The sequence below is a fragment of the Psychrobacter sp. PP-21 genome, from assembly GCF_033790785.1.
In the GTDB taxonomy this organism is placed as follows: Bacteria; Pseudomonadota; Gammaproteobacteria; order Pseudomonadales; family Moraxellaceae; genus Psychrobacter.
Genome location: NZ_JAMYEB010000001.1, coordinates 1 through 57,671 on the forward strand (window position 1 = coordinate 1; position 57,671 = coordinate 57,671).

Annotated in this window: 48 protein-coding genes, 2 tRNA genes and 1 rRNA gene (1 of these 51 running past the window's edge); 32 read left to right on the forward strand and 19 right to left on the reverse strand. The window is 44.6% G+C overall.

Annotated features, from left to right (window positions below; genetic code table 11):
- The 7 genes from rrf to NJD71_RS00030 all read left to right on the forward strand — a co-directional run.
- Positions 1 to 90: ribosomal RNA gene (gene rrf, locus NJD71_RS00005) — 5S ribosomal RNA — on the forward strand; the annotation flags it as partial.
- Between the two features lie 290 nt (positions 91 to 380).
- A complete protein-coding gene (locus NJD71_RS00010) occupies positions 381 to 821 on the forward strand; it encodes a thiol-disulfide oxidoreductase DCC family protein (protein ID WP_319049888.1) in 441 nt (146 codons plus the stop codon).
- Complete coding sequence (locus tag NJD71_RS13960) at positions 808 to 1,188, forward strand: DoxX-like family protein (protein WP_442967623.1); 381 nt, start codon at positions 808 to 810, stop codon at positions 1,186 to 1,188. The genes NJD71_RS00010 and NJD71_RS13960 overlap by 14 nt, the downstream gene beginning before the upstream one ends.
- A 125-nt stretch (positions 1,189 to 1,313) precedes the next feature.
- Entirely contained in the window at positions 1,314 to 1,793 is a 480-nt protein-coding gene (locus NJD71_RS00015) for a hypothetical protein (protein ID WP_319049889.1), read from the forward strand.
- A gap of 230 nt (positions 1,794 to 2,023) precedes the next feature.
- Complete coding sequence (locus NJD71_RS00020; protein ID WP_319049890.1) at positions 2,024 to 2,368, forward strand: nucleotide-binding protein; 345 nt, start codon at positions 2,024 to 2,026, stop codon at positions 2,366 to 2,368.
- Positions 2,369 to 2,875, forward strand: a complete 507-nt coding sequence (locus NJD71_RS00025; protein WP_319049891.1) for a hypothetical protein — start codon at positions 2,369 to 2,371, stop codon at positions 2,873 to 2,875.
- A gap of 82 nt (positions 2,876 to 2,957) precedes the next feature.
- Positions 2,958 to 3,956 carry a hypothetical protein gene (locus tag NJD71_RS00030; RefSeq protein WP_319049892.1) on the forward strand — a complete coding sequence of 333 codons (999 nt, stop codon included), beginning with the start codon at positions 2,958 to 2,960 and terminating at the stop codon, positions 3,954 to 3,956.
- A gap of 23 nt (positions 3,957 to 3,979) precedes the next feature.
- Here the strand turns inward: NJD71_RS00030 and NJD71_RS00035 are convergent, their stop codons facing one another.
- The gene (locus NJD71_RS00035; protein ID WP_319049893.1) at positions 3,980 to 4,117 is read right to left on the reverse strand and encodes a hypothetical protein; all 138 of its coding nucleotides are present in this window, start codon (positions 4,115 to 4,117) and stop codon (positions 3,980 to 3,982) included.
- Positions 4,118 to 4,322: 205 nt separating this feature from the next.
- Between NJD71_RS00035 and NJD71_RS00040 the strand changes: the two genes are divergently transcribed.
- The 3 genes from NJD71_RS00040 to NJD71_RS00050 all read left to right on the forward strand — a co-directional run bounded on the left by NJD71_RS00040 (position 4,323) and on the right by NJD71_RS00050 (position 5,969).
- Positions 4,323 to 4,736 (forward strand): OsmC family protein, encoded by a 414-nt coding sequence (locus NJD71_RS00040; protein WP_319049894.1) that lies wholly within the window; start codon positions 4,323 to 4,325, stop codon positions 4,734 to 4,736.
- 1 nt (position 4,737) lies between these two features.
- Entirely contained in the window at positions 4,738 to 5,202 is a 465-nt protein-coding gene (locus NJD71_RS00045) for a flavodoxin family protein (RefSeq protein WP_319049895.1), read from the forward strand.
- Positions 5,203 to 5,309: 107 nt separating this feature from the next.
- Positions 5,310 to 5,969 carry a DUF938 domain-containing protein gene (locus tag NJD71_RS00050; RefSeq protein WP_319049896.1) on the forward strand — a complete coding sequence of 220 codons (660 nt, stop codon included), beginning with the start codon at positions 5,310 to 5,312 and terminating at the stop codon, positions 5,967 to 5,969.
- Positions 5,970 to 6,069: 100 nt separating this feature from the next.
- Here NJD71_RS00050 and NJD71_RS00055 read toward each other — a convergent pair whose 3' ends face one another.
- Positions 6,070 to 6,861, reverse strand: coding sequence for a dienelactone hydrolase family protein (locus tag NJD71_RS00055; RefSeq protein WP_319049897.1), 792 nt, complete (start codon positions 6,859 to 6,861; stop codon positions 6,070 to 6,072).
- 425 nt (positions 6,862 to 7,286) lie between these two features.
- Here NJD71_RS00055 and NJD71_RS00060 point away from each other — a divergent pair, with 425 nt between their 5' ends.
- Positions 7,287 to 9,374, forward strand: coding sequence for a catalase (locus NJD71_RS00060; protein WP_319049898.1), 2,088 nt, complete (start codon positions 7,287 to 7,289; stop codon positions 9,372 to 9,374).
- A 302-nt stretch (positions 9,375 to 9,676) separates the two neighbouring features.
- Positions 9,677 to 10,465 (forward strand): MBL fold metallo-hydrolase, encoded by a 789-nt coding sequence (locus NJD71_RS00065; RefSeq protein ID WP_319049899.1) that lies wholly within the window; start codon positions 9,677 to 9,679, stop codon positions 10,463 to 10,465.
- 68 nt (positions 10,466 to 10,533) lie between these two features.
- Here NJD71_RS00065 and NJD71_RS00070 read toward each other — a convergent pair.
- The 7 genes from NJD71_RS00070 to leuS form a co-directional block, all read right to left on the reverse strand.
- Positions 10,534 to 10,609, reverse strand: a tRNA-Lys gene (locus NJD71_RS00070).
- A gap of 198 nt (positions 10,610 to 10,807) precedes the next feature.
- A tRNA-Lys gene (locus NJD71_RS00075) sits at positions 10,808 to 10,883 on the reverse strand.
- A 195-nt stretch (positions 10,884 to 11,078) separates the two neighbouring features.
- A complete protein-coding gene (locus NJD71_RS00080) occupies positions 11,079 to 13,028 on the reverse strand; it encodes a MacB family efflux pump subunit (RefSeq protein WP_319050411.1) in 1,950 nt (649 codons plus the stop codon).
- Between the two features lie 269 nt (positions 13,029 to 13,297).
- Complete coding sequence (locus tag NJD71_RS00085) at positions 13,298 to 14,620, reverse strand: efflux RND transporter periplasmic adaptor subunit (RefSeq protein WP_319049900.1); 1,323 nt, start codon at positions 14,618 to 14,620, stop codon at positions 13,298 to 13,300.
- A 329-nt stretch (positions 14,621 to 14,949) separates the two neighbouring features.
- On the reverse strand, positions 14,950 to 16,023 hold the full coding sequence (locus NJD71_RS00090) for a DNA polymerase III subunit delta (protein WP_319049901.1): 1,074 nt from the start codon (positions 16,021 to 16,023) through the stop codon (positions 14,950 to 14,952).
- A gap of 184 nt (positions 16,024 to 16,207) precedes the next feature.
- The gene (locus NJD71_RS00095) at positions 16,208 to 16,915 is read right to left on the reverse strand and encodes an LPS-assembly lipoprotein LptE (RefSeq protein WP_319049902.1); all 708 of its coding nucleotides are present in this window, start codon (positions 16,913 to 16,915) and stop codon (positions 16,208 to 16,210) included.
- Positions 16,916 to 16,965: 50 nt separating this feature from the next.
- Positions 16,966 to 19,665 (reverse strand): leucine--tRNA ligase, encoded by a 2,700-nt coding sequence (leuS, locus tag NJD71_RS00100; RefSeq protein ID WP_319049903.1) that lies wholly within the window; start codon positions 19,663 to 19,665, stop codon positions 16,966 to 16,968.
- Positions 19,666 to 19,887: 222 nt separating this feature from the next.
- On the opposite strand from leuS, the gene NJD71_RS00105 reads away from it, so the two are divergent.
- Positions 19,888 to 20,259 (forward strand): arsenate reductase, encoded by a 372-nt coding sequence (locus tag NJD71_RS00105; protein ID WP_319049904.1) that lies wholly within the window; start codon positions 19,888 to 19,890, stop codon positions 20,257 to 20,259.
- Positions 20,260 to 20,413: 154 nt separating this feature from the next.
- On the opposite strand, the gene argB is transcribed toward NJD71_RS00105, so the two are convergent.
- From argB to NJD71_RS00130, 5 genes are all read right to left on the reverse strand, one after another.
- Complete coding sequence (gene argB, locus NJD71_RS00110; protein WP_319049905.1) at positions 20,414 to 21,316, reverse strand: acetylglutamate kinase; 903 nt, start codon at positions 21,314 to 21,316, stop codon at positions 20,414 to 20,416.
- Positions 21,317 to 21,400: 84 nt separating this feature from the next.
- Positions 21,401 to 23,326 carry a phosphomannomutase gene (locus NJD71_RS00115; protein WP_319049906.1) on the reverse strand — a complete coding sequence of 642 codons (1,926 nt, stop codon included), beginning with the start codon at positions 23,324 to 23,326 and terminating at the stop codon, positions 21,401 to 21,403.
- Between the two features lie 126 nt (positions 23,327 to 23,452).
- Positions 23,453 to 23,917: a dUTP diphosphatase gene (gene dut, locus NJD71_RS00120; RefSeq protein WP_319049907.1), complete on the reverse strand. Its 465-nt coding sequence runs from the start codon at positions 23,915 to 23,917 to the stop codon at positions 23,453 to 23,455.
- A gap of 175 nt (positions 23,918 to 24,092) precedes the next feature.
- Entirely contained in the window at positions 24,093 to 25,496 is a 1,404-nt protein-coding gene (mgtE, locus tag NJD71_RS00125) for a magnesium transporter (RefSeq protein WP_319049908.1), read from the reverse strand.
- Positions 25,497 to 25,622: 126 nt separating this feature from the next.
- Complete coding sequence (locus tag NJD71_RS00130) at positions 25,623 to 27,656, reverse strand: UvrD-helicase domain-containing protein (protein WP_319049909.1); 2,034 nt, start codon at positions 27,654 to 27,656, stop codon at positions 25,623 to 25,625.
- A gap of 830 nt (positions 27,657 to 28,486) precedes the next feature.
- Between NJD71_RS00130 and ndhC the strand changes: the two genes are divergently transcribed.
- The 14 genes from ndhC (at position 28,487) to NJD71_RS00200 (ending at position 45,837) form a co-directional block, all read left to right on the forward strand.
- Positions 28,487 to 29,110: an NADH-quinone oxidoreductase subunit A gene (ndhC, locus tag NJD71_RS00135; RefSeq protein WP_319049910.1), complete on the forward strand. Its 624-nt coding sequence runs from the start codon at positions 28,487 to 28,489 to the stop codon at positions 29,108 to 29,110.
- A 186-nt stretch (positions 29,111 to 29,296) separates the two neighbouring features.
- A complete protein-coding gene (locus tag NJD71_RS00140) occupies positions 29,297 to 29,965 on the forward strand; it encodes a NuoB/complex I 20 kDa subunit family protein (RefSeq protein WP_319049911.1) in 669 nt (222 codons plus the stop codon).
- Between the two features lie 132 nt (positions 29,966 to 30,097).
- Complete coding sequence (nuoC, locus tag NJD71_RS00145; protein WP_319049912.1) at positions 30,098 to 31,873, forward strand: NADH-quinone oxidoreductase subunit C/D; 1,776 nt, start codon at positions 30,098 to 30,100, stop codon at positions 31,871 to 31,873.
- 152 nt (positions 31,874 to 32,025) lie between these two features.
- Entirely contained in the window at positions 32,026 to 32,535 is a 510-nt protein-coding gene (gene nuoE, locus NJD71_RS00150; protein WP_201555956.1) for an NADH-quinone oxidoreductase subunit NuoE, read from the forward strand.
- On the forward strand, positions 32,532 to 33,956 hold the full coding sequence (gene nuoF / locus NJD71_RS00155) for an NADH-quinone oxidoreductase subunit NuoF (RefSeq protein WP_319049913.1): 1,425 nt from the start codon (positions 32,532 to 32,534) through the stop codon (positions 33,954 to 33,956). Before nuoE ends, nuoF begins: the two co-directional genes overlap by 4 nt.
- Before the next feature lie 10 nt (positions 33,957 to 33,966).
- Positions 33,967 to 37,041 carry an NADH-quinone oxidoreductase subunit NuoG gene (gene nuoG / locus NJD71_RS00160; protein ID WP_319049914.1) on the forward strand — a complete coding sequence of 1,025 codons (3,075 nt, stop codon included), beginning with the start codon at positions 33,967 to 33,969 and terminating at the stop codon, positions 37,039 to 37,041.
- 1 nt (position 37,042) lies between these two features.
- Positions 37,043 to 38,086, forward strand: coding sequence for an NADH-quinone oxidoreductase subunit NuoH (gene nuoH, locus NJD71_RS00165; RefSeq protein WP_319049915.1), 1,044 nt, complete (start codon positions 37,043 to 37,045; stop codon positions 38,084 to 38,086).
- Positions 38,087 to 38,144: 58 nt separating this feature from the next.
- Positions 38,145 to 38,693, forward strand: a complete 549-nt coding sequence (nuoI, locus tag NJD71_RS00170) for an NADH-quinone oxidoreductase subunit NuoI (RefSeq protein WP_010198902.1) — start codon at positions 38,145 to 38,147, stop codon at positions 38,691 to 38,693.
- Positions 38,690 to 39,433, forward strand: coding sequence for an NADH-quinone oxidoreductase subunit J (gene nuoJ, locus NJD71_RS00175; protein ID WP_319049916.1), 744 nt, complete (start codon positions 38,690 to 38,692; stop codon positions 39,431 to 39,433). Before nuoI ends, nuoJ begins: the two co-directional genes overlap by 4 nt.
- A 98-nt stretch (positions 39,434 to 39,531) precedes the next feature.
- Positions 39,532 to 39,840, forward strand: a complete 309-nt coding sequence (gene nuoK, locus NJD71_RS00180) for an NADH-quinone oxidoreductase subunit NuoK (protein WP_025653102.1) — start codon at positions 39,532 to 39,534, stop codon at positions 39,838 to 39,840.
- A 4-nt stretch (positions 39,841 to 39,844) separates the two neighbouring features.
- Positions 39,845 to 41,719, forward strand: a complete 1,875-nt coding sequence (gene nuoL / locus NJD71_RS00185) for an NADH-quinone oxidoreductase subunit L (RefSeq protein WP_319049917.1) — start codon at positions 39,845 to 39,847, stop codon at positions 41,717 to 41,719.
- Positions 41,720 to 41,722: 3 nt separating this feature from the next.
- Positions 41,723 to 43,348, forward strand: a complete 1,626-nt coding sequence (nuoM, locus tag NJD71_RS00190) for an NADH-quinone oxidoreductase subunit M (RefSeq protein WP_319049918.1) — start codon at positions 41,723 to 41,725, stop codon at positions 43,346 to 43,348.
- Positions 43,349 to 43,351: 3 nt separating this feature from the next.
- Positions 43,352 to 44,830 (forward strand): NADH-quinone oxidoreductase subunit N, encoded by a 1,479-nt coding sequence (locus NJD71_RS00195; RefSeq protein WP_319049919.1) that lies wholly within the window; start codon positions 43,352 to 43,354, stop codon positions 44,828 to 44,830.
- Between the two features lie 176 nt (positions 44,831 to 45,006).
- Positions 45,007 to 45,837, forward strand: a complete 831-nt coding sequence (locus NJD71_RS00200; RefSeq protein ID WP_319049920.1) for a ferredoxin--NADP reductase — start codon at positions 45,007 to 45,009, stop codon at positions 45,835 to 45,837.
- Between the two features lie 93 nt (positions 45,838 to 45,930).
- On the opposite strand, the gene NJD71_RS00205 is transcribed toward NJD71_RS00200, so the two are convergent.
- The gene (locus NJD71_RS00205; RefSeq protein WP_319049921.1) at positions 45,931 to 46,710 is read right to left on the reverse strand and encodes a hypothetical protein; all 780 of its coding nucleotides are present in this window, start codon (positions 46,708 to 46,710) and stop codon (positions 45,931 to 45,933) included.
- A gap of 514 nt (positions 46,711 to 47,224) precedes the next feature.
- On the opposite strand from NJD71_RS00205, the gene NJD71_RS00210 reads away from it, so the two are divergent.
- A complete protein-coding gene (locus NJD71_RS00210; RefSeq protein WP_319049922.1) occupies positions 47,225 to 48,112 on the forward strand; it encodes an energy transducer TonB in 888 nt (295 codons plus the stop codon).
- A 164-nt stretch (positions 48,113 to 48,276) separates the two neighbouring features.
- Positions 48,277 to 49,152 (forward strand): mechanosensitive ion channel family protein, encoded by an 876-nt coding sequence (locus NJD71_RS00215; RefSeq protein ID WP_319049923.1) that lies wholly within the window; start codon positions 48,277 to 48,279, stop codon positions 49,150 to 49,152.
- Positions 49,153 to 49,186: 34 nt separating this feature from the next.
- Here NJD71_RS00215 and ybeY read toward each other — a convergent pair whose 3' ends face one another.
- Together ybeY and NJD71_RS00225 are read right to left on the reverse strand one after the other, a co-directional pair.
- Positions 49,187 to 49,747, reverse strand: coding sequence for an rRNA maturation RNase YbeY (gene ybeY / locus NJD71_RS00220; protein WP_442967633.1), 561 nt, complete (start codon positions 49,745 to 49,747; stop codon positions 49,187 to 49,189).
- Positions 49,748 to 50,135: 388 nt separating this feature from the next.
- Positions 50,136 to 51,233, reverse strand: a complete 1,098-nt coding sequence (locus NJD71_RS00225) for a PhoH family protein (protein ID WP_442967624.1) — start codon at positions 51,231 to 51,233, stop codon at positions 50,136 to 50,138.
- Positions 51,234 to 51,827: 594 nt separating this feature from the next.
- On the opposite strand from NJD71_RS00225, the gene NJD71_RS00230 reads away from it, so the two are divergent.
- The 3 genes from NJD71_RS00230 (at position 51,828) to NJD71_RS00240 (ending at position 55,235) form a co-directional block, all read left to right on the forward strand.
- The gene (locus NJD71_RS00230; protein WP_319049925.1) at positions 51,828 to 53,135 is read left to right on the forward strand and encodes a UbiH/UbiF/VisC/COQ6 family ubiquinone biosynthesis hydroxylase; all 1,308 of its coding nucleotides are present in this window, start codon (positions 51,828 to 51,830) and stop codon (positions 53,133 to 53,135) included.
- A 166-nt stretch (positions 53,136 to 53,301) separates the two neighbouring features.
- The gene (locus tag NJD71_RS00235) at positions 53,302 to 54,561 is read left to right on the forward strand and encodes an FAD-dependent monooxygenase (protein WP_319049926.1); all 1,260 of its coding nucleotides are present in this window, start codon (positions 53,302 to 53,304) and stop codon (positions 54,559 to 54,561) included.
- Between the two features lie 26 nt (positions 54,562 to 54,587).
- A complete protein-coding gene (locus tag NJD71_RS00240; protein ID WP_319049927.1) occupies positions 54,588 to 55,235 on the forward strand; it encodes an OmpA family protein in 648 nt (215 codons plus the stop codon).
- A gap of 21 nt (positions 55,236 to 55,256) precedes the next feature.
- On the opposite strand, the gene NJD71_RS00245 is transcribed toward NJD71_RS00240, so the two are convergent.
- Together NJD71_RS00245 and nadB are read right to left on the reverse strand one after the other, a co-directional pair.
- Positions 55,257 to 56,174, reverse strand: a complete 918-nt coding sequence (locus tag NJD71_RS00245; RefSeq protein WP_319049928.1) for a lysine exporter LysO family protein — start codon at positions 56,172 to 56,174, stop codon at positions 55,257 to 55,259.
- Positions 56,175 to 56,309: 135 nt separating this feature from the next.
- A protein-coding gene (gene nadB, locus NJD71_RS00250) for an L-aspartate oxidase (protein ID WP_319049929.1) crosses the window boundary here: on the reverse strand, positions 56,310 to 57,671 show its 3' portion. It continues 669 nt past the right edge of the window; only the last 1,362 of its 2,031 coding nucleotides appear in the window; the start codon falls outside the window, past its right edge — the gene reads right to left on this strand; its stop codon occupies positions 56,310 to 56,312.

Below are 57,671 nucleotides of genomic sequence, written 5' to 3' on the forward strand. Positions count from 1 at the left end.
CCACCTGATCCCTTCCCGAACTCAGAAGTGAAACATCGTTGCGCCAATGGTAGTGTGGTTCGCCCATGTGAGAGTAGGTCATCGTCAGCTCTCTATTCTAAAGTAAAAGCCCCCTTTGCTAACGCAATGGGGGCTTTTCTTTGTTTGTCTTTTTTATCTTTAATATAGTCATTTCATTAGCTAATGCTATTCAATCACTTTCTCTATCTATATTTCGCATTATTACATCTCTTGTTTTTTGATTTTTTTTATTGATCCAATTTTAGCTATCTATTATTAGAAATTATCAGACTATACTCTACTTCTATATTTAGATTGTTGCTTATCCATATTAGTGTTAAATTCACTCAACAATAAGTGGTTATTTGAAAGAGTAAAAAATGAGTGCTGATAAACTCCCTCCCAATGTTGTTGTCTCAGATAAAGTCATTCTTTTCGATGGCGTTTGTAAGCTATGTAACGTATGGAGTAATTTTATCCTTAAGTATGATAGCAAGCAGACCTTCAAATTGTGCAGTGTGCAATCAGAAGAGGGCCAAGCAATACTGCTTTATTTTGGGCTACCTACTGACGCTTATGAAACCATGCTCTATGTAGAAGGTAACCAGTCCTTCCAAAAGAGTGATGCTTTTTTTCAAGTAATGTCAAAATTAGGTTATCCATGGAAAGGGGTTTGTATTTTTAAGATTATTCCAACACATATACGAGATTGGATGTATGACCGTATCGCATTGAATCGTTATCGTCTGTTTGGTAAATATGACTACTGTGCTCTACCATTGCCAGAGAATGAGGCACGTTTTTTGAATGCAAAAAGATAAGCTTGCTCATGTCTCGTTGATTAGTAGAGTGCTATTGGGATTTTTATTTATCTATCACGGTTTGGTTCCCAAAATATTATGGTTGAGTGCAGTCGAAGTACACTTGGTCTCGATTAGTGGTCTTGGTATATCTGCCAAGATAGCCTCACCATTAGCGGGTATTGGTGAGATAGTTTTGGGTTGTGCAATCATATTTCTCAATGAGTCCAACACTCCTGTGTATATAGCCGCGACTATTCTACTTTTGCTACTACTCTTTGTAGCTGTAGCAAGTCCAATGTATTTGATAGGTGCATTTAATCCCGTTACGACCAATATTCTAGGTCTGGGTTTTTGCTATTTGATTTTATTTATAGATAAGACATAAACACTAACCAGAATAGGTGCAAATTCATCCGAGATTTCATATGTTGAAAAGACATGTCAATATACAGCACACTTTGTATCCTATAATTTAGTCTAATTGAAGTAATACTATAAAAAGAGAATGAAATGAACATCGAGCAAGAATTTTCAGAGAAAGTTCAAGAACATCTACATGGACTCACCGCGAGTATAAAACCAGTTTTAAAAGAACTAATCGAATATGATTATCCAAAAGAAGTGATCAGTCTAGAGTTTGAAATATTTGCGGATGGTTTCACGCAAGGGTTCCCAGTCAGGGCTTTCTTTATGGATTCAGATGATTCTGAGCATTTCGTTTATATCAACGATGAGGCTCAATATCCTTCTCCTGTTGATCCAGAGTTGCTGGAGATAGAGCATGTCTACCCTTATGAGCTTGAAGAGAAATATACTAATCAGGATGAAGATTTTGACCCATGGAGTATCGCCATTGATGAGCTTATTCAGTGGTTTTCGGAGTGCTGGAGAGAGATGGGTGGAGAGTCGTTTCAGCTAAAAGCAAACATTATGCCTCATGATAATGATGTGGTGTATAACCTCGTAGACAGTAAGTGGGAAAAACGGTAGAAGTATAAGAAGGTAGAGGACATTATGCTACTAAAGGGAGGCCTAAAGAGATTGCTGAAGTAGTCTATTAGCGGGTTTAAGGTAAATCCTTTCTTTATCAAATTGAAAAGGAGATTGTCTTTATCTAAAGTTTGGCTTTCAAAAATACTCATGTTTTAAGAAGATGGTAGATCATACATTTTAGCATTAATACTATCTACAATTGTAAGTTAATAACCTTTTAGGAACTAATGAACTATGGAGATTATGAGTTGAGAAAACCACGATTATTTATTGCCTCCTCGGTTGAAAGTCTCCAAATTGCCGAGGCTGTTAATGCCAATCTTGATCATGACTTTGAAGTTACTATTTGGACAAATGGTGCTTTTAAACTATCGTCTTCAACGATTGAGGATTTAGTAGAAAAATCATCGACTGTAGATTTTGCTTTGTTTATCTTTGCACCTGACGATATTGTTACGATCAGAAACAGAAATGAACATGGGGTCAGAGATAACGTGATATTCGAAATGGGTTTGTTTGTTGGCGCAATTGGAAAATCTCGCTCTTTTATTCTAAAGCCACGTGGTGTATAAATGCACTTACCAACTGATTTATTAGGAGTAACTCCTGCAGACTTCGATGCGAACCGTTCTGATGAAGATTTAGTTTCTGCAACTAATAGAGCATGTTTTTTGATTAAATCTGAGGTAGAGAGATTAGAAATTATAAATTACGCTAGTCTTTCAGAATCTAGAGCAATTATTGCTAATCCTGTGAGCTATAATCTAAAGGAACAGGATTATAAGCTTTTAGCGTCTTGTCTCCAAAGTCGTATTGCTGATCCTATCGGTTTACCTTTTCATAGAATATTTAATAGTTTTCGTGAAACGAATGAAGCCGTTGTTCAACTATCACTAGTTAAATTGGAGCGTATGGGACTAATAAGTAAATCTATAGAGATGGATCATCAGGATGGTTACGATTTTTATGCTTATTCAATTACTGAGTTAGGTGTAGATGAGCTCTTGAAAAACGAAGATATTCTTCAAGCTAAAGTTTCTAAACTAGCAAATAATTTTAACAGCGATGTTCCGTTTTAAATTTAATAAAAGGTTGTTACTTATTCTTTTCCAGTGTATTCAAGATCAGTCATAAATTTCAATATATAAATAAGGTCATCTTTTGAGTTTATACAAGTATTCCTATAGCAATAGCAGAAATTATTTAAAAAATCCCACTGATCATTGGAAAATGATGAACTTTAAAGGGCAAGTATATGAAGCCTCTTTCGTTGAGTATATTGTTATCAATATCTGCAAATTTTCTGAAATAGGATTGAACGTTGTTGCAAAAGGGCCTTATGCCTCAAAAAACAGTAGTAAACATATAACTACAGGCTTCTACTGTGATTCGAAGGGGAGTATTTTATACAATAGTAATAAAATATCTCTTGCCGAATTTGACTGTATAGTGATAGGTGAAAGTGAAGTTTTTATTTACGAATGTACTTTATCCAATACTCCGACAAGCGTGAGCAAACTTAGAACAGAGGGTTATCGGAAAATAACTCTTTTAGAAAAACTATTTCCTCATAAAAAAGTAACTTGTATAGTGGTTAGTAACGAACTTAATATGATTACTGAATTTAAAAACATGGATGGGTTTGATGGACTACTCTATACCATGCCTTTAGTTGATCTTCCTAACCTAGCTAAGGAATCTAAACTAGGGAAGATAGCCAATAATAATAAAATGACGTCAACCGTAAGCTTAAATAATGATATGGTTATATTCGACTATATTCAGGAGTTTAATGCAATTAATCTGTCATTGCTCCGGTACAGCTCTTTTGCTTCAATTAGAGAAAGGTTACTATCTTATAACGGGTTATTTCCAAGGTTTTATTGGGGAAAATTGCGTGCTATTTACTTAGGAGAAGACTTTACTAAAGTAAGATCTGATTATGTGATAGTAGCTATTAATTTTTCAAATATAAATTCGCCGGTAATCAGATACTATTTTTTGGAGAATAAAAGCAATAAGGTATATGAGTGTTCTAAGCCCGACAAAGCACTCAATAAGATGAAATCTAGTAGAGCGGAAATTATCAAAATTAATGATAAAATTCCAGAAAAAACTATAGCTGAGTTAGAGATTCTAAAGAGAGAGATTTTAGAGTAATTTGGCAAAGTAGTAATTTTGATTCAAGACGAGTCACCCATCTCAACATCTTCTTCAAAATAAAATCCTAATTGCTCGTTTTTACGCAGTCGCATAAGCTCAATAAGCAGCTTACGTCCAGCGATAAACCTTAGTACCCCGCGTTGCTGCTCTGTCGTCATGTTATGCCATCGTTGGCGCTTGGCTTAACTGCCAAGCAACCAGAGTAATAGCCTTTTTTATTTATGTTGCAGGTACTAGTAATAATATCGAGCAATTGAATTAGTCTTAAATATGTTATTTTAAATAGTGCACTTAACTTTATAGTCGAAAAACAATATTCTATCGAGAACTAGTAGTCCGATAACAACTACCAAAGAGAACCCCATGACCACCTCAAAAGTAACCTATCAAGGTAATTTACGTACCCAAGCTATCCATTTACAGTCGAATAATCAAATCATCACGGATGCACCGACGGATAACCACGGTAAGGGCGAAGCGTTTTCTCCGACTGACTTGCTAGCGACCAGTTTGGGCAGTTGTATCTTAACGATCATTGGTATCAAAGCTGAAGCGATGGATATGGATATTTCAGGTACGACCGCAGAAGTTACCAAAGTCATGGCTGCCAAACCGAGGAGGGTAAGTGAAATACATGTAATAGTTAATTTTTCAAAAGCATTGGATGAAAGTACCTTAAAGCGATTTTATAAGACTGCATTGACCTGTCCGGTAAGCAATAGCTTGGATCCTGCCATTACTCAAAATTTAGTGTTTAATAATGGCACGGACGCTTAATATGCCTACTAAGACTCTCCTTATCGTTGCTCATGCACCATCGCCCAATACTCAGAAATTGGCGCAGGCGGCTTTTGACGGTGCTAATCATCCTGATATAGATATCACTGTTGTCTTAAAATCTCCGCAGGATACGCAGCCTGAAGATGTATTGACGGCGGATGCGTTACTGCTAGGCACAACTGAAAATCTAGCGTATATGGCAGGGCTGTCCAAAGACTTCTTTGATCGTTGCTACTATCCAGTGCTAGAAGAGAAGCAAGGTATGCCATTTGCGGTATATATACGAGCAGGGCATGACGGTACAGGTACCAAGCTTGCGCTAAAAACGATTACAACGGGGCTACGTTGGTCATGGATTCAAGAGGCGCTGATACTACAAGGTGATTGGCAAGACAGCTTTGCTGAGCAACTAGAAGAGCTTGCTATGACGCTGGCCGCTGGGGTAGAGGCAGGTATTTACTAGTTGTAAGTTGTTTGGTAGTCATTAGGTCAGTATTAGACAGTGCTTGTTAATCTACTACTATCAGCTATCAATACTGAGAGTATAATAAACGGTCTGGGAGGATAGTGATGCATGACGATAATATGAAAAGTGATCATCTCAATAACAAAGTAGATATTACTGCCTTGCCGTTTTCTCAAGCCTGTGAAAATAATAAACAACCTATTTTTGAAGTACTTCAAACAGAGCTACAAGGCTTTAGTCATGTATTAGAAGTTGGCTCTGGAACGGGACAACATAGCGTTTATTTTGCGCCTAACTTGCCTGAGATACAGTGGCAAACGAGTGATGTGATCAGTAATCATCGCCATATAGTCGCTTGGCACAACGCTTACCCTGCACCTAATTTATATTCGCCATTGGCATTTGATTTGAATACAGATGCGATACCTTTCAGTAGTCGTGCAGACAGCCCCTATGATGCGATATTCACTGCCAATACCTTGCATATTATCAGTTGGAGTTTAGTCGAGCGCTTATTTGCATTGGCTGGTGATGCGCTATCTGTTAATGGCAAGCTGATTGTATATGGTCCATTTAACGAGCATGGTACATATACCAGTGAAGGCAACCAACGATTTGATACGATGCTAAGAGCAGGCAACGCTAATAGCGGTATTCGGAATAAGGAAGACGTAGTCCATTTAGCAAATTCGCATCACTTAAAACTTATAAATACTTATACGATGCCCGCTAACAATCAGCTGTTGGTATTTCAAAAACATTGATAATAAATAACTGATGCTGTAAAAAAACACCTCAATAGATCGTTATCAGATCTTAATTGAGGTGTTTTTTTACGTCTACATATTTATTTGCGTAGCTATATTACTTATATTCTTCTGCCAAAAAGTCCAAGTAGCGTTTCCAAGAACGTTCGTCTGCACGAGCATCATATCTGTCGCTACCAAACACGCTAAATGCATGTGGCGCGCCACTGTATGTCACCATTTCATGCGGTATCTTAGCTGCTTCTAATGTCTTGCCTAAAGTGGCGAAGCTCTCTAGCGAGACTGATTGGTCGGCAGAGCCATGAAATACTAAAATCTCTCCAGTGGTGTTGTCATAGCTCTGACCTGTTGGTATCTCAAAGGCACCGTGGAAGGGTACAAAGGCTTTTTGCTCAAAGCCTGAGCGTGCTAGCTCTAACGCTACCGTACCACCAAAGCAATACCCCATAGTCGTGCCTTTACGCACATCATTACCTTGTAGTTGTCCTGCTGTTAATGCCCCTGCCAATATGCGGCGCATCTTGTTACGGTCATCGTATAGCTTTCCTGTTAAACGCTTGTTTTCTTCAACAGAGGTAGGACGAATGCCTTGCCCAAACATATCTGCTGCCAGTACGTTATAACCTTCAGCTGCCAACATGTCAGCGCGTTTGCGCTCATAGTCAGTTAAACCATCCCAATCATGAATCAGTAAGATAAAAGGCGCGTTAGCCTTATCTGCTTTGGCGTAATAACCTTCGTAAGTTTGGTTCTCCACTGTATAAGTAACATTTTTGGTGGTGATAGCAGCAGCCGTTTGACTGACTGTTAATGCCATCAAACCCATTGACGCACCCATTAATAACGAGCGATAAGGTTTTTTGGATGCAGAGCTGAAAGTTTGTAACATGGTAGGTGGCCTTATAGTTATATAAATTAGTCATATGAAAAGATAAATATAAGGCTAAAACTATGCCAATGTATTTATCGATTGTCTCTAATACTCTCCAAAAGCATACCTGAAACAATAACTATATTACAAGATTCTATTGTTAACGTTGATGCACCGCTAAGATAGCTCAAAAGTACGAATTTATGATGACTGTAAACCTTAACCAAACATCAACAAGGTTCACCACCTATGCAACTTAATTTTTGGGTACTATAAGCCGTATGCCTTTTATTCTTTTATGTTTTTTGATAATTGGTCATGCAAAACACAGAGAAATAACCGACATATGAAGTCACTATTATCTCAAAGGAATCAGCACCCTTTGTAAACCTATTTCTAATGGTCCTATAAGAGACCATTTTACTTATTAGCTAGGATTTTTTATGAATAAGAATATCGATCATACCGACCCAGCAAAGGACATGAACACTGAGCGCGGTAATGGAGGGGAAACCCATCAACGTGCAGGCGACGACACCAAGGTTTTGACCACTCAACAAGGCGTGGCTATTGGTGACAATCAAAACTCGCTAAAAGCAGGCGAGCGCGGTCCTACTTTGTTAGAAGATTTTGTACTGCGTGAGAAAATCAACCATTTTGACCATGAGCGTATACCTGAGCGTATCGTCCATGCACGCGGTAGTGCCGCCCATGGTTACTTTGAGCTGACTGAATCGTTAGAAGAGTATACGACTGCCAAAATCTTGACAGAAACTGGCAAGCAAACCCCATTGTTTACTCGTTTTTCGACGGTGGCTGGTAATAAAGGCTCAAAAGATACGCCACGTGATGTACGCGGGTTCTCTGTAAAAGTATACACAGAAGAAGGTAACTGGGATATCGTTGGTAACAACATGCCAATCTTCTTTATCCAAGATGCTATCAAATTTCCAGATTTGATTCACGCCGTAAAACCTGAACCAGATCGCGGTTTCCCGCAAGCAGCATCTGCTCATGATACGTTTTGGGATTTTGTCTCGTTGAGCCCTGAAACCATGCACAATCTGATTTGGCTTATGAGTGATCGCGGACTACCACGCAGCCTACGCATGATGGAAGGTTTTGGTATTCATAGCTATCGCTTGATCAATAAAGAAGGTAAGAGCACGTTTGTACGTTTCCATTGGAAGCCAGTACTGGGCGTGCAGTCGACCACATGGGACGAAGCTGTAAAAATCTCTGGCGCAGATCCTGATTATCATCGCCGTGATTTGTTCGAGTCTATCGACAATGAGATGTATCCTGAATGGGAATTTGGGGTGCAGTTGTTCACGGAAGAAGAAGCAAACAACTTCCCGTTCGATCATCTAGATGCGACCAAGCTTATTCCTGAAGAAACCGTACCTGTAAAGATCATCGGTAAAATGGTTTTGAATCGTAATGTAGATAATTTCTTTGCAGAGACAGAACAAGTCGCATTCTGCCCATCACATGTCGTGCCAGGTATTGATTATAGTAACGATCCACTATTGCAAGGGCGTCTGTTCAGTTACTTAGATACGCAGCTATCACGCTTGGGATCACCGAACTTTGCGCAGATTCCAATCAATGCACCAAAATGTCCGTTTGCTAATAATCAGCAAGATGGTCATATGCAAATGCAAGTGCCTAAAACGCGTGTTATGTACGAGCCACAAAGCCTGGATCCAACACGTCCACGTGAAAGCGTTAAACGCGGATTTGAATCGTTCCATGAACGGTTGGACGATGGTGTAAAAGGTCGCGTAAGAGCAGAGAGTTTTGCAGATCATTATAGTCAACCACGTATGTTCTATCGCAGCCAGACAGCGACAGGACAAGCACATATTGCCTCTGCGTATGCGTTTGAGCTGGGCAAAGTAGATACCGCGCATGTACGTACTCGTACCCTTAGCCATCTGCGTCACATCGATGAAGATTTAGCCAATCGTGTGGCCACAGCGCTAGGTATGGATCTACCAGAGCCTGCAGATGCTGCGGCACCTGTACAAGACTTAGGTACTTCTGAGGCTGTTCAGACTATCGGTATCAGTCCTAAGAGTCTAAAAGGACGTTTGGTTGGTATTTTAGTTGCTGAAGGTTCTAGCCATAGCGAAGTTGCGAAGTTTGAAAAGGCGGCTGTCGACGCTGGCGCTAGTGTCAAGATCGTTGCTCCTAACAAAGAAGTGACGTTAGACGATGGCACGAAGATCCAAACTGACGAGCGTTTGGCTGGTGCTCCTTCTGTACTCTTTGATGCCATTGTCAGTATTATAATGCATCCACCAGCTAAGAAATTGGCAATGGATAGCGCGGCGTTAGACTGGTTCAATGATGCTTATGCACATTGTAAAGCGATTGCTTATTGCCCTGCAACCGAAGAGCATATTCTGAGCAAGTTGCCTATCGAAAAAGATGCATTTGTGACGCCGCTTGATAATGTAAATGGTTTTATCGAAAACGCTAAAACTCGTCTATGGGAGCGTGAGCCAAAGGTACGCGACCTCGCGTAATTATATATAGCGCACTGGGCACGTCTCAATAAAGGTAGTGTAAGCTATTATTTGAACCATACCTAAAGCGCTATAGAACAGTCATATTGAATGTCGTCTCAAACCCAGTCAAAGTGCTGGGTTTTTGCTTTTTGCATTTAGGGTTACGATTGACAAGGCCATTTTTGCTTAGCTATTTATAGGCGTTTTTATAGTCACAAGCGTTCACTCAAAGGCATTTTATTTGGAGTGGTGGGCGCTATACTAAATAAGGTTTACGATATACAAACTTATAAGAATAATGAATGCGCTAGGGAATGCCAATGAGTCTATGCAAAATTATACGTTTAGAGGGGTACATCCAAAGTACTTATCTTGCGGTGTATCCAGATAAAATCATGCTACTAGATGGTGGCTGCCGTGCGGACGTACCGATGGTGCTTGATTACATCAAAACGATCTTGAAGCGACCCATAACTGATCTAAAGGTAGTGGTGGTCACGCACATGCATCCTGATCATGCTGGCGGTGCACGTAAGTTTCGGCAAAAGACCGGTTGCCTCATCGTCTCATCTGACAAAAAAGGTCAGTGGTACGGCGGTATTGGGGGACGCGCGATGCACTTCGTAGATATACATCTGGGATACTACGTGGCCAGACGTCAAGGACGCCAATTTAAAAACCTATACTACTCTGCAAGTCTCAAACCAGATATAACGGTTACAGATGGCGATCTGGTCCCGGAGTTTGATGAGTGGCAGGTATTGGAGACGCCGGGGCATACCGATCGTGATTTGTCGTTGTTTCATCTGCCCAGTCGCCAAGTATATACGGCTGACTTAATAATCAAATTGCGCCATAAGTTCGTAGCACCTTTTCCTGTCTACAGCCCTGTAGACTATGTGCAGTCACTAAAGAAAATAAAAGCATTGAAGCCGTCAATGGTGCTTATGGCGCATGGTCGAGAGTTGGCGATGAGTACAGCAGAGTTTGATGCCTTTATTGCTCAAGCGCCTAAACATCCACGTACCATCAAAGACACGATCAAGCACAAACTACTGTGGCGCAGAAAGGATAAGTCTCGACTTTTTAAGCGTAAATCAGACAAGTGATTGTAGATAGATAAAAGCGCAGACAAAAAAAGCCCAGTTACTATTATAGTAACTGGGCTTCCTAAATATGGTGGGCTGTCCGCGACTCGAACGCGGGACCAATTGATTAAAAGTCAACTGCTCTACCAACTGAGCTAACAGCCCTGAGTAAGGATTAAATGAAGTTTTGCCTCATCTGAGCGCAAGAGAATTTATATTGTCGTAAATTCTAAAAACACTATATCCAAACTAGGTTTGCATTTTACTGCAATTAAAAATTCTAACTAAAGAAATTTCTAAAACTTACCTTTATTGACCTACTGCCGGATAGGGCAGAACGATCAATAAAGATTAAACTAAATATGGTGGGCTGTCCGCGACTCGAACGCGGGACCAATTGATTAAAAGTCAACTGCTCTACCAACTGAGCTAACAGCCCTAACGTTTAAAGTGTTTGTATCCCTAAACGTGAGAGCACATTATATATATTATTATGACAATTACAACCCCGAACCATAAAAAAAGTGTAAATCTCTTATAAAATTGTTCATTTATTTAAGTTTCTTTAGATTTTTGGCGCTATATCGGTATTGATACGCTTTAGACATGGCTAAAACATATCAATAAGTGGTAATTAGTCTCGAGATAGTGCTTCCACTGGGTCTAATTTGGCTGCATTGCGAGCTGGCAAGAAGCCAAAAACAACACCAATCAGGGTAGAGCAAACGAAAGCGGCAATAATCGAGGTCGGTGAGTAAATGACTTTAAAGTTGTCACCGCCGACACTATTGATCAATTCACCAATGGCAAAGGCCAGTCCGATACCAATGAGACCGCCTAAAATACAGACCAACACCGCTTCAATCAAAAACTGCTGCATGATATCGCTCTGACGCGCACCGACCGCCATGCGTACGCCAATCTCATTGGTACGCTCAGTGACAGAAACCAGCATGATATTCATCACCCCGATACCGCCAACTATCAATGAGATGACTGCCACGGACGAAATCAATAAAGTCATCGTGCCTGTCGTCGACTCAATAGTCTGACGAATAGAGTCAGAATTTCGTATTTGAAAATCATCTTTGCCATGGCGACTCTCTATGAGATCAGAGATGGCAGTCTCGGCGGCGCTCGAAGAAATGCTATCGTCTAACAAAGCCACAAAGCGGTCGATATTGGTACTACCAGTAATACGAGACATGACGGTGGTATAGGGCATGTATATGGTAGGTGTGGTGACATCTGGACCAAAACCACCATCACTTTCTTCAAGTACTCCAATCACGCGACCTGGCACACTACCAATCAAAATCACTTCACCGATAGGATTGTCAGCATCAGAGAAAAAGGTTTGCTTGGCATTGTCATCAATAATGATATCTTGGCTACGTAAGTTGATGCTCTTTGCATCAAACCCTTGACCCAATGCCAATGTCTCACCAGTGACCTCTAGATAGTCTTTACCAACGCCGTTGACGGTAGCGTCCTCTTGTACACTACGATAGCGCACACTAGAGCTTGCATTGACTTGTGGACTGACGCTGATGATATAAGGCTGATTGCCCACAGCTTGGGCGTCCTCCGGTGTGAGATTATCATCATTATAACGTCGTCTAGGATCGCCTCTAGGGTAGCCGTCATTGACAGTGATAGTGTTAGTACCAAGAGAGCTGATATTAGCCAGTATTTGCTGCTGAGAGCCTTGCCCGAGACCAACGATAGAGACTACTGCTGCGATACCGATAATGATACCCAGCATGGTCAATAGGGTACGCATTTTGTGCGCGCGCATAGCCAGCAAGGACATCTTGAAGGCTTCAAGCAGGCGATCGACAAAACTACCAAACGCGCTTTTGCGATGACCACCCAAAATAGACTCTGGTTGTTTCTGTGTGTGCTTATAATGCTCTGTCTTATAATCAGCAATAACATAACCGTCTTTAAGCTCAATTACTCGCTCAGCTTGAGCTGCAAGCTTGGGGTCATGAGTCACCATGATGATGGTATGACCCTGTGCGCTCAGATCATGCAATATCGCCATCACATCTTCGCCGGATTTGCTATCCAAGGCACCAGTTGGCTCATCTGCCAAGATAACGTCACCACCGTTCATCAACGCGCGCGCGACAGAAACACGCTGCTGCTGGCCACCTGAGAGCTGATTGGGGCGGTTATTAACTTTGTTACCCAGTCCCAAGTCTGTGAGTAGCTTTTCGGCGCGGTTGGTACGTGCCTCAGTATCCATGCCTGCATAAACAGCAGGAACGGCAACGTTATCCTTGGCGCTGATATCACCAAGCAGATGATAACGCTGAAAAATAAAGCCAAAATGCTCACGGCGTAGTTCTGCTAACTGATCAGCGTCCAGCTTGCTTGCTGACTGACCATATATTTTATAATCCCCTGCCGTTGCTTGATCCAAACAGCCCAATATATTCATTAGCGTCGACTTACCGGAGCCGGACTGCCCAATGATAGCGACCATCTCGCCTTGATTGATCGTCAGATTGATATCGTGCAAGACTCTAATGGTCTGCTCGCCAGCAGGAAACTCTCGGATGATACCAGACAGCTGCATAATTGGCTTATCAGCATGTGTGTCATTGTTGTCTAGTCCTACTTCTGCTGGGCTTGATCCTACCGAGTCTGCTTCTGATGGGCTGGGTGACCCATCGACCGATTCATACGACTCATACGACTCTGAGTCTTTATGCGGGTGACCGTCAGGCGATGGTTTAGAAGAGTGAGGTATAGTCATAGCAATGTCTTCAATAGAGGGTAGTCAGTGTCGCAGTACAGGGCTCTTTTGCTTGAGCCCTATATCAATCAACAGGTATAAAGCACAAGTTACATTCGCGGTCCACCAGGTACGCGGCCGCCTGAGTTATTAGCACTTTCTTCACTGATGATGACTTCTTCGCCTTCTTTCAAACCACTTAAGATTTGTGCATTTACTCGGTTATCAATACCGACTTCTACAGTACGCTCTTCTACAGTTCCGTCATCTTTTAGTACCCGTACAAATTTACCGGTGGCTGCACTACCTTTTTCTTTGCCTTTAGAACGCTTTTCTTGTATCACTGTTGACGGTACTAAAAGCGCGTTTTTGGCTTCATTGACAATGATATAAATCTGCGCGGTCATATCAATACGAAATAAACGGTCAGGGTTTGGAACCTCTACATAGCCAACATAGTAAATCGCAGCATCCGTTGAGCTGGTGTCACTGATTTGCTCAGGAGCTGGTTCAATCGCAGTCAAAGTTGCATCATATTGCTGATCTGGATTGCCGATAATATTGAAATAGGCAGGCATGCCAGCACTGACGTTAATAACATCGGCTTCAGAGATTTGCGCATTGATACGTACTGTCGATAGATCAGCAAGCGTTACTAAGGTTGGCGCCGTTTGATTGGCATTAACGGTAGTGCCTTGTTCTGTTGTGATGGAGACTACCGTACCTGATATCGGTGCACGGATGGTGGTATAGCTGAGATCTTCTTCTGCCGTACTGACATTGGTACGTGATTTACGTAGCGCTGCTTGTTGACTGTTGATGTTTGCGGCTGTCGTTGCAATGGCTGCCTTTGCGGTGTCGATAGCCGCACGTGCATTGGCAACGGCTGCCTTTGCGGTCTCGACACTGGTCGCTTGGGTGTCATATTCTTGCTGTGAGATCGCGTCAATAGCGACCAAACCTTGCAAGCGCGCAAAATCAGACTGTGCTTGCTTGAGCTCAGACTGACGGCTGGCAAGATCGGCATACGCGCTTTTTAGTGCTGCTTGTTTGCTGAGCGCTTCTGCTTGCGCGCTTTGCAATGCTGCTTCGCTCTGCTCGAGGCTGGCCTGCTCATTGCTCAGGCTATTTTTTTGGGTGACCTGGTCAATTTGGGCGATCAAATCGCCTTGCTTTACCTCATCGCCCACTTCAACGTACAGACGTTTTACTTCACCAGATACTTGCGCCCCTACATCGACAGTATTTAAGGCTTTGACCTTGCCTGAAGCCATGACGTTATTTTCAATATCGCCAATCTCAGCCGTCGCAGTCAGGTAGTTAGGGGTGGTTTCTTCTGGTTTTAAGAAGGTATAGGCTAAAGCCCCTAGAGCTATGACGACTAAGGCGATAACACCCCATTTGATAGCAGACTTTTTGCTCATTTTGCGCATGACAACAATCCAATCACAGTTAAATCAAGTTTAGACATAGTAGAGGCTTCATGTGCAAAAGGGAATGGTAATTAGTTTACGAAAGGTTAAGGTAGATATCGTGGAGATAACATGACAGTAAGTGAATGACTAGGAAGGTATGGATATTAGATGGGTAACACTTGAGGAAGATAGCGTGCTGTAGATGGAGGAGTTAGTACAGCTATCTCTATAAAAAAGGTAATAGAAAGTGATTTTTGATGACTATGACTATGATTACGAGTAGAGGTAGAAGTACAGATACAGGCTTGATGGTTGGAGGTTTGACGACTAAATATTATTTAAGGATATCAGCGCATTGCAAATAAGCGTTTACCTGCCAATTCTAACGCTGCTTGCAATAGCAGCTCCCATGCTGGCTGGCGAACAAGGCCTTTGATAGCTTGGTCGCAGCGATAAAGTAGAGCTGGCCATTCAGCCGTTTGGGATTGTGTTTGACGACGGCAGGCTTGCTGGTACAGCCCCTGCTTACTACGCCAAATACCAAGCGCCTGAGGATCTTGTCCATCCATCAGCTGTATGATCTGGCGCATGTCTTTGCTGATTGCCCAAAGCACCAAGGTAGTCGGCTCATCGGTTGCCTTTAGCTGAAATATGATTTTGGCAACTTGCGTGCTATTGCCCGCGAGCATAGCATCAGACAAATCAAATACACTAAATTGCGCATCACTGACTAAAGCGGCTTGTAGGTCTTTAATGTCCAAGGCCACATTGTTCGTCGGTTGTGGAGCATTGCTCGGTGGTTCGCTATCTTCATTATTAGCAGCTAATTGCGGTGCAAACAGATATGACAGTCGCCATAGCGTCTGATAAGCACTCAATAGATGATGCTCAGTATGAGACATCAGGAGTTGCCACGCTTCTTGTGACAGTCGTAACCCAAAATTTTGCGCCTGTATCTGTAGTAACTGCTGACGCTGCTGCTCATTGTATAAATTGCAGTCAATGACAGTGCCATATTTTGCAAAAGGAGCAAACCATTTACTGCTCTGGCTACGTTTGTCTTGCTTGGGTGTCAGCCACAACAAACTATGACTACCTGCGTTTGTCTGCGCTTCAACGGCAAAGCGTTCTAGCTCAGCAAGGACGGCTTTATCAGGCTTGTGATTACCTGTCACGATCAAAGCACTAGCATCATCGAATAGAGATTGGCTACCAAGCTCTGATAGTACTTCTTGCCAGCTTTTGACGGATATCAGCTCGATACGTTTTATGGCGTAGTTTTGCGCGCGCCAATGCGGACGAAGCGCATCAATCAGCCATTGACTGAGTAATGGCTCATCACCATGCGCCAGCCACAAGCCCGTTACCACAACTGAAGGTTGCAGTAGTTTTGGATAAGCTTGTATAAAAGTATCTTGCATAGAATGGTAGGACACAGGTTGGTAAGCAGGTGATAGTATTTGCAATAATGCAGTAATATAATGAGCGCTGTCGAACTTGTTTAGCTGAATAACTGGCTAATTAACTAAGTATAGTACGTACGCTCGTTATTTTTTATTCAAATGGCTGCAAATGGTATGGCTTAATAATAGTATTGATTAAAGGCTACTTCTCGGGTACGACAACAACCGTCGGAGTTACGCCTTTACTTGTTAATACAGATTGCTTGGTAGTAGATTCGACTTTTGGTAAAGAGATCGCCACGTATTGATCGGTAATACGGCGCGCTAAGCTGTCATAGAGCCAATCACGAATCTGATCGCCTTGCTGGTCATCGGTACTGACAGAGGCTTCATTGTACTGGTAGCTGCGCTCGACTTGAATCGGATTGGTAAGGGTGACTGGCTTGCCGTTCTCAATCGTTTGGTAGCTGACATCTGCTGAGAGTACCAAACGAATCTCTGTCAATACACCAACCAATTCATAACGTTTAAAACGTATGTTTCGGATATCGATCGCTGCAATCGTTTTAGTACCTGCTTGCTGATTACTACGAACCACATCGTCGACGCTCATATTATCAATGACGTCGACCCCCAACGTCGTTAGGCGACGGGTCAATGGTAATTTTAGAGGAAATGAGGTGCGATTGTCTTCGATAATGACGGCTGTTTTGCTTGCATTGAGTAGCATCGGTGTGTCATAACCGCGCAGCTGAAAACCGCAGCCACTTAGACTCGCAGCTGCACCTACTATGGCAAACATAGGCAATGCTGCAAGTACTGCTGTCGCAAGCTTACGTCCACCAAATGGTTTTGTAGCAATGTACTGTGCACTTGGTTGTGACTGCTCAGCTCGATGTTTATATGACATAAACGCTATCCTCATATGATAAAAAGGCTTAGAACACTAAGCCTAGGCGACTAGCCTACAACCACGATATTAACCAGCTTATTAGGAACAACGATTTCTTTTTTGATCTCGCCTGTGATGAATTTTGCCACGCTATCCATCGTTCGAGCCTGTGCTTTTAATTGCTCAGGATCGCTATTGGGTGCGACATCCATCTTACCGCGCATTTTACCATTGACCTGCACGATCATCGTAATCGTATCTTGTACCAGCGCGCTGTCATCAACAGTTGGGTAGTCTAGAGTCAAAGTGTCAAGACCTAGCTGCTCAAGCAAATGCTCACCAACATGCGGCGCATAAACAGACAGCATAATCAGAAGGTTGGTCAGCGCTTCATGCTTAACGTGTAGCTCTTGCTCGCTACTGGCGTTAAAAGCCGTCAATTCATTAGCAAGTTCCATCAAGCTTGAGACTGGGGTGTTGAGTGCCAAACGATTACCCAAATCACTATCAATCTTAGCGATGGTTTCGTGCGTTTTACGGCGTAAGTTCTTGGCTTCTTTGCTCAGTCCCTCTGTGCTTAAGGTCGCACTATTAAGCGTATCAATACTGATGCCAGCTGTTGTTAGCGCTTGTATATGGTCGTTAGCAATACGCCATACTTTTTTCACAAAGTTATAAGGGCCTTTTAACGCATCATCTGACCATTCAAGCGTCTGGTCTGCAGGTGCGGTAAATAGCGTATATAAACGAACCGTATCAGCACCATATTTATCAATGGTGATTTGCGGGTCGACGCCATTGTTCTTCGACTTAGACATTTTTTCGATTTTGCCAATCGTGACTGGTTGACCATCTAACTTCAAGATGGCTTTAATCGGCTGACCACGTTCATTGAAGTCAATATCGATGTCTTCTGCAAAGTAATAAGTGGTACTGCCATCTGCATTGACGCGGTAGAACGTACCAGCGAGTACCATGCCTTGCGTCATTAGATTAGCGAACGGTTCGTCACCAGTGACTAAGTTTTCATCACGCATGAGCTTGTGGAAGAAACGAGCATATAGTAGATGCATCACCGCATGTTCGACACCGCCCACGTATTGATCGACAGGCAGCCATTTATTGGCAGCAGACTTGTTGACCATGTTTTGCGCATCCGTTGGGCTAGCAAAGCGCGCGTAATACCAGCTTGATTCTACGAATGTGTCAAAGGTATCCGTCTCACGTTCAGCAGGGTTGCCACACTTAGGACACGTGGTGTTCACAAACTCTGGGATATTTTTGAGTGGGTTACCGCGACCATCAGGCACAACATCAGTCGGCAGCACAACAGGCAAGTCTTGCTCTTCAACAGGCACCGTACCACAATGCTCACAGTTGATCATTGGGATAGGGCAACCCCAATAACGCTGGCGAGACACGCCCCAATCCCGCAAGCGATATTGGATTTTTTTCTTGGCAAGCTCTTTTGGTTCAAGCTTGCTCAGCATTGCTTCAAACGCTTGCTCAAAATCTAAACCATCAAACTCACCTGAGTTAACCAAAGTATTGCGCTCGGTATAGACAAGATTGACCTCAGTATTAACATCAGTCTCGTTTGCTTTAGCATCCGCCTTAGCGTCGTCAAAATAGCCATCAGGCGTATGGATAACTTGCTTAATCGGTAGGTTGTACTTCACTGCAAACTCGTAATCGCGCTCATCATGAGCTGGTACTGCCATGACCGCACCTGAGCCATAGCTCATCAACACATAGTTAGCGACCCACACAGGCACTTCTTCGCCAGTCAGCGGATGCGTCACAGTCAGGCCAGTATCCATACCGATTTTTTCAGCTTTGGCGAGATCAGCCTCAGCCACTGAGCCTTTTTTGCAAAGGGCACAGAACTGAGCGATTATCTCATCATTTTCAGCAGCGTACTGTGCGAGTGGATGCTCTGCTGCAACGGCGACATAAGTCACGCCCATTAAGGTATCAGGACGAGTTGTGAACACATCTAAGGTGTTTTCTTCACCAGCAAGCTCATAAGGGAAGTGAACTTCCATACCGGCACTACGCCCAATCCAGTTGCGCTGCATGGTCAATACTTCAGAGGGCCAATGGCCTTCTAGCTGATCCAAATCATCCAATAGCTCATCGGCATAGTCAGTGATGTTGAAGTAATACATCGGGATGTCACGTTTTTCCACTGCCGCGCCACTACGCCAGCCTTTACCGTCGATGACTTGCTCGTTTGCCAAGACAGTGTTATCCACTGGATCCCAGTTAACTGTCGATAGCTTTTTATACACTAAGCCTTTTTTGTACAACTGCAAGAACAACCATTGTTCCCACTGATAATACTCAGGGCTACAAGTGGCAAACTCGCGTGACCAGTCAATAGACAGGCCAAGTAATTTAAGCTGGGCGCGCATGTTGTCGATATTGGCAAATGTCCATGCAGCAGGCGGGGTTTGATTGGCAATTGCTGCGTTTTCAGCTGGCAAGCCAAAACCATCCCAGCCCATTGGTTGCATGACTTCATAGCCTTTTAGACGATAATAACGGCTCAGTACGTCAGAAATCGTATAGTTACGTACATGACCCATGTGTAGCTTGCCGCTTGGGTAAGGGAACATCGACAGCATGTAACGGCTTGGTTTGTCGCTTGGCTCATTGCTGACTTCAAAGCGCTTATCAGTGGCCCATTTGGTTTGCTGTGCGGCTTCTATCGCTTGCGGGTTGTAATAATGGTTATCGGTTTGGTCTGCTGTCACGGCATTGCTCATAGTCGGCTCGAAATTGGTTGATACTGATTTATTTAATACGGATTAAAATAGGTGGAATTTGACAATGCCATAGCATAGCGTAATTTGGCAAAAATTGCGACGATATGATGCATTCACTAACAAGGTTTGTGGATTGACCGTGAGGTATTTTCTATATCCAGTCAGCCTTCGGTATAATAGGAACATTCACAGGCATTTATGGGCAAATAATAAGGACTCGCAATGACTATCACTATTTACGGAATCAAATCATGCAGCACAATGAAAAAGGCGTTCAATAAGCTAGATGAGTTAGGCGTTAGCTATGAGTTTCACGACTATAAAAAACAAGGTATCAATAAAGAAGCAGTACAGCGCTGGGTAAATGAGTTGGGTATTGATAAAGTACTCAATAAACGCGGCACGACATGGCGAAAGCTAGACGACAGTCAAAAGCAAGCGGCTGATGCCAGCGTGGACGCCGCGATAGATTTACTCGTGGAAAATACCAGCATGATTAAACGCCCGATTGTAGAAGGTCAGCTGGCAGATAAAAATCAAGAAGTATTGCTGTGCGGTTTTAATGAAGCGGAGTTTGATAAGGCTTTTTCGTAGAGAGGTGACTTCCTGATTATTCTACATGACCAGCTTTCAAGAATTTCCACTCTAAAAGCCTAAAAGTTTAAAAAACCTAAAAGAGCCCGAGCTAGTGCAAAGCTCGGGCTCTTTTTTATTGATAGCTGATAATAGGCATATTTTGTGAGTCTAATTATGCATCTATCTCACGGCTGATTAGGGTGCCAACACCTTCATTAGTGAAAATCTCCAACAAGGTCGCGTGAGGTACACGGCCATCGACGATAACGGCACTTTTAACACCGCTACGTACCGCATCAAGCGCACACTGAATTTTAGGAATCATACCACCTGAGATCGTACCGTCTTCGATGAGACCATCGACTTTCTTTGGCGTCAGTCCAGTGACCACTTCACCATCACGGCCCAGTACGCCTTTGATATTGGTTAGCAGCATCAGCTTCTCGGCTTGCAAAAACTCTGCGACTTTTCCTGCGACCAGATCCGCGTTGATGTTGTAGGTATTGCCTTCTTTATCAACGCCAAGCGGTGCGATAACAGGAATAAAGTCAGAGGCAATCAGCATATTGATCACATCTTTATTGACACTCACCACATCACCGACAAACCCTAAATCAACAGGAACAGCGATACCATCTGCGCCTATTTTTTCCATCATCAGTTTCTTTGCTTGAATCAAATTGGCATCTTTACCGGTCAGACCGATCGCGCGCCCGCCATGCTTATTGATTAAGCTAACAATGGATTTGTTGACACTACCGCCCAACACCATCTCTACAACATCCATAGTGCTTTTGTCGGTGACACGCATCCCATCGATACGGTCTGATTGACGCCCTAATTCTTTGAGCAGATTATCGACCTGTGGACCGCCACCATGAACGACTACTGGATGCATACCCACAGTTTTTAGTAAGACGATATCGCGAGCAAATGAGCTTTCAAGCTCAGGGTCAGTCATCGCATTGCCACCATATTTCACCACGATGAGCTTATCAACAAAACGCTGGATATAAGGTAACGCTGTGGTTAATACCTCAGCAGTGTTTTTGGCATCATCTAAATTAAGCGTCATTATGAACTCCTAAGGGCAGTGTTGAGTGGGTTGTTTTTGTTATGTCTACTGTGTCTAGCAAGATAACGATATGATTGTGTATGGTTACTCAGCAGGCATAGTAACGATCTGTTGTGCTAGGGCTGCGCTAAATGGTCGGCATAGAGCCGCAAACGTTGCTTGAATGTCTCTCAGGTCGTCCATACTATCGCCTGCAAAGCGTGCAGTTAGATTATTGCTGGTGTTTGATTGGCGCAATACCCCAAACCCATGTGCAAAGTCCAAGCGTATACCATCAATGCAATTCAGCTTAGTTCCTATTGGGAATAAACTCTTGGCTTGCCCAACTGTTATGTATGATCTGACTGTGGCGCAGGCACATATTGATGACTTGCATAAGGCAGTTGGTAGATGAGCAGCTTTTAAGGGTTGTTCAGGCTTATTGATAGAGTGGCTAACAGAGTCGTTCGTAGAATCAGTATCGATAGATGTACCAACCAGATGCTGCAAGTAGGTACAGAAACTCGTCAATTGCTCCATAATTGTACAATCTGTCATAGTCGCCTGCGGTATTGGTAGATAATGGTCAGCGGTACTGACCATCGCAGGCAGGCGTTGCATAATATCTGTCAGAGATTTTTTATTGTTAAGTGCATTACGAGACTGGTCAAACCGATGCAGCAGCCGTAATGCAGCGTACATCGCATCATCATAAGCAATAAAACGACTGTCATTGAAAATAAAATGTCCCGATAATTCACCAGCGAAAACAATTTGACTGTCAGGGTGTTGTATCTGTTGGCGCATAAAGCTGCTGCCTGTCTTGCTGATCACAGGCGTGGCATTGAGGTCGACCAGTAGCTTGGGTAAATGATGGGTACATTTGACATCGAACAGCACTTCAGGTGCTAGTAAGGAATCAAGTAGAGGTTTGGGATGCTCAGTGAGCGCAATACGTGCCAAAAAGTAGAGCAAATAATCAGGAGTGACCACTTTGCCTTCATTGTCGACGACTACCAAACGATCACCATCACCATCAAAAGCCAGACCCATATCTGCATTGTGAGAAATGACAGCTTGTTGCAACTCGGTTAGACGGTTAGGCTCGGAAGGGTCAGGGTTGCCCAATGGAAAGCTGCCATCTGGCGTACCATTGAGAACAATGACTTGCTGACAAAAACGCTCAAACAAGCGCTGAGTGATGTTGCCTGTAGCACCATGCATACAGTCAATGACTATGATTAAATCAAGGTTGAGAGGGTTTTTTGGTGTTTTTGTAGTTGCTATTTGACCGTGGCTTGTCTGATTGTGAATTGTCTGTGTGTGCTGAGACAGCTGCTTAAATACTTTTTCGATAGCCGTGATATAAGTATCTGCAACTTGCCCGGCAGGTAGCTCTGTTAGCAAATTGTTCGATGACTCGGTATCGAGGACAGTGTCTGTAAAGCTTGAGTCTAAGGCGACTTTGTTAGATTGATTTTTAGATGAGTAATGATTGTGATGGGCAATCAGTTGTTGATACAGGGTTTGTATCTCTGAGCTGCTTGGGGATTTATGATTGACTAGCCACTTGATGCCCAATACATCTTTGGCAGAATGGCTGGCAGTCACCATGATACCATGACCCTGATACTGCTCTGACCAAAATGCCATCATTGGCGTGGTAATGAGCCCCAGCTGAATAACACGTAAGCCTCTCTCTATCAGGGTGGTAGATAGTGCGCGAGCAATCGTCTCACTGCCAACACGCATGTCGTAACCGATAACGACAATATTTGTAATAATATTATCTTTAATGCCATTGCTCTCACTCCGAGCACCTTGCTTAGTAATTACAGTGCTGTTTTTACAGTCATCCATATCAGCAACCATGACCGCATCATTATGCTGAGCCAGCTGGCGGTCTTGGGAATTATAGAGATGCGCAAAAGCATATCCCAATGCTTGTACAAACTCGTTTGTAAAATACTGATACGACCCACGGATATCATAAGCACGAAATAAGAAATGCTGAGTCGCAAAAAATGACATTGCTTACACTCCTTATTTCCGTAATTATGGTGAGATGATAAGTAAGATAAAAATGAGATAGACTAAGAGTTAGTCAATGCTATCCAAAGAAACGCTAGTCACTATCCAAAAAACTGCCTGTTTGAGCTACTGACGACCTGAGTGTCCGAACCCACCAGCACCGCGTACGCTTTCATCACTGAATTCTGCGACGACTTCAAACGCAGGACGGGCAATAGGAACGACAATATACTGTGCCATACGTTCTGCTGGATTAAGTACAAAGTCATTTTCGCTACGGTTCCAAACACTGACCATCAGCTCACCTTGGTAGTCAGCATCAATAAGCCCAACCAAGTTACCCAAGACGATACCGTGCTTATGACCGAGACCTGAGCGCGGTAGGATCATGCCCGCATAATTAGGATCTTGGATATAGACCGCAAGGCCTGTACCGATCAAATGGGTTTCGCCTGCTTTGATGGTCAAGGCCTCATCGATACAAGCACGCAGATCGATACCAGCACTGCCGTCGGTTGCACGAGTCGGTAGAGAGAACGCTTCATCTTCAGTAATTTTAGGGTTTACGACTTTAACTTGTACAGCCTGCATAACGCACTCACTTAATGGTTTGATAGTTTCTATATTTTAGTTTCTAGATCTTAGTTTTTAGAGTTTAACTCTTAGATTTCAGTTTATAGATTACGATGTTAAAAAGTTATTCAACGTTTTTAGATAAATTATAGTGTTATATTTTAGACAGACAACTGACTATTCGATAGTTTAACTAAAGTATCAGTACACTCGCCAAACCCAAGAATGACATAAAGCCGACGATATCCGTCACGGTCGTTAGAATTACTGAGGCGGACAACGCAGGATCGATATTCATGCGTTTTAGCATCAGCGGTATACTAATCCCTGAGACATTAGCCGCAGTCATATTAATCGCAATGGCAAAGCCAATGACGGCACTAATCTTGATATCATGAAACCATAATTGAGCGATAAACGCCATGATTATCGCCCAAATGATACCGTTTATCGCACCCACCCACAGCTCTTTGTTGAGTAGCCAGACTCGGTTAGAACCACCGATTTGACCCATTGCCATACCGCGTATGACGACGGTCAATGTCTGTGAGCCTGCAATACCGCCCATACTGGCAACCACAGGCATCAATATCGCTAGCGCCACCACCTGTGCCAATACTTCCTCGAACTGTCCAATCACTGCTGCCGCTAAAAGCGCGGTACATAAGTTAATGCCCAGCCAGACGCTACGGCTTTTGGCACTGGTTAAGATAGGCGCAAACAGCTCTTCATCTTGACTAACACCAGCGAGGTTTTTCATGGTGCTATCGACATCATCTTGGATAATTTCCATGATGTCCTCGCCATTTAGCTGTCCAACCAGTTCACCATGGCTATTAATCACTGGGGCAAAGCGGATGTCTTCTGAACGAAAGATGGCAGCGGCATCTTGGATGTCTAAGCGATCGTTAATCGTAATGGCGGTATCAATCAGCTCTGAGACTAGGGTGCTCTGCTTATGCTTGATCAAATCCACTAGGCTCAATAGACCGAGTAATTGCTGGCTTTGATCAACCACTAGCAGCTCTTGGCTTTCGTCATCAAGTAAATCGTCGTTTTGGCGCAGCCAATCTTGTACATCAGACAGATAGATATCATCTCTTATTTGGATAATATCAGGATCCATATAGCTGCCAACTTCCCAGTCGTTGTATGTATCAAGTTTATTGACTTGGACACGCGTCTCTTCGTCCAGCGTTGCCATCACTGAGGTACGGACGCTCTCAGTCACGGTATCTAGAATCTCAGAGATATCCTGAGCATCGAGGTCTTGAGTAAATAATGAGATCTCTTGAGAAGAGATGTTCTCCATCAACGGCTGGCGAGTATCGTACTCGAGCTCAGCAAGCACTTCACCCTTGATGCTCTCTGGTACTTGCTCCCAGATGAGTAAACGGTTCTGGGTAGGGAACGACTCTAGTAAGCTTGCAATCTCATATTCAGACTGCTTTTCTAAAAAATCGGTGATTGCTTCATATGCTTTATCGGCCACCAAATCCTGCAAATACAGCAGTTTATATTCGGCGCTGTATTCAGCTGGATTGTAATCGCCTGGAAGTGTCGATGGTCGTTCCTGCTCGGGCGTCGGGGTAGGCATAAGGGATCCCATATTTTTAGAAAGGTGAAATAACTATAGCCCAATCATGTGTCAACGATTGCAGCGTGCCGCTTGCCAAATGCACTCAGCCAACGATATGTGCTGCCAATACTACTAGTGCTAATGTTAGCGTTTACCGAGTAGCGCTCGAATATTGGCCAAGTATTCATCAGCGACAGCCTCTGGGTCTTTGGTCGCTTTTTTCTTTTTCGCTTTGGCGGGCCAATCAATATGATCTTCAGGCAACTCGTCCAAAAACCGAGACTCAGAGGTGACACGCATTTGTCCACCAGCACGGCGCTGGGTTGCAAGCGTCAATGTCAGCTCGCGACGCGCACGAGTAATCCCTACATACATCAGACGACGTTCTTCTTCGACTGTCTCGCTCATGATAGAGTTGCGATGCGGTAGCATCTCTTCCTCAAGCCCCATAATATAGACAAAATCAAACTCCAAGCCTTTTGCCGCATGCAAGGTCATCAAGTTGACTTTGTTGGTGTTCTCTTCTTCTTGCTGTTGTTCGAGCATATCGAGCAAAACCAGCTTACGAATGATGGTATCAATCGTCCGGTCTTCGTCTTCTTCCGCGCGATTAATCAATGACTGAATACTGGTATACAGCATATCGATATTATCAATGCGGTTTTTTTCTTGCTGCGGTGTTTTAGCATCGCTACGGACAAAATCAATATAGCCCGTTTCATCAATCATTTGACGCACGATTGGTACAGGATCAGGGTGCTGATCCAGCTCACGTGTATAGTGCTCAATGAACTCACCAAACTCTTTTATTGTGCCATAAGCTTTGGAAGGTAGCACATGGCTTAAACCCGCATGAGTACAGGAAGCCAGTAGCGATATACTGTGTTCTTGTGCAAATAAGCCGAGCTTTTCGAGCGTGGCAGGTCCCATACCGCGCTTAGGGGTATTAATAATCCGCAAAAACGCACTGTCATCTTCAGGATTCAAGATCAGACGCAGATAGCCCATGATGTCTTTGATTTCACTACGGGCAAAGAAAGACTGCCCACCCGATAATTTATAAGGAATTTGCAGCTGGCGCAGTTGCGCCTCTAGCATGCGTGCCTGAAAGTTACTGCGGTATAGCACTGCATATTGCTCCCACTCATTGCCAAAGCGCAATTTGTGCGTGACGATTTCTTTAGCGACGCGCTCCGATTCGTCATCGTCATTACGGCAGTTGATGATTCGAATCTTTTCACCTTGGCCCTTATCTGACCACAGTTTCTTTTCAAATAAATGCTCGTTGTTGGTAATAACCGCGTTGGCCGAGGTCAAAATACGCGTGGTCGAGCGGTAATTTTGTTCCAGCATGACGATTTTTAGTTTTGGAAAATCTTCTTTTAGCAGCGCCATGTTTTCAGGTTTTGCCCCGCGCCATGCGTAGATAGACTGATCGTCATCACCCACCACGGTAAATCGCCCTTGCGGCCCAACCAGATTTTTAATCATTTCGTACTGAGCGGTATTGGTATCTTGATACTCATCGACTAATAGATAACGAATGCGGTTTTGCCACTTGTCACGTAGCTCTCTATTTTCACGTAAAATCTTGGTAGGCAATACAATCAGGTCATCAAAATCAACGGCATTATACGCGCGCAAGTTACGCTCATAAAGCGCATATAACGTCGCAAAAATCATCTCTTCTGGATCGTCTAGCGTTTCCATCGCCTGATCAGGCTCGACCAAATCGTTTTTCCAGTCAGAGATCATCTTGATGGCTTTGCCAACGAGCTCGCGACTTTCAGCACCACTCAAGTTATCGCGCATCATGAGCTCCATGAGCAAACGCTTACTGTCGTCACTGTCCATGATAGAAAAATTGCCCTTAAGCGGGGTATGAATCAACTCATAGCGCAAAAACTGGAGACCAAATTGGTGAAAGGTCGATACCGTTAGACCGCGCATTTTTTCACTTGGTAGTAGTTTACTGACACGCGCTTTCATTTCACGTGCTGCTTTATTGGTAAAGGTCACCGCCGTGATACGCTCAGCTGGCATATCACACTCTTGGATCAAGTAAGCGATCTTACGCGTGATCACCGAGGTCTTACCGGAGCCTGCACCTGCAAGGACGAGTAGGGGACCAGATACGTAGAGCATGGCCTCGGATTGTTTGGGATTGAGTTGACTCATAACGTGACCTGTAAGACAAAAGCAAAAAGAGGGTAGCACTGATATCGCACAAATAGATGAACACGACGCGTCTCACCAAAATCAATATCGTAGCGACAGTTGAATACTATTTATTGTTGGATACTATGTATTATAAGAATAATTGAGTTTAAGGTCTGATAGTAAAATACCATCAAAATCAGGTGGGTTATTATAAAGCAAAAATAGCTCCTTTGGGGGAGGAGTTGGTTAGTGAAATAAGAGTGCTTGATCAACTAAGTTTTGATAAATACCGTAGCAAGATACGAGCATAGTCAAAAGTATGGATTTGGGGTTAATATAAGGTAAAGTCCATATCATAATTCATAGTAAAAAAAACACATTTTTTTTACACAGAAAGTGACCGTTCAATACAGTTAAAAACTAGCTTTTAGGCACTGATATGCGTATAGTACGTAAATAATTTATGCCAGTTGTCACGCCATTATTGACCACGTGTAATGAGCTATTAAATCAATTAAATACGCAGCCAGATATTATATTGATTTAATACGTTGATCTTACGTTGTTAGAAGATGCGTTGGGCGACCAGCCTTTGTCCGCGTGCATTCCGGAATCTCTACAGTTGGTCATGTCTGACATCGTCGTCAATACGCTTGATAATTGGTTATTACCAGCAAAATACCTAACATGTGACTCAATGACAGTTACTTAAACTCAGTGACAAATGCTTAAATGCAATGACAGTCGCTTTGTGTTTTCGTCTACGTTATACCTGTCGTGAGGCGACCTTCGTAGGTCAGTACTTGCGCTGTGTATGACACTCGATTGGGTGAGGAGCACGTATTATCATGTCTGCTTTTAATTGGTCAGCAGTTGCTTTTATCTTAGCCGCCATTGGGCTAGTTGTCTTTATGCTGGTTGTACCGCGTTTGCTTGGTGGCCGCTCTCAAGGCTCACAAAAAGAAGAAATATTTGAAGCGGGTGTTGTCGGATCTGGCAACGCCCGTATTCGTTTGTCTGCTAAATTCTATCTTGTAGCGATTTTCTTTGTTATCTTTGATTTAGAAGCGCTATATCTCTACGCTTATGCTGTTTCAGTAAGAGAGGCTGGCTGGCTTGGTTTTGCCGCCGCTGCTACCTTTATCACTATCCTAATTATTGGTCTGATCTATGAGCTCAGCTTGGGTGCGATGAATTGGGCACCTGCAGATAAGCTACGCAAAAAAGTACGCTTACATGCCGCTCCTGCTGGCTTTAATCTGGCAGACATTACCAAGTTTGATGGCGCTCACGAATTGATGGTCGATCCTACCGGTAAGGTGCCAGCACAGTCATCAGGACAAATCAATGTCTCAAACAATATTGAGGCCAATCGCCGTCATCTACAAAACATTGATCATATCAATACGACAGGTAATGTGACTACTGTAGATTTTGCGACGTCTGCTCAACGAGACAAGACTGAGCGTTAGCACTAGCTGATGATTTTGGCTCGTAGCATTTGTCACAATGGGCAGCAAGATATAAAGACGGTAGTCGGTTTTATCAACGATCACCGATGATCAGATATTTATGATCAGATACTCAATAATAAAAGTTATGGCAATAGCGCAATTAAGCTGACTGCTACGCCAAACTTAATATGAAGGTTGTATGTTATGAAATACACATTAACAAAAGCCAACCCTGATGCAGATACCTATCCTGCACAGACCAGCCAAACGGTCAATGATCCTATCGAAGACGAAGTCAATAAAAACGTCTTTATGGGTCGCCTAGAAGATCTTGTTCATTCAACAGCAAATTGGGGGCGCAAGCACTCACTATGGCCATTTAACTTTGGTACGTCTTGTTGTTATGTCGAATATGCCACTACCTTAACTGCTGTTCATGACTTGTCACGCTTTGGGGCAGAGGTTATCCGTGCGTCACCTCGTCAAGCAGACGTGATGATCGTCGCCGGTACTTGCTTCGTCAAAATGGCCCCTGTTATCCAGCGTCTTTATGAGCAAATGCTCGAGCCAAAATGGGTCATCTCTATGGGCGCCTGTGCCAACTCGGGCGGTATGTATGATATCTACTCGGTCGTACAAGGCGTGGATAAGATTATCCCTGTTGATGTGTATGTGCCTGGCTGTCCGCCGCGTCCAGAAGCGTTGATTCAAGGTTTGATGTTACTGCAAGAATCGATCACTAAAGAACGTCGTCCATTGGGCATTCACGTCAATGAACAAGGGGTCTATCAACCTCAGATGACACCTGAACGTGACCGTAAGCAGGCAGACCGTATCGCTGTCAAAAACTTACGTAGCCCAGATAGTATTTAGGTTTTAAACAGCATTTAGACTTGTAGTAATAGTTTTAATATTTTATGCGCTTATCATAGTTCGGTTATGATTAACATAGCTCAGTTATGGTTGACATAGTTCAGTTATGATTAATGAAGGAATACATCATTCATGGTCACGGTAGTCGAAAACACAGATCCTAGGATCAAGCCCGTCCCAGCAGTCATTACAGAGCTGGAGCAGAAGTACGCTGGTAAATTTGTTGTGCAGCACACTGTGGATGAGATTCCAACGGTTTGGGTGGCTCGTGCAGACTTATTAGACGTTCTCTTGTTCCTACGCAAATTGCCCAAGCCCTATGTCATGCTATTTGATTTGTCAGCGATAGATGAGCGCTTGCGTCAGCACAGAGCGGGTTTGCCTGACAGTGATTTTACCGTTTTTTACCATTTAATGTCGCTTGAGCGCAATAGTGATATACGTGTCAAAGTCGCACTGAGCGAAGACGATCTCAACGTGCCAAGCGCTACCAATATTTGGCCAAACGCCAACTGGTATGAGCGCGAAGTATGGGATATGTTCGGTATTGTCTTTAGCGGCCATCCGCATTTGACCCGTATTTTATTGCCAAAATACTGGGAAGGGCATCCACTGCGTAAAGAGTATCATGCACGTGCGACTGAGTTTACTCCGTATTTCTTGAACACGGCCAAGCAGCAATACGAACAAGAAAACCTGCGTTTTGTCCCAGAAGAGTGGGGTATGAAGCGTTCAGGTCGCGATGAGGACTTTATGTTCTTGAACATCGGCCCTAACCATCCCTCTGCTCATGGTGCGTTTCGTTTGGTGCTACAGCTTGATGGCGAAGAAGTCGTCGACTGTATCCCTGATATCGGCTATCACCATCGCGGCGCCGAAAAGATGGCTGAGCGCCAAACGTGGCACTCATTCATTCCTTATACCGACCGTATTGATTATCTTGGCGGTGTGATGAATGAGCTGCCGTACATCATGTCGGTCGAAAAGCTTGCTGGGATTACCATTCCACCTCGCGCCGAAACTATCCGTGTGATGATGAGTGAGTTTTTCCGAATCACCAACAATTTGCTATACGTTGGTACGTTCATTCAGGATGCGGGCGGCATGACGCCTGTATTCTATATGTTTACCGATCGCCAAAAAGCCTATGACGTTATCGAGGCGGTGACTGGCTACCGTATGCATCCTGCTTGGTTCCGTATCGGTGGTACGGCGGCTGACTTGCCACGTGGTTGGCAGCGTCTGGTTCGTGAATTCTTAGATTGGATGCCGAAACGCTTGGATGAGTATGTCAAAGCAGCATTACAGAACAGCGTACTCAAAGGCCGTACCCAAGGCGTTGCTCAGTACAACGCCAAGCAAGCATTGGCTTGGGGTGTGACAGGTGCGGGACTGCGTGCGACTGGTGTGGACTTTGATTTGCGTAAAGCACGTCCGTATATGGGCTATGAAAATTACGATTTTGAAGTACCCGTTGGTTACAACGGTGATGCGTATGATCGCTGTATGGTAAAAGTTGAAGAGATGCGCCAGTCATTACGTATCATTCGTCAATGTATGGACAACATGCCACAAGGCCCTTACAAAGCGGATCATCCACTCGCTGTGCCACCGCCAAAAGACCGTACGCTAAATGATATTGAGACATTGATTAACCACTTCATCTCAGTATCTTGGGGTCCTGTGATGCCAGCGGGTGAGTGTGCGACAATCGTCGAGGCGACCAAAGGTCTGAACAGTTATTACATCACCTCAGACAAAGCCACGATGAGCTATCGTACACGTATTCGTACACCAACATTTGCGCATATACAACAGATGCCATCGGTCATTAATGGATCGCTTGTTTCTGACGCCATTATGTATTTAGCATCGATAGATATTGTGATGGCAGATTGTGATCGTTAAAGATGCCAGTAAGTCTTAAAGAATAGTTGTTTATCAATATATTATTGCCTGATGGCACACCAAAATGCTGTCACTTTTCGATATAACCCAGTTGCAATGAGACTGATATTGTCTAGTGATAGAGCAGGATGAGTGAGGAAAGATAGAAGATTATGAAAATTGTTTCCGACAAAATGCCAAAAGTAGATGTAGAGAGCATCCTCACCACTGAGGAAATTGCTGCCATTCATGAGTTTATGCATCATTACCCGCAAGCACGTGCCGCCTCGCTAGATGCACTTAAAATCGTGCAAAAGCGTAATGGCTGGGTTGATGACGCCCAGGCAAACGCTATTGCCAATATCCTAGACATTCCGATGTCAGATATGGATGGGGTTGCGACTTTCTTTAACCGTATCTACCGTCAGCCGGTCGGTCGTCATGTGATTCTGATCTGTGACTCTGTAGCTTGTTACTTGACAGGTTATGAGGCGCTATCAGCTGAAATTAGATCGCAGCTGGGTATCGAATACGGTCAGACAACTGCTGATGGTCGATTTACGCTATTGCCAATTTGCTGCTTAGGAAACTGCGACAAAGGCCCGGCAGTACTGATTGACGAAGACACTTACGGCCCTGTTCAACCCTCCGAGGTCGCGCAACTATTGGAGATATACGCATGAGTTTAACGATTTCAGAGCAGATTGCTCGTCGCGGTCAAGGTCAAGCACCAAGCCAGCTAAATGCACAGCGTGTTCCAATCTATGGCGATAAAGCCACAGCGACTAGCGAAACCAAGCCATTGACGTGGCGCCTAGCGCACCATGACGCCGTGCTTGATCTAGCCACTTATGAGTCCCTAAAAGGCTTTACGGGTCTGAAAGAAGCGCTATCTAAATCGCCTAAAGATGTCGGCAATATGATTAAAGCCGCCAATGTCCGCGGTCGCGGCGGTGCGGGTTTTAATGCGGGTCTGAAATGGTCATTTATGTCACCGCCAGATGGTCTACCGCGTTATCTCATCTGTAATGCTGATGAGATGGAGCCAGGCACGTTCAAAGATCGTCTACTGATGGAACGTCTACCGTTTCAGCTTATCGAAGGGATGCTCATTACCGCTCATGCTATTGGTGCGACGGACGGCTATATCTTTATCCGCGGTGAGTACATCTTGGCCGCTGAGCGTTTGGTGACTGCTATCGAAGAATGCTTGGCCAATAATCTGATGGGCGACAATATTTTAGGCTCAGACTTTAGCTTTAACTTGCATGTGCATACTGGCGCTGGACGTTATATCTGCGGTGAGGAAACGGCGTTAATTAACTGTTTAGAAGGTCGCCGTGCCAACCCACGTACTAAACCACCGTTTCCGCAAATCTCTGGTGCATGGGGTCGTCCAACCGTCGTCAACAACGTTGAAACGCTGTGCAATATGCCAGCGATTATGAACCATGGCGTCGAGTGGTATCAGTCATTATCTGAAATCAAAGGCAAAAGTAAAACGCCGGGCACCAAGCTATTTGGCTGCTCAGGATTGGTTAATGACCCAGGTCTATGGGAATTACCATTTGGTTATACGGCTCGCGAAATCATCGAAGATTTGGCAGGCGGTATGAAAGATGGCAAAACCCTCAAAGCGTGGCTGCCGGGTGGCGCCTCAACAGACTTTTTGACTACTGAGCATTTAGATGTGGTGGTGGATTTTGACACCATTCAAAACGCTGGTAGCCGTATGGGTACTGGTCTGATTATGGTCGTCGATGAATCACAAGACATGGTGCCATTACTACGCAACCTTGAGATTTTCTTTCAGCGTGAGTCATGCGGTTGGTGTACACCATGCCGTGATGGTCTGCCTTGGGGTGTCAAACTGCTCACTGCCATCAATGATGGTGAAGGGCAAGTGGGCGATGTCGAAAAACTAGAAGGCCTGACGCGTGACTTATGGATTGGTAAAACATTCTGTGCGCATGCGCCAGGTGCGATGGAGCCACTAATGAGTGCGATTAAATATTTCCGTCCAGAGTTTGATCAAAAAATCGCGCAGGCGGTTGGTGTCGATGTTATTGATGCGGCAGCCAACCAACAGCCAGTAGCGAAATAAGGAGAGCGGCATGGCAGTCATACATATTGATGGGACCACTGTCGAAGTAGATAGCAGCGACAACTTACTACAAGCCTGCTTATCACTCGGCATTGATGTGCCGTATTTTTGTTATCACCCAGCCCTTGGCTCAGTAGGCTCGTGCCGTCAGTGCGCGGTCAAGCAATTCCAAAATAAAGATGACATGGAAGCGGGCAAAGGTCGTTTAGTGATGTCCTGTATGGTCGCTCCTGGCGATGATATGTACATCTCTGTGACTGACGATGAAGCCAAAGCATTCCGTAAGTCGATGGTTGAGCTACTCATGACCAACCATCCGCATGACTGTCCAACTTGTGAAGAGGGCGGACATTGTCACTTGCAAGACATGACGTATATGTCAGGTCATAGCCGTCGTCGCTATCGCTTTACCAAGCGCACACATCATAATCAAGAGCTTGGTCCATTCATCGCGCATGAGATGAACCGTTGTATCGCTTGCTATCGCTGTGTACGTTTTTATAAAGACTATGCGGGCGGTGAAGATTTGGGTGTTTATGGCTCAAACAACCGCGTTTACTTTGGCCGTGATAAAGATGGGCAGTTTGAAAGTGAGTTTTCAGGTAACTTGACTGAAGTCTGCCCAACCGGTGTGTTTACTGATAAAACCCACTCTGATCGCTACAATCGTAAGTGGGACATGCAGTATGCGCCTAGCATCTGTCATGGTTGCTCGGCTGGTTGTAATATCTCACCAGGTGAGCGTTATGGTGAATTGCGCCGTATCGAAAACCGCTATAACGGAGAAGTAAACCGTTACTTCTTATGTGACCGTGGTCGCTTTGGTTACGGCTACGTCAACCGCGCGGATCGTCCAACGCAAGCGCTTGAACGTATCAATGATAAGCATGTCAAAATCAATATCGACTATGCACTTGATGAAACCATCAAACGTATCAAAGATAAAAAAGTCATTGGTATTGGCTCACCGCGTGCCAGTCTAGAGACCAACTTTGCGCTAAAAAACCTAGTCGGCTTTGATAACTTTTCAACCGGTCTGAACCATCAGCAGCAAGCACTGGTCAATAAGTGCATAGAAGTGCTGAGCACTGAAGGTATTTATAACCCTAGTATGACCGATATCGAAGCGCACGATGCGGTGCTCGTATTAGGTGAAGACATCACGCAAACCTCATCAAGAGTCGCGCTATCAGTACGCCAAGCGGCAAAAAACGAAGGCTTGAAAATGGCGGCTGCGTTACAGACACAGCCGTGGCTTGCCGAACCAGTTAAACGTATTGCTCAAGATACGCTGAGCCCAGTCTATGTTATCGATGTGACGCAAACCAAGCTAGAAGACATCAGTAAAGTGAGTGTGGTTGCGACTCCCGAAGATATTATTAAACTTGGCTTTAAGGTTGCTGATGAGATTACAAACCTTTCTGACGACTTATCAGAAATAGTAGATCCGCAAGCGGCTGAGCAAGACACTGATACAAGTACTGAAACTGACGGTATGCAAGCATTGGCGCAGCAAATCGCTTATGACTTGATCCAAGCCGATAAGCCATTGGTTGTGTCAGGTAGTAGCCTGTCTTCTACCGCATTGATAGAAGCAGCGGCGCAGATTACCCAAGCGTTGACCCAAAAACGCGCGGCAATCAAAGCGACTGAGCAGCAGCAGGTTGAGGCACATAATGCCAAAGTCAAAGCCCAAGCGCAGTCTGCTAATGATCAGCCTGAAGAAGATAAAGAGCTGTCAGCCAAACCGAACAAGCCTGAAACAGGTGTGGATACAGAAGTGCAGGACGATATAGAACGCGAGCCTGCTGAAAACCTTGAGCTGAAAGAAGTTAATACTAAATACCAAGCGCAAGCAGGTATCTACTTAACGGTTCCTGATGCCAATAGTATGGGTGTCTGTATGCTTGGTGGTCACTCAGTTGAAGAGCTACTCGCCACCGATTATGATGTGGTTGTGGTAGCAGAAAACCAGCTAACAGACGCTATTGATGCTACTAAGCTGACGCAGCTATTGACGGACAAAACAGTCATTGCGTTAGATCATCAGTTGCTTGATTGGCATAAAGACGTCGATATCGTATTGCCAGCGGCTAGCTTTGCAGAGGCTGATGGTACCCTGATATCTGCCGAAGGTCGTGCCCAGCGCTTTTTCCAAGTCTATGACAATAACTACTACCATCCAATGAGTAGTATCAAAGAAGGCTGGCGCTGGATACATGCTGTCCATAGTAGCATCGAAGGTCGTGATGTTGATTGGACGCAGCTTGATGACGTGATTAATGCATTGATCGCAACGCACCCTAAACTTGCAGGTATCAAAGGCGCTGCACCTGAAGCGGACTACCGTATTACTGGTCTTAAGATTGCGCGTCAGCCGCGTCGTTACTCAGGTCGTACCGCCATGCGTGCACCGATTTCAGTACATGAGCCGATGCAGCCAAAAGATTTGGACACAGGTTTAACTTTCTCAATGGAAGGCTATAGCGGTAAAGAAACACCAAGCTCGATGATTCCTTTTGCCAGTGCAGCAGGCTGGAACTCACCGCAAGCATGGAACAAATACCAAGACAAAGTTGGTGGTCATCTAAAAAATGGCGATCCAGGTGTGCGCTTGTTCGATCAGCTAGAGCGTCTAGCCACTCGTCAGTACGTGGCACCAGAGGCTATGTCTGCAAACACCACTGATTTACAACAAGGCCAAGCCAAGCTGGTACCGATCCATAACATCTATGCCAGCTCAATGATGGCATCACGTAGCCCACTTGTCGCAGAGCAACTACCCGTTGCTGCATGGCGCATCGGTATTGATGATGCCAAAGACTGGAATATCGCTGCTGGTGATTACTTGGCGATTGAGATTGATAAACAGCAAATTACTTTGCCAGTACAGTTGGTTGGTTATCTAGCAGAAGGCTGCATCGGCTATCCAGTCGGGCAGGTGAGTATCATTCATCCATCAATGCCAGCGTCGGTACGTAAAGTGGATGCGCCAGTAACGATGATGGGTAGCATGGCTAACGATATGAATAACAATGTGGCTGAGCATATGAGCGCAGCACCGACCACGACACAGGAGGTGTAATATGCAAGTGACTCGTATTATCCCTGATGTGCCAAGATTTTTGGCCAATAGCATTAGCTTTGATGCTTGGTCTATTTTGTTTTTGGTAGGTCAATCGCTAGTCATCTTTTTGGTTGTGGTACTGGTTGCTGCAATGATGATCGTCTATGAGCGCCGCATGCTAGCCTTATGGCAAGACCGTTATGGCCCGAACCGCGTTGGTCCTTTTGGTTCATTGCAGCTCATTGCAGATATGCTCAAAATCTTCTTTAAAGAAGATTGGACACCAAAATTTACCGATAAGTTTATGTTCACGTTGGCGCCTGCGGTTGCCATGTTTACGGCGTTGGCCTCATTTGCCATTATTCCTATCTCGCCGACATTGGGCGTGGTTGATTGGGATATTGGTATTTTGTTTTTCTTTGCCATGGCAGGTATTGCGGTCTATGCCGTGATGTTCGGTGGTTGGGCATCTGCTAATAAATTCTCACTGCTTGGTGGTTTGCGTTCTGCGGCACAGACCATCAGTTATGAAGTGTTTTTGGGCTTATCATTGATGGGCGTGGTGGCGCTGACAGGTTCATTTAACCTGCGCGCCATTGTTGAGGCACAAGCGGACGGTTGGTACATCATTCCGCAGTTTTTTGGCTTTTTGACCTTTGTGGTCGCTGGTGTGGCGGTAACGCACAGACATCCATTTGACCAACCAGAAGCCGAGCAAGAGCTTGCCGAAGGCTACCATGTCGAATATTCGGGCATGAAATTCGGTATGTTCTTCATTGGCGAGTATGTCAACGTTGTCTTGATTTCGGCCTTGATGACTTGCTTGTTCTTTGGTGGTTGGCTGGCACCTTTTAATTTAGATATTCCATTTATTCCACCAGCTTTTTGGTTCATGATTAAAACGCTGTTCTTTATGACATTGTTTGTTTTGGCTCGAGGCTCACTCATGCGTCCGCGTTATGATCAGGTGATGAACTTTGGCTGGAAAGTATGTCTGCCCGTAACCTTGATCAATCTATTGATTACGGCTGCGGTCATTTTGATCTTTTCCCCAACGTTATAGTCATTACTAGTAGTTATCACTGATGAACTAGGGTAAAGCTGATAAGGATAATAATCCCATGTTTACTACCATAAAAAAGACCGTCATTGGTATATTTACCATTGTCCGCAGCATGTGGATGGTCAATAGTCATGCGCTCAGACCGCGTGATACCATCCTTTATCCTGAAGAGCCGGTACCTGTACCGCCGCGTTTTCGTGGACGTATTGTCCTCACGCGCGACCCTGATGGAGACGAGCGCTGTGTTGCCTGTAACTTGTGTGCGGTGGCCTGTCCGGTAGGGTGTATCTCATTACAGAAAGCTGAGCGTGAAGACGGTCGCTGGTATCCAGAGTTTTTTAGAATTAACTTTTCGCGCTGTATTTTTTGCGGATTGTGTGAAGAGGCATGTCCAACGACAGCGATTCAAATGACCCCAGATTTTGAGCTGGGTGAATATAAGCGCCAAGATTTGGTCTATGAAAAAGAGCATTTGCTCATTTCAGGACCAGGTAAATACCCTGATTATAACTATTATCGTGTGACAGGTATGGCGGTAGCGGACAAACCAAAAGGCGCAGCACAAAATGAGTCTGCACCGATTGATCTAAGGAGCTTGCTACCATGATGAATATTTTAAACCATCCTGAACTGGCTGGGTTTTATTCGCTTGCGGCAGTGGCAGTATTTGCCAGTCTGCGCGTGGTGACTCAGGCCAATCCAGTGCATGCTATCTTATCGATGATTGTGTCATTGTTAGCGATTGCTGGCATATTTTTTGTACTAGGTGCGCCGTTTGCTGGTGCGCTAGAAATCGTTGTCTATGCCGGTGCCATTATGGTGCTGTTTGTCTTCGTTATCATGATGCTCAACTTGGGCATGAGTAATGACGAGCGCGAAGAGCGTTGGCTCGATGCAGGCACTTGGGCGATACCGACAGGATTGACGATAATTATTGCCGTTGTGCTCTATGCGATGATTGGTCTCAATCATGATGAAGCCGTCATGATGGGTGGCACGACTATCTCTGCCAAAGCAGTGGGTACGGTGCTATTTACCAAATACATTATGTTGGTTGAAGTAGCAGCATTGCTATTATTGGCAGCCTTGGTCGCCGCTTATCATTTAGGTAAAGAGACAGTCGACGATGAGGTCATCGGTAACGATAGCCAAGACTTTCAGCCGAGCGTGGGCAGTATCAAACAATACGACAATGATAGTATGCTTACACAGCATGATGGCGTAGAAATGGCTAAGCCCTACGAATATAAAGATGTTGACCCGCATGACTATGTAGGTATGAAGGTAGGTACGAGGGCAGGTAGTCAAGTAGGTGCGAATAAAGTTACGCGCAAGGAGTCAGACTAATGGTACTAGCAGCAAGCGTGGCACAAGATGTGTCAAACGTGCCGTTTGCCCACGAGGTGGCAGGCTTAGTACAGCCAGTTGCTGAGGCGCAGAACGTACTGGGTATGATACCCATGAGCCATGGATTGATTTTGGCAGGAATTTTATTTGCCATCGGTCTGTGCGGCGTCATGGTACGACGTAACTTCCTATTCATGCTAATGAGTCTTGAGATCATGATGAATGCGGCAGCATTGGCATTTGTAGTAGCCGGTAGTCGCTGGGTCGATCCAGACGGACAGATTATGTTTATCTTTATTTTGACCTTGGCTGCGGCCGAGGCGTCAATTGGTCTGGCAATATTATTGCGTTTTTATCATCAGCGTGGGCATCTCGATGTCGATAGCGCCAATGAGATGAAAGGATGATGTCATGAGTTTATTACCATTAACCTTTATATTTCCGCTCATTGGCTTTTTGATTTTAGCCTTTATGCGTGACAAATTATCAGAGACGGTCGCAGCGATTGTTGGCGTAGGTAGCATGCTGTTATCAGCACTATGCACGCTGGTGGTTAGCTATACCTTTTTGACCACCAATCCAGCAGGAACGGTCGTACAGGTTCCGCTGTGGACATGGTTCCAAGTGGGCGACTTTGCGCCAAACTTTGGATTAAGCTTTGATGGTCTTGCATTGACCATGACGGGCGTTATCACTGGCATTGGCTTTTTGATTCATCTATTTGCTTCTTGGTACATGAAAGGCGACACTGGCTTTGCGCGCTTCTTTAGCTATATGAATTTATTCGTAGCCAGTATGTTGTTACTGGTGCTAGCAGACGACTTGTTCCTGCTATATCTTGGCTGGGAAGGCGTGGGCATCTGTTCGTATCTATTGATTGGTTATTATTACCACGATAGAGCCAATGGTCTTGCAGCAATGAAAGCCTTTACCGTCACACGTGTCGGTGATGTGTTCTTGGCTTTTGGTTTGTTCTTATTATTCCGCGAGTTCGGTACGCTTAATATCCAAGAGATTATTACGCGTGCGCCGGAAGTGTTTGACATCAACAATCCAACGATGATGCTAACGACCATGATGTTGGTTGGCGGCGCGATGGGTAAATCAGCGCAGTTGCCACTACATACATGGCTTGCTGATGCGATGGCAGGTCCAACACCTGTATCAGCACTTATTCACGCTGCGACGATGGTAACGGCAGGGGTTTATCTGATTGCCCGTTTACATCCATTGTTTGAGCTGACGCCGGGCATCTTGTTGTATTGGGTTGGCGGCGTGGGTGCATTGACGCTTGTCGTTGCTGGATTCTGTGCGCTCGCGCAAACAGATATCAAACGTATCCTTGCTTACTCGACCATGAGTCAGATTGGCTATATGTTTTTGGCGCTTGGCGTGGGGGCATGGCAAGGGGCAATCTTCCATCTAATGACCCATGCTTTTTTCAAAGCATTACTGTTCTTATCGTCAGGTGCGGTCATCCTTGCCGTACATCATGAGCAAGACATCTTTAGGATGGGTGGCCTGCGCAAAAAGATTCCATTGGTGTTTTGGTGTTATATCGTCGGTGGCGGTGCACTCGCTGCGATACCTTGGGTTACCGTTGGCTTTTATTCTAAAGAAGCGATTCTTTGGGAAACTTATGCAACAGGTCACTTAGTACTATTCTATATGGGTGTATTTGGTGCTTTCTTAACCGCGATTTATACGTTCCGTATGATTTGGATCATATTCTTTGGTGAAGAAAAAACCCATGCGCATAAACTATCAGGGGTGTCGTATTGGTTACCGTTGACGGTATTACTCGTGCTATCTACAGCCGTTGGTGCATGGATTACACCGCCACTACAAGGCGTATTGCCGGAGAGTGTGGGTCATCTGTTAGAAGTTGCAGGTCAAGATCACGCTAAGCACACCGCAGAGTATATTGCGATGGGTGCGATGGCAGCAGGTTTGATATTGGCAGCACTATTATACGTCGTCAATAAAGGTCGCATGCTGACCAGCTTTAAGCGCTCACGTATTGGTGGGGCGCTATATCACTGGTGCTACCATGGCCTAGGTTTTGATGCGCTGTATGATGTGATTTTTGTAAAACCCTTTTTGTTCATCGGCCGCTTACTTAAAGCCGACCCTATCGATAAAACGTGGCTAACATTACCTAAACTGGCTTCAGTAGGTAACAAAGTATTGTCTGCGACGCAAACAGGGTCACTTCGAGGTTATGCTACAAGCTTTGGTTTGGGTATGGCTGTATTGCTGGTGCTGGTAATGATGACGGTGGTGTAAAAGATGATTGAATTACAACAAACGTGGATGCTACCAGCATTAATCGCAATTCCCTTTATTGCAGGGTTGCTATGCTGGTTGGTAGAGCGATTTAATAAACGTCTGCCGCGCTGGATTGCCTTAATTGGTATGACGTTGACCTTTGCGTTGTCATTGGTACTTTGGCAGCAAGGTGATTTTAGCGGTATGAGCAAGCAGGTCATTGCGCCAGATGCGGCGGTGCCTTGGGTCGCTGAGTTTAGTGTGCCATGGATACCAAGCTTCGGTATTAGTTTTCATTTAGCATTAGACGGTCTGTCATTGATGATGGTGGCATTGACTGGTTTGCTAGGTGTGGCAGCTGTTGCCTGTTCTTGGAATGAGATTCAGCGCCGTGTTGGTTTTTTCCACCTAAACTTGCTATGGAGTTTGGGCGGCGTCATCGGGGTTTTCCTAGCGATTGACCTATTCTTATTCTTCTTCTTTTGGGAGATGATGTTGGTTCCTATCTATTTCTTGATCGCCATTTGGGGTCATGATGTGGTTGGTAAAACCAAAGAATACGCGGCAACTAAGTTCTTTATTTATACCCAAGCGTCTGGGCTTATCATGCTCATCGGTATCTTGGTGTTGGTCATTATCAGCTATGCCCAAAAAGGGGTAGTAAGCTTTAACTATAATGATCTGCTCGGTACGTCTCTTGGCGGCTGGGAATATCCAATCATGCTGTGCTTCTTTATTGGCTTTGCGGTGAAGCTGCCAATCATTCCTTTCCATGGTTGGTTGCCAGATGCGCATGCACAGGCGCCAACAGCTGGTTCGGTAGATTTGGCAGGTGTTTTGATTAAAACGGCTGCGTATGGTTTGATTCGTTTTGTGTTGCCATTATTCCCAGTAGCGTCACAAGAGTTTGCACCGATAGCAATTACCTTGGGTACGATCGGTATCTTCTATGGTGCGTGGCTCGCCTTTATGCAGACCGATATGAAGCGTTTGCTGGCATATACCAGTATCTCGCACATGGGTTTTGTGGTACTGGCGATCTATGCAGGCACGTTACTCAGCTTACAAGGTCTTATGATTCAGATGCTCGCGCACGGGCTTAGTTCAGCGGCATTATTCATTATGGCAGGACAGTTGTATGAGCGTCTGCATACTCGTGATTTGACGTTGATGGGTGGTATGTGGGGTCAGTTCCGTTACTACGCGCCGATCTTGATGTTCTTCTGTGCCGCATTGCTTGGTATTCCAGGGACAGGTAATTTCATTGGCGAGTTTATGATTTTATTTGGCTCATTTGCTCAGTACCCTGTGTTTGTGGTGTTTGCAACATTCAGCTTGGTATTAGCGGGTCTGTACTCACTTATTTTGATTCATCGCGCATTGTTTGGTGAAAACAACATCGCCGCATTGGCAGAGCGAGAAACCAAGTCACATGGCCTACCTGTTCGTAAACTCAAAGATCTTGGCAAACGCGAGTTGTCACTACTACTAATGCTGGCTGCTGGTTTGGTATGGCTTGGACTATATCCGCAACCATTCCTTGATACGTCAAGTCATGCGATGCAGTGGATCAATAACGCATATATATACAGTCAAGTGACGCAGGTAGATGCATCGCAACTGCTTGATGTAATGGAGGCACGTTAAGTCATGAATGAGATTAAGATGAATGATTTGATAGGATTGTTGCCTTACGCGCCGATCATTGCCGTGGTCATTACGGTACTCGTGGTGATGATTGCCCTCACTGTTAAACGCTCTCATATGGTCACTGGTACGATTACAGTGGTCGGCTTAAACATCGGTCTATTTACCTTATTAGGGCAAATGGCTGGTCTAATCGAGAGCGGTGCTATTGCGCCAAATGCTGAGCAGTTATTTGTTATTGATAACTTCGCTCAGTTTAATATGGTAGTGATTTTTGTCTGTGCCTTGGCTTGCTGTACGCTATCGTATGCGTACCTCGCCAACCTCAAAGACAATAAAGAAGAGCTATACTTGCTCATGTTGCTAGCGACTACTGGTGCACTACTAATGGTAAGCGCGCAGCACATGGCATCGTTCTTTATGAGTCTAGAGATGCTATCAGTACCGCTATATGGGATGCTGGCTTACACATATATGCGTAACCAGTCGCTTGAGTCAGGACTTAAATATTTGGTGCTATCGGCGACCGCATCAGCAACGCTTCTGATGGGCATGGCCTTTATCTATGCAGAAGTCGGCTCTTTGGCATTTAAGCCAATCAACATGGTACTGGGTAATTTATTTGAGTCGCCACTACTGATTTTGGGTGCGGCGATGATGATGTTTGGTATCGCGTTCAAGCTCTCTGCAGCTCCCTTTCACATGTGGACACCCGATGTGTACGAAGGGGCACCAGCACCTATCGCTACTTTTTTAGCCTCTGTATCAAAAGTTGCGATGATGGCGCTAGCGGTTCGCTTCTTGATCGATACGGCGTTATTAGCACTACCATCAGTACAAATGCTACTAATGGTAATGGCTACCTTGTCTATTTTAGTGGGTAACCTACTGGCAGTACGTCAGACCAGTCTAAAGCGTCTACTCGGTTATTCTTCTATTGCCCATATGGGTTACGTGATGATTGTTATCGTCAGTATTGGCTCAGCTGCTGATAGTATCTCTAGTATGTATATGGCAGTCTATGCCTTTACCTCTATTGGTGCCTTTGGTGTCGTGACGTTGATGTCGAGTCCATACCGCTTATCTGGTGAAGCTGACGAGCTGACTCACTATCAGGGGTTATTCTGGCGTCGTCCAGTACTGACCGCTGTGATGACTATCATGATGTTGTCACTGGCTGGTATTCCACTAACGGCAGGCTTTATCACCAAGCTATTTGCTATCTTAGCTGCTGTACAAGGAACCAATTGGTTCTTGGCTGCGATGATTATTTTGGGTAGTGCGATTGGTCTATTCTACTACTTGCGCGTTTTACTTACGCTATTCAAACGTCCTAAGCAGTTCATTGAGTTTGATGTCTCTGGACAATGGGGTATTCGTATGGGTGGTATCATGGTCATTGCGGTCACAGCGATTATTCTGTTCTTTGGTATCTTGCCGAACAGCATGATTGAGTGGGCAAGTTTGGCTCGTATTTGGTAGTATCAAGATTGAGCAGTAGATAGGCCTTATCTGCTGTTACGGTTAAAAAACCAAGATGCGCCCGCTTTATGATAAGCTTGGCGCATCTTTTTTTGCCTGCCTTCGCTTGTCGTTACTTACCTCGCGAGGGTCTCTTATAAAAATACAGTTCAATAAAGTATGAGTGACGAATAACTATGAGTGATAATATTCAAACGGTAACGGTGCTGAGTAAGACTACTTGGACGCCCAATCTATTTAGCTTTACCGTCAGCCGTCCTGAGAGTTTTAAGTTTACAGCAGGGCAGTTTGTACGTTTAGGGGTCAATCCTAGTCAGTTGAAATATTACCAGCAGCAGAATGACGCAAATGATGCCGCTACTGATGCAGCATTGAATGAAGATATTTTTCGTGCATATTCGATTGTGTCTTCGCCGTTTGATGAGGTACTAGAGTTTTTCTCTATTGTGATACCTGATGGTGCCTTTACATCGCAGTTGCAGCATTTACAAGTAGGCGATGAGCTCTTGCTTAACACCATGCCATTTGGGTTTTTGACGTTAGCACGTTATCAAAAACCTTTACCAAAGGATTTATGGTTACTTGCCACAGGTACGGGCCTTGCGCCATTTTTATCGATGCTACAAGATCTAAAGACGTGGGAAGACTACGAGCATATCGTACTGGCTTATAGCGCACGTTCTATAGAGGAGCTTGCTTACGTTGAGCAGATTGAGCGTTTGCAAGAAGACTTTGGCACGCTAGTTGATAACCCAGCAAAACTTATCTTTATCCCTATTGTCACAAGAGAGACTGTCGAAGGTGCACTGTCAGAGCGTTTGCCTAAGCTGTTGTTAGAGGGTAGGCTGCAAGAGCGCGCAGGGATCGCTTTAGATGTTGACACGACTCATGTCATGCTATGCGGCAACCCAGATATGGTAGAAGATACCAAAGAGACACTGAAGACGCTAGGGCTGGTGATGAATCGCCGCGGTGAAGGCAATATCGCTGTCGAGAATTACTGGTAGTCATAGTCAATCTCACAAAAAACGCTGTATCTTTGAGGTCATTAGACTTTAGATACAGCGTTTTTTTATGTGTTGAGGTTTTACTTTAGCGCACTATCCTTGGCTAGGTTCCGTTGCGTCGTCGATAGGATTTATCGGGCCTTGCATGATTTGAGGCTCGTCATCATCGCCAATAATATCTTCGTTGTTTGTTGAGGCTAGCAGGTCACGATAGTTGACTTGAGCCTTCAAAACCATCTGATCTTCTTCGAGCTTACCGTAATTTACCTGCACCTTATACAAAGCGCCCATGATCTTTTTATTGTTCTTTAGCCAGCGATGGATATCGAGGTAAATAACCTCGTCTTTTGGCCGTGCGATATTGACATAAGAGAGGATAAAGCCCAGCGGGTCTTTTTTAAGGACACTATGATAAAACCAGATAGCAAGCTTGACGCCTTGGCGTTTGATAAAAGACTCACAGCGTAGGTTTAGTATGTCGGTATAGGTTTGTTGACCAAACACAAAGCGCTGGACGTTGCGATCAAGCTGTACATGGATCAAGCTAAAATTACTGGCGATCTCAGCATATATACCGCCTGCATCAACCGTACAGTAAAGACGAAACCAGTCGTCGTGCAGCTCAACACGCAGCTCTAATATCGCTTTTACATTGTCCGTCACAAAACTTTGTAGCGCATCGTTAACGTAGGTTTGTGCGATGGGTAAAGATATCTCGTCTTCGAGCTTTTCTGTGGTTCTGTTATAGATATCTCTAACCGACTGAGCAATGCGATCCCAACCGTTGCCGAGTGACTCGTCAAAACGATAGCCGATATTCTCAAAGAACTCGTCAAAATTGTCTGAATTGTTTACGTTATCAAAGTCACTCAAACTTATTATCCTTACAATTATAGGGCTTATCATTCGATAGGTGGTACACAGCGTACTGGTATCAGGTATAAACGAAAACCTTGTATCAGATACCAGTAGACAATGATTTTGCACCGAATAATAGGGTGCTCAGTGCCACAGTGCTAAAACAGTATATAACAAATACAGTGGCTTCAAAATGGACACATGCGTTTTATGACAATTCATTTGATATCACAAGCCTTGTATCTGTTTTATTATGATTTTGAGAATGTGATTCTTACTAAGATTAATATAACTTATTGCTCGAATTGAAAGTGTTCAGTGAGAACGGTATTCAATGACACAGTATTAAGTGACACAAGTATTAAATGATAAGGTTAAAGCAATACCGTTGATGGTTAAGCTAGCGACATAATTATATGTCATGTTATGATAGCGCCAACATATATCGTGCCTGTCGTTAAAGTGCTTATATCGTAGCTATTGAAAAGTGCGGTTACTGATACACGGCATCCATAAGCAGAGACCTACTGTGGCCTATATCAAAGACTCACAAAGCTACCATTTTTCAGCTCAGCCTCCAAAGCGCGATGTGAGCTTACCTGTGGCAGTCGTTATTGCGGTCGCCATACACGTGTTGATTATTTTTGGTATAAGCTTTTCAATGGGTAAAGACCCTGCAGCAATGATGCAAGATGTCGCAAAGGCATTGACCGATAATATGCAACCAAATGAGGATGCTCAATTTATTGCCAACGCCTCACAAGCAGGGGGCGGGACAGTAGAGGAGCAGCTCAGACAAGAGAATGACCAAATAAGTCCACTGTCTGCTGAGCAAATGAGCGAGACGCAAGACGTCATCAACTTACAGCGTCAAGTACGACAGCAGCGCTATCAAGAGAGCTATCTGCGCACTACGTTGAGTTGGCGGCAGGCGAGCGTAGAGTCGGATAATGACAGTAAACAAGCACAAGACGATCTAATGGCACAAGAGGAGCGTCTGCGTAAGCAAATCGCGACTTTGGAAGCACAGTTGTCTCAGCGCCAGCAAGTCTATGCGACAAAGTCCAAAGTGGTAACGATGGATAGTAATTCGACCACGCGCGGAGCAGCAGCAGATTATATCAATACTTTTCGTGAACACGTCGAGCGCGTCGGTAACTTGCATTATCCTGTGCAAGCGCGGGCGCAAGGTATCACAGGTGAAGTGCGGCTGATGGTTATCATCAGTAATAACGGCAATATTAAGGCCATTCGTCTGCTTGAAAGCTCAAACTCAACGATACTGGATGAAGCAGCCAAGCAATCAGTCAGGCAAGCAGCACCTTTCGGACCATTTACCAAAGATATGCGTGATATCGTTGAGCTGCGCCTGATACGTACTTATCGTTATAGTGACACAGTGGACGTTACATACTAACGTTAGAGAAAGTAAGTAACACGATAAGCGAACATAGAGTAGCAATGAATGCGTCATACTATTTTGGCGAAAATCATTGCTTGGCGATGGTCATTGCAAACAAGATAATGGTAAGTAACCAGTACCCAAATTTATAATACACCGCTATAGAATAAAGAGTCAGTATGGAATTTTTAGGTTTTACAGTAGATGTTGCAGCGCTCACCAACAATGCATTAGAGCTAGTCATAAAGGTAGCACTAGCCATATTAATATTCATTGTCGGGCGCTGGCTTGCCAAGAAGGCTGTCGCTTTTGCAGATCGTTTGATGACGCGTAGTCATTTAGATGAAACAGTCTCTGGCTTTCTAAGTCGTCTGTTGTATGGCGTGCTATTGGTTGTCGTAGTCTTAGCCGCACTTAGCAAAGTTGGCGTACAGACTACCTCGGTCGTTGCTATTTTGGGTGGTGCTGCAGTTGCCGTTGGTCTGTCACTAAAGGATCAGCTGTCAAACTTTGCTGCTGGGATTATGATTGTGACTTTTCGTCCGTTTGTGCGCGGTGACTATGTGCAGATCAGTAGCTATACAGGTACAGTGACAGAGATTAACTTGGTCAACACCCATCTAACGACGATCAACAATCACGATATTATTATCCCGAACAGCGACATCACAACATCGCCAGTAGTCAACTACACTGCATTGCCCAATCGCCGTGTCGATATTACAGTTGGTATTGGCTATGATGCGGATATCAAAACAGCCAAAGATCTGATGCTGAGCCTAGCCAGAAACAACCCGCTGTCTTTTACCGATCCTGAGCCTATCGTACGAGTGACCAATCTAGGCGACAACTCAGTTGATTTGACACTGAACGTCTGGACCACCAACGATGACTGGTGGTCGATGCAGTGCCAATTGCTTGAACAATTCAAGCACGCGTTAGATGATGAAAAGATTGAAATTCCATTCCCGCAGCGTAGCGTCCATGTCAAAGGTTTGGACCATATGATCAATCAAATGGGTCAAGCACAAAAGCTACCACTATCTAAAGACTAACTGGGCTAAAGACTAATTGATAAAAACAGCTGTGTTAGATATACGGATTTGGTAGGTTTAGACCTGCCAAAATCTCAATTTCAAAGTATTCCATCTCATCTTGCTCAGCCTGTCCAAGCTCATGATCAAACCCTAGCAAATGCAGCATACCGTGCACCAATAAATGGCTAATATGCTGTGCTAGGGTTTTGTCTTGCTCTTGCGCCTCACGTACCATCACTTCATGACAGATAATAAGCTCGCCAAGCGGTAACGTTGGCATTAACTGTATGATAGCAGCAGGCAACTCGCTCGGATAAGATAAAATATTGGTCGCGTAGTCTTTACCACGTGCTTCTAAATTTAGAGCGCGTCCCTCAATATCATCAGTAATATATAAATCTAATGCTTTAGATTTCTCTTGCCACAGCTCGGTATCTATATCTGCAAAATAGGGTAACGTCAGACCTTTACCGACACGCTCATCGATATAATCCAAAACTGCCCTCATCACAGACAGTAGATGAGCACGATCATAAAACGTATCCAATACCTCATCACTAATGCTATCGGCTGCACTGATATCAAGTGCTGCGAGTTCCGCATCATGACTCATAGCATTACTATCAGTATTATCAACATTGGTACCATCAATATCAGTATTGTCAGATTGGCTCATATCATTATCCTTTTTATTGTAGATGGTCGCATATAAACACCTATACTATATTTTAGTTAATCTTTTAAATATAGTGGCATCCAAAATAGCACTATTGCTAGAGAGATTCGCTAGTTAGTGCTTTACTCGTATAATTAGCTGACTATAAACTATATCATGAAGGCGACTATCGCTAAGTTATGAGCAGGCAGTGATTAAAAAGCGAGACTACATTGAACGTAGGCTAAACCTGAACCTACGTAAAACTAAATAACGCCTAGTAAGAAAAGACCGGACTACCCTGAGTAATCCGGTCTTTGTTAGAACCAAGCTTTTGAAAATATATTTATAGTTTAGCAGCAGCGTTAGCCACAGCTTGTCTACGCTCTTGCTCCTTGATACGTTCAAATTTACGCTTCTCTTCTAGAGCTATTTGCTCTTCGTCGAACACATCATAAGCTTCAACGATTTGTTGTACCAACTGATGGCGTACCACGTCTTTTGAGTCAAACTTGGTGATATGAATCTCTTCGATGTCTTTTAAGATATCCATCGCCTGTGCGAGACCTGACTTATGACCGCGGGGCAAATCGACCTGAGTGATATCACCAGTAATTACCGCACGTGAGCCAAAGCCTAAACGCGTCAAAAACATTTTCATTTGCTCAGGTGTGGTGTTCTGTGCTTCATCCAAAATGACAAATGAGTTGTTGAGCGTACGACCACGCATATAAGCAAGCGGTGCGATCTCGATAATTTGACGCTCGATCATTTTACCGACTTTCTCAAACCCTATCATCTCATAAAGCGCGTCATACAATGGACGCAAGTATGGATCAATCTTTTGCGTTAGATCCCCTGGCAAGAAGCCCAATTTTTCGCCTGCTTCTACCGCTGGGCGTACGAGCAAGATACGCTCAATCTCGTTGCGCTCAATCATATCCACCGCGCAGGCGACCGCAAGATAGGTCTTACCAGTACCAGCAGGTCCGATACCGAACGAGACATCAGAGCTCAAGACATTTTTTACATAGCGCTGCTGGTTGCCACCGCGCGGAATGATACGACCTTTACGTGTGCGCAAGCTAATAGGCGTAAACTCGTTTGCTTCATCTAAGTCGTCTTCATCTTCGATATCGTCATCTTCCTCATTGTCCATATCTTCATCGCGTGAGATACTCGATTGGATCATCAGGTGCAGCTCTTCTGCGCTGATATCTTTGGTGTTTTGAGCTTCATCTACCATCTTGTAGATGATACGTTCACCGCGCTCAACAGCGGTCACATCGCCACTCAGGCAGAAATCACCTTGGCGCTGCATGATTTTGATATCGAGGCGTTCTTGAATATATTTCATGTGGTTGTTGTATTCACCTAACACGGTTTTTAGCTGTGCTGGCGTTAGAAATTCAAACTTTATACGGCGGCTCATGGTATCAGTCAAGCGATTATCCTTGTATTGTGTGCCCGACGCTATAGTCTAGTATTGCATGCGTCACGGACTTCAGAGATAAAATAGTTAGTAGCGTTGTTATATTTTAAATAATAAGTGTTCTAAATGATAAGTAGTTTCTAAATGAAAGATGGTTTTTAGATAGTAAGGGTAACGGTCGTTTTGTTATTGGTGTTGTGAAAAATAATAAATAAAAGTCTTGTCTTCATTATGGTAGAGAATTTTTAAAATTCAAGCCATATATTGGATAGATAACGTCGTTTTTGTATGTAGATTGCAATATCAGTACAGGCGACCTTTATCGACTGTTTTTAGGTCAAATCAAAATATAGGTTGACCTGAGTTTCTTATATTCTACTGACCTTGTTTGGTAGTTATAGACCTTGTCCTTGAGTAGAGTAGATAAACGATTTGTCTACGGTTTAGCTCGCAGCATGATAAGGAATTTGTGGTAATCTATGAACGATATTACAGCGCTTTACGATTGAGTCAAAAGCGGCCTTTATCAGATAAAGGTTATCCAATAAAACGGCTATCAATCACTAAAGATAGGCATGCTCAAAAATTATAATAGGAATAACTACGATGCAAGAGACTGATTCACATTTATCTAATTCCAAATATGACTCTAACAATAAAAATGCAATCACCGATCAGCAAGTACTTATCGTTGGTGGCGGTCACGTGGGCTTGTCCTTTGCCTTGCTATTAGCGAATCACGGCATCGCTAGCACCTTACTAGAAAAAAACCGTTATCCAACCATCAGTCCAACCGATGACCGTACACGCAGTCACTATCTGGACAGTCGCAATACAGCGCTGTCGCGGCGCACAGTACAGATCTATCAAGAGATCGGACTGTGGGATGACCTGCAAAGCCATGCGTGCCGAATTGATAGCGTGCAGATTAGTGAGCAAGGCAGTTTTGGACGCGCACAGCTTAATAAAGCCGAAGAAAAAGTCGAGTCTTTTGGCCAAGTGATTGAGAACGCGTGGCTCGGGCGCAAGCTCTTATTAGCCGCGCAGCAGTCACCACTCGTGACCTTGATTGATAATGCCAGTGTCAATGCAGTGACCCAACAAGCCGACGGCGTAACGCTGAGCTTTAGTGATGAAAGCAATGCGGAACACGAGCAGCAGCTACAAGCCAGCGTGTTGGTCGCTTGTGATGGACGTGATTCTACCGTACGTCAACTGTTAGATATCGGCACCACCACCTATGACTATCAGCAAACGGCTATCGTTGGCGTGGTAGAGACCGATACGGCGCACGAGCATGTGGCAATTGAGCGTTTTAGCCCAGCAGGGCCGCTGGCAGTGTTGCCACTAACGGATCCAGAAGGTGATGGCAATGATGACTATCAACAAGGCTATAGACGCTCTGTGGTTTGGGTCTGTCCAACAGGCGAGGAAACCAAATATCTAGAAGACGACGCACATTTCTTGCAAACGCTACAGCAGGCATTTGGACAACGCGCGGGCACGTTTGTTGCTGCTGGTCGCCGCGGTGCGTATCCATTGTCGCGTGTATTGGCAGACAAGCAGGTCGAGGGTCGCTGCGTCATTATGGGTAATGCTGCTCATACTTTGCATCCTGTCGCGGGTCAAGGGTTCAATTTGTGTATGCGCGATGCCCATGTCTTGGCGCAAATGATGAGCTCGCAAGTGCTCAAAGGCGAAGACATCGGTAATGCGCAATTACTACAGCGTTATGAAAAAGCGCGTCAAACCGATCAAAAACGAGTGATTCGCTTTTGTGATGCCGTGGTACATGGCTTTACCCATCCCAATCCCGCCATCAAGCTAGCACGTAATATGGCATTGTTGGCCTTTGATAAATTGCCAAATATCAAGCCATTGGTTGCGACCTACGCGATGGGTTTAAAGTCATAGCGCTATAGTTAATCCTCTTTAAAAGAGTGACAGCGTTAACCTCGCTTGAAGTATTGCTTATACATCTGCACTCGGTTGCCTTGTCTCTCTTTTAAACTGAATCAACTATATGTCATTGAGATTGATGATAAGCATTCTAATATTGAGCAATATTGAGAGACACCTTATGAAAAACAATCGTACGCTGATTATCGGTGGCGGTATCGTTGGCGCGACGCTCGCGCTAAAGCTGGCACAGGATAAAATGCCAGTGACCTTAGTTGATGCTTGTTCTGCCCGTGACGAGTCAGCGTGGCAAGCGGTGCTGAGTAAACGTGACGCGCGTGTCTATGCGCTCAGTCTAGCGAGTATTAACTTGCTCATGGAGGTTGGCGCGTGGCAACACATTGCCGCATCTAAGCGCAAAGCGGATTACTCACAGATGCAGGTCTGGCAACTCAACGGCATGGGCGAGCTATTATTTGGTGATAGCCGTGATCAAAGCGCTGCGCCTGAGATACTCGGTAGTATGGTGGAGCCTGCCGTCATTGAGCACGCCTTATGGCAGCGTTTACATGAAGAGGATGTCAGCGAGTATCTGACGGTTATCGCTGGACACAAAGTAGTAAATATGGACTGGTTGGGTGCGCAGCAAGGTTACCGTGTGACGCTAGATGATGAGACAGCGATTGATGCGCGTCTATTGGTCGGTGCTGATGGTCGCGGTTCATTTGTCCGCAAGCAAGCAGGGATTGGGATCGATACGCTTGATTATAATCAAACGGCGATTTGCTGTGCGATTCAGACCGAGAAACCCCATCAAGCGACTGCTCGTCAAGCCATGTTGCCAACGGGCACGCTAGCGATATTGCCGTTAGCGGACATTACTGAGACTGATAAAGCAAACCCACAACATTGGCAATCGATCGTATGGACATTGCCGCGCAATCAGGCATTGGCATTGATAGAAGAAGACAACCGCTATATCGCGGATAAACTTGCAGCAGCAAGCCATTACGAGCTGGGCGCTATCCATCAGATTGAATCCATTGCCAGTTTCCCTCTAGCAGCACAGCAAGCAAAAAGCTACGTAGCTGATAACTTAGTACTCATCGGCGATGCGGCTCATGGCGTACATCCGCTGGCAGGTCAAGGACTGAACCTCGGTATGCTTGATGTAAAAGTGTTGTGTGAGCAGTTGATGCATGACTTTACCCGTAGTGGCGGCACGCTGTGGGGCAGCAATCAAACACTGCGTCATTATGAGCGTTCGCGCCGTCCGCATAACAGCCTGATGATGCACAGCTTCTCTGCACTCAACTGGTTGTTTGCAGGGTCGCTTGCCCAAGCGCGTCCCGTGCAGCAAATCCGTAATGAAGGCATGTACCGCGTCGGCAAAATCAAGCCACTGATGCGCTTGTTTGCGAAGCAGGCGAGTGGGGTTTAGGGTTTTGGCTTAGGGATGAATAAAGCATGAGTATTAAATTACCGACATTAGCAACGGGTTTGATAAGTGTATTGATACTGACAGGTTGTCAGACGCCGTTAAAAAGTACGGCGCTCAATCAAAGTATTGAAGAGCCGCCTATTACGTTAGTACCAAATACTCCGGATTCAGATGGCGATGGCGTACTTGATGATATAGATGAATGTCCTGCTACACCTTGGAAGGTGATAATAGATGAAGCAGGTTGTCCTATTGCAGGTATTGGAGTAGGTCTAAAAATGGAGTATCGCGCATTTTTTGATAAAGACAGTAGTGAGTTGTTGCCAAAGTATCAAGCCGAGCTTGATAGAGTAGCAGAGCAGATGAATAAGTACGATACCGCTACTATGAAAATTGAAGCTCATATTTCGGAAGATGAAATGGGACAGGTATTAAGTGCTTTACCCAAAAATAGAGCTATGATAGTCAAAAACTACCTCATTTTAAAACACGACATCGAGCCTAGTCGTTTGAGTACTTTTGACTGTGGTATCAGAGCGCCTATTTCATCAGCTGACACCACAGAGGGAAAATCCATGAATCGTCGAGTTTATGGACTAGCGACAGAGCCCGAAGATGGAGTGGTTTATCATAATCAAAATGACTCAAAATCAGATATATGTATTGAGTTTTAAATCATAGTCAGTTATCAAAAGCTATACCGACCCAAGCGCCGAAAAAAATACCATCAGTACGGGCGAGATAATATTAATCAAGAAGCCAAAACTGATCGCCAGTGGCACAACTTTTAGACCACCTGATTGTTGAATAATAGGCAAGGTAAAATCTAAGCTGGTCGCACCGCCAAGCCCCACCGCAGCAGAAGGGTATTTGCGCATAAATACAGGAATAAATAATAAGGCAAAAAACTCTCGCACCAAATCATTAAATAGCGCGACGCTGCCCCACACTGCACCATAAGCATCGGTCATAACAATCGCGGATAGCGAATACCAACCAAACCCTGACGCCATTGCCAAGCCTTTCGTCCATGATACGTCTGTGAATAGTAAAGCGAAAACAAGCCCACCAACCAACACCGATAGCGTAAAGATAATGCCCATCTCAACACCGCGCTTATTGAGCATGACTTCTTTTAAAGTAATGCCTGAGCCTTTGAGACCGATGCCTACGAGCAAAATCAGAATCATCAGCATGACCGTCATAGAGTTTTCAGGCGGCATATAATCAGCAGGTAAGAAAAAGCCAATCACCATCCCAATCACCACGCAGACGACCTGTAATAGGCTGCCCCGAATACTGACACGATGCTCTTTAGATTTTACGCTTGGTTTTTTGGCATGCCACGGTCGTACATGGTCAAACACCATCAGTGCGAACAGCCCCGTACCAATTGTGAGTATTGATAGTACGGTGACATATAGCGCAATTTCGCCAACTTGACTGCCTAAGCCTTCTACCTGTGACAGTTCAATACCGATCAGTGCCAAGATAAGATATACCAAATAAGACAAGCCCGTATCGGCAAGTCTAGTCAGAGTTGGGTTAGCAGGAATGGCAAAGCCAATAAACATTGGCATCAATACCAAAACAAGGGTAATCAAGCTTTGCATGGGGGTCGGCTCGCAGCATTTTTAACAGGGTGTTTTTGACAAGCTTGCGATTGTACCATAACACCGAAATAATGCTGAAAATACATACCTTAACTCATGTTGACCCTACGTTTCGGTATGGTCTTTTAGACTGGCCTAATCGATTTCTACTAGCACGTGATTCTTTTCAGGCAGACAGTGTTTAGGCAAGCAATGCTCTGGCAGGCCGTTATCACTTTTGAGAGGCTGCGTGGTTCCCGCAAAATAACTGAATTGATCATAAGCTGGGTCATGCTGTGGCTCCACAACGCTAGTAAGAGGGGCAGTCGCTAGGTTTGGATAGTCCTGTCTGTAATGACCACCGCGACTCTCAAAGCGCTGATAGGCAGACTGGATAATTAAGGTTGCTAATGTAAGTTGTCTTTCTAATTGAAAGTATAACAACTCATTGGCAGTAGTAGGGCTGCTCGCATTATTTACGCCAAGCTGGCTCACCTTAGACTCTGTACTCCAATGTTGCCAGTTTTGTATTTGTTGCATTGCTTGCTCTAATTGCTCGGCGCTGCGAGTGATACCCATATTAGCAGTCATCAGCGTTTTTAATGCTGCGGTTATGGTTGCAATATCAGTGTCAGTGTCAATATCAGAGGTGAGCGATTTATGGGTAAGCTCATAGTGATATGCTGATGATACAGATGCCGGTAGCATCACAGACTGCGTATCCCTAAGCACTGGCGCTGACCATGCACTAAGGTATGATCGTGTTAACTCATCACATGATGCGCGATCGAACGTAGCTATTTCTGTTAAGTCTTCTAGGTTCTGTAAGTTGTCTAAACGCTCTAGATAATGCGGTAGGTTGGCTGCGATATTACGGCCAACCACCACACACTCTAGTAGGGAGTTGCTTGCCAAACGGTTGGCGCCATGCAGTCCTGTATAAGCCACCTCACCAGCCGCATAAAGTCCTGGCAAATCCGTTAACCCATCGGCATCAGTCACCACACCGCCACAGCTATAATGTGCTGTTGGTGCAACTGGGATAGGATCGGTAGTCATATCGATACCATGTGCCAGCAGGGTCTTATAAATCTGCGGGAAATGCGCTTTTACGAAGTCTGCGGGCAAGTGACTGACATCAAGATGTACATAACCAAGTCCATTGCTATCAATCTGCGTGGCTATCGCGCGAGCAACGATGTCTCGCGGTGCTAACTCCGCCCGTGCGTCTATATCCAGCATAAAACGCACGCCTGTTTGCGGACAGTATAGTCGTCCACCTTCGCCTCGTAGTGCTTCAGATATCAAAAAGCTACTGTCGCCCAGTGCTAATCCAGTTGGATGAAACTGGATGAACTCCAAATTCGCCAAACGGCAGCCCGCTTGCCACGCCATCATCACGCCATCGCCGACACAGACATTGGGTGCGCTTGCCCGCTTAAAGAGTTGACCTAGTCCACCGCTGGCTAGTACGACTGTACGACTTTGAAAGGTAAGTTGAAGCGCCTGTTTATGATC

Excerpts from the sequence above, each read along its gene's own strand:
- nuoJ (WP_319049916.1), top strand. The coding sequence starts at position 38,690 with ATGATGAATATTTTAAACCATCCTGAACTGGCTGGGTTTTATTCGCTT.
- NJD71_RS00130 (WP_319049909.1), bottom strand. The coding sequence starts at position 27,656 with ATGAGTCAACTCAATCCCAAACAATCCGAGGCCATGCTCTACGTATCT.
- NJD71_RS00060 (WP_319049898.1), top strand. The coding sequence starts at position 7,287 with ATGAATAAGAATATCGATCATACCGACCCAGCAAAGGACATGAACACT.
- nuoF (WP_319049913.1), top strand. The coding sequence starts at position 32,532 with ATGAGTTTAACGATTTCAGAGCAGATTGCTCGTCGCGGTCAAGGTCAA.
- NJD71_RS00020 (WP_319049890.1), top strand. The coding sequence starts at position 2,024 with ATGAACTATGGAGATTATGAGTTGAGAAAACCACGATTATTTATTGCC.
- nuoE (WP_201555956.1), top strand. The coding sequence starts at position 32,026 with ATGAAAATTGTTTCCGACAAAATGCCAAAAGTAGATGTAGAGAGCATC.
- nuoH (WP_319049915.1), top strand. The coding sequence starts at position 37,043 with ATGCAAGTGACTCGTATTATCCCTGATGTGCCAAGATTTTTGGCCAAT.
- NJD71_RS00015 (WP_319049889.1), top strand. The coding sequence starts at position 1,314 with ATGAACATCGAGCAAGAATTTTCAGAGAAAGTTCAAGAACATCTACAT.
- NJD71_RS00245 (WP_319049928.1), bottom strand. The coding sequence starts at position 56,174 with ATGCAAAGCTTGATTACCCTTGTTTTGGTATTGATGCCAATGTTTATT.
- NJD71_RS00035 (WP_319049893.1), bottom strand. The coding sequence starts at position 4,117 with ATGACGACAGAGCAGCAACGCGGGGTACTAAGGTTTATCGCTGGACGT.
- NJD71_RS00140 (WP_319049911.1), top strand. The coding sequence starts at position 29,297 with ATGAAATACACATTAACAAAAGCCAACCCTGATGCAGATACCTATCCT.
- mgtE (WP_319049908.1), bottom strand. The coding sequence starts at position 25,496 with ATGCCTACCCCGACGCCCGAGCAGGAACGACCATCGACACTTCCAGGC.
- NJD71_RS00085 (WP_319049900.1), bottom strand. The coding sequence starts at position 14,620 with ATGCGCAAAATGAGCAAAAAGTCTGCTATCAAATGGGGTGTTATCGCC.
- ndhC (WP_319049910.1), top strand. The coding sequence starts at position 28,487 with ATGTCTGCTTTTAATTGGTCAGCAGTTGCTTTTATCTTAGCCGCCATT.
- NJD71_RS13960 (WP_442967623.1), top strand. The coding sequence starts at position 808 with ATGCAAAAAGATAAGCTTGCTCATGTCTCGTTGATTAGTAGAGTGCTA.
- NJD71_RS00115 (WP_319049906.1), bottom strand. The coding sequence starts at position 23,326 with ATGTCATTTTTTGCGACTCAGCATTTCTTATTTCGTGCTTATGATATC.
- NJD71_RS00090 (WP_319049901.1), bottom strand. The coding sequence starts at position 16,023 with ATGCAAGATACTTTTATACAAGCTTATCCAAAACTACTGCAACCTTCA.
- NJD71_RS00230 (WP_319049925.1), top strand. The coding sequence starts at position 51,828 with ATGCAAGAGACTGATTCACATTTATCTAATTCCAAATATGACTCTAAC.
- NJD71_RS00215 (WP_319049923.1), top strand. The coding sequence starts at position 48,277 with ATGGAATTTTTAGGTTTTACAGTAGATGTTGCAGCGCTCACCAACAAT.
- NJD71_RS00200 (WP_319049920.1), top strand. The coding sequence starts at position 45,007 with ATGAGTGATAATATTCAAACGGTAACGGTGCTGAGTAAGACTACTTGG.
- NJD71_RS00105 (WP_319049904.1), top strand. The coding sequence starts at position 19,888 with ATGACTATCACTATTTACGGAATCAAATCATGCAGCACAATGAAAAAG.
- NJD71_RS00010 (WP_319049888.1), top strand. The coding sequence starts at position 381 with ATGAGTGCTGATAAACTCCCTCCCAATGTTGTTGTCTCAGATAAAGTC.
- NJD71_RS00195 (WP_319049919.1), top strand. The coding sequence starts at position 43,352 with ATGAATGAGATTAAGATGAATGATTTGATAGGATTGTTGCCTTACGCG.
- leuS (WP_319049903.1), bottom strand. The coding sequence starts at position 19,665 with ATGAGCAATGCCGTGACAGCAGACCAAACCGATAACCATTATTACAAC.
- NJD71_RS00065 (WP_319049899.1), top strand. The coding sequence starts at position 9,677 with ATGAGTCTATGCAAAATTATACGTTTAGAGGGGTACATCCAAAGTACT.
- nuoC (WP_319049912.1), top strand. The coding sequence starts at position 30,098 with ATGGTCACGGTAGTCGAAAACACAGATCCTAGGATCAAGCCCGTCCCA.
- ybeY (WP_442967633.1), bottom strand. The coding sequence starts at position 49,747 with ATGAGTCATGATGCGGAACTCGCAGCACTTGATATCAGTGCAGCCGAT.
- NJD71_RS00055 (WP_319049897.1), bottom strand. The coding sequence starts at position 6,861 with ATGTTACAAACTTTCAGCTCTGCATCCAAAAAACCTTATCGCTCGTTA.
- NJD71_RS00045 (WP_319049895.1), top strand. The coding sequence starts at position 4,738 with ATGCCTACTAAGACTCTCCTTATCGTTGCTCATGCACCATCGCCCAAT.
- nuoL (WP_319049917.1), top strand. The coding sequence starts at position 39,845 with ATGAGTTTATTACCATTAACCTTTATATTTCCGCTCATTGGCTTTTTG.
- NJD71_RS00025 (WP_319049891.1), top strand. The coding sequence starts at position 2,369 with ATGCACTTACCAACTGATTTATTAGGAGTAACTCCTGCAGACTTCGAT.
- NJD71_RS00240 (WP_319049927.1), top strand. The coding sequence starts at position 54,588 with ATGAGTATTAAATTACCGACATTAGCAACGGGTTTGATAAGTGTATTG.
- NJD71_RS00235 (WP_319049926.1), top strand. The coding sequence starts at position 53,302 with ATGAAAAACAATCGTACGCTGATTATCGGTGGCGGTATCGTTGGCGCG.
- NJD71_RS00095 (WP_319049902.1), bottom strand. The coding sequence starts at position 16,915 with ATGTCATATAAACATCGAGCTGAGCAGTCACAACCAAGTGCACAGTAC.
- NJD71_RS00040 (WP_319049894.1), top strand. The coding sequence starts at position 4,323 with ATGACCACCTCAAAAGTAACCTATCAAGGTAATTTACGTACCCAAGCT.
- nuoM (WP_319049918.1), top strand. The coding sequence starts at position 41,723 with ATGATTGAATTACAACAAACGTGGATGCTACCAGCATTAATCGCAATT.
- NJD71_RS00050 (WP_319049896.1), top strand. The coding sequence starts at position 5,310 with ATGCATGACGATAATATGAAAAGTGATCATCTCAATAACAAAGTAGAT.
- NJD71_RS00080 (WP_319050411.1), bottom strand. The coding sequence starts at position 13,028 with ATGCAGCTGTCTGGTATCATCCGAGAGTTTCCTGCTGGCGAGCAGACC.
- argB (WP_319049905.1), bottom strand. The coding sequence starts at position 21,316 with ATGACGCTTAATTTAGATGATGCCAAAAACACTGCTGAGGTATTAACC.
- nuoG (WP_319049914.1), top strand. The coding sequence starts at position 33,967 with ATGGCAGTCATACATATTGATGGGACCACTGTCGAAGTAGATAGCAGC.
- nuoI (WP_010198902.1), top strand. The coding sequence starts at position 38,145 with ATGTTTACTACCATAAAAAAGACCGTCATTGGTATATTTACCATTGTC.
- dut (WP_319049907.1), bottom strand. The coding sequence starts at position 23,917 with ATGCAGGCTGTACAAGTTAAAGTCGTAAACCCTAAAATTACTGAAGAT.